The organism is Pseudomonas sp. PS01270, assembly GCF_029959775.1.
Lineage (GTDB): Bacteria > Pseudomonadota > Gammaproteobacteria > Pseudomonadales > Pseudomonadaceae > Aquipseudomonas > Aquipseudomonas atacamensis.
In genome coordinates this window covers 1-55,738 of the sequence record NZ_JASCPT010000019.1, presented here as the reverse complement: position 1 = coordinate 55,738, position 55,738 = coordinate 1, and the positions used below count along the sequence as shown (strand labels likewise).

At 60.0% G+C, this 55,738-nt stretch carries 57 protein-coding genes (1 of these 57 cut by a window edge); 38 read left to right on the top strand and 19 right to left on the bottom strand.

What is annotated here, in order from left to right:
• A protein-coding gene (locus QMX86_RS08885) for a mechanosensitive ion channel family protein (protein WP_051600421.1) crosses the window boundary here: on the top strand, positions 1-1,108 show its 3' portion. 20 nt of this gene lie to the left of the window's left edge; 1,108 of the gene's 1,128 nt are visible here — the last part of the coding sequence; its start codon lies beyond the left edge, outside the window; it ends in the stop codon at positions 1,106-1,108.
• Positions 1,109-1,144: 36 nt separating this feature from the next.
• On the opposite strand, the gene QMX86_RS08880 is transcribed toward QMX86_RS08885, so the two are convergent.
• A complete protein-coding gene (locus QMX86_RS08880) occupies positions 1,145-3,064 on the bottom strand; it encodes a tyrosine-protein phosphatase (RefSeq protein ID WP_282382212.1) in 1,920 nt (639 codons plus the stop codon).
• 338 nt (positions 3,065-3,402) lie between these two features.
• Between QMX86_RS08880 and QMX86_RS08875 the strand changes: the two genes are divergently transcribed.
• The 4 genes from QMX86_RS08875 (at position 3,403) to QMX86_RS08860 (ending at position 6,611) form a co-directional block, all read left to right on the top strand.
• A complete protein-coding gene (locus QMX86_RS08875) occupies positions 3,403-4,941 on the top strand; it encodes a class I SAM-dependent methyltransferase (RefSeq protein ID WP_073475013.1) in 1,539 nt (512 codons plus the stop codon).
• A gap of 280 nt (positions 4,942-5,221) precedes the next feature.
• On the top strand, positions 5,222-6,103 hold the full coding sequence (locus QMX86_RS08870; RefSeq protein ID WP_122750710.1) for a manganese catalase family protein: 882 nt from the start codon (positions 5,222-5,224) through the stop codon (positions 6,101-6,103).
• Positions 6,096-6,458: a hypothetical protein gene (locus tag QMX86_RS08865; protein ID WP_073475017.1), complete on the top strand. Its 363-nt coding sequence runs from the start codon at positions 6,096-6,098 to the stop codon at positions 6,456-6,458. The genes QMX86_RS08870 and QMX86_RS08865 overlap by 8 nt, the downstream gene beginning before the upstream one ends.
• Positions 6,459-6,470: 12 nt before the next feature.
• Entirely contained in the window at positions 6,471-6,611 is a 141-nt protein-coding gene (locus tag QMX86_RS08860) for a hypothetical protein (protein WP_163012312.1), read from the top strand.
• A gap of 22 nt (positions 6,612-6,633) precedes the next feature.
• Here the strand turns inward: QMX86_RS08860 and QMX86_RS08855 are convergent, their stop codons facing one another.
• Positions 6,634-7,065, bottom strand: a complete 432-nt coding sequence (locus QMX86_RS08855; protein WP_282382222.1) for a DNA methylase — start codon at positions 7,063-7,065, stop codon at positions 6,634-6,636.
• Between the two features lie 160 nt (positions 7,066-7,225).
• On the opposite strand from QMX86_RS08855, the gene QMX86_RS08850 reads away from it, so the two are divergent.
• Entirely contained in the window at positions 7,226-8,797 is a 1,572-nt protein-coding gene (locus QMX86_RS08850) for a sensor domain-containing diguanylate cyclase (protein ID WP_282382225.1), read from the top strand.
• A 10-nt stretch (positions 8,798-8,807) separates the two neighbouring features.
• Here QMX86_RS08850 and QMX86_RS08845 read toward each other — a convergent pair whose 3' ends face one another.
• Positions 8,808-9,902, bottom strand: coding sequence for a GNAT family N-acetyltransferase/peptidase C39 family protein (locus QMX86_RS08845; protein ID WP_282382228.1), 1,095 nt, complete (start codon positions 9,900-9,902; stop codon positions 8,808-8,810).
• A 94-nt stretch (positions 9,903-9,996) separates the two neighbouring features.
• Between QMX86_RS08845 and QMX86_RS08840 the strand changes: the two genes are divergently transcribed.
• Both QMX86_RS08840 and QMX86_RS08835 read left to right on the top strand, forming a co-directional pair.
• The gene (locus QMX86_RS08840; RefSeq protein ID WP_136493583.1) at positions 9,997-11,577 is read left to right on the top strand and encodes a RimK family protein; all 1,581 of its coding nucleotides are present in this window, start codon (positions 9,997-9,999) and stop codon (positions 11,575-11,577) included.
• A 3-nt stretch (positions 11,578-11,580) separates the two neighbouring features.
• Complete coding sequence (locus QMX86_RS08835) at positions 11,581-12,492, top strand: magnesium transporter CorA family protein (RefSeq protein WP_282382235.1); 912 nt, start codon at positions 11,581-11,583, stop codon at positions 12,490-12,492.
• A 42-nt stretch (positions 12,493-12,534) separates the two neighbouring features.
• On the opposite strand, the gene QMX86_RS08830 is transcribed toward QMX86_RS08835, so the two are convergent.
• Positions 12,535-12,771 (bottom strand): hypothetical protein, encoded by a 237-nt coding sequence (locus QMX86_RS08830; RefSeq protein ID WP_016774354.1) that lies wholly within the window; start codon positions 12,769-12,771, stop codon positions 12,535-12,537.
• A 163-nt stretch (positions 12,772-12,934) separates the two neighbouring features.
• Between QMX86_RS08830 and QMX86_RS08825 the strand changes: the two genes are divergently transcribed.
• Together QMX86_RS08825 and QMX86_RS08820 are read left to right on the top strand one after the other, a co-directional pair.
• Complete coding sequence (locus QMX86_RS08825) at positions 12,935-13,378, top strand: TspO/MBR family protein (protein ID WP_016774353.1); 444 nt, start codon at positions 12,935-12,937, stop codon at positions 13,376-13,378.
• Entirely contained in the window at positions 13,375-14,358 is a 984-nt protein-coding gene (locus tag QMX86_RS08820; RefSeq protein ID WP_282382237.1) for an alpha/beta hydrolase, read from the top strand. The genes QMX86_RS08825 and QMX86_RS08820 overlap by 4 nt, the downstream gene beginning before the upstream one ends.
• Here the strand turns inward: QMX86_RS08820 and QMX86_RS08815 are convergent.
• The gene (locus tag QMX86_RS08815) at positions 14,316-14,891 is read right to left on the bottom strand and encodes a TetR/AcrR family transcriptional regulator (protein WP_122746488.1); all 576 of its coding nucleotides are present in this window, start codon (positions 14,889-14,891) and stop codon (positions 14,316-14,318) included. The genes QMX86_RS08820 and QMX86_RS08815 overlap by 43 nt on opposite strands.
• 141 nt (positions 14,892-15,032) lie before the next feature.
• Between QMX86_RS08815 and QMX86_RS08810 the strand changes: the two genes are divergently transcribed.
• Positions 15,033-15,728: a glutathione S-transferase gene (locus QMX86_RS08810; RefSeq protein ID WP_282382249.1), complete on the top strand. Its 696-nt coding sequence runs from the start codon at positions 15,033-15,035 to the stop codon at positions 15,726-15,728.
• 48 nt (positions 15,729-15,776) lie between these two features.
• Here the strand turns inward: QMX86_RS08810 and QMX86_RS08805 are convergent, their stop codons facing one another.
• Entirely contained in the window at positions 15,777-16,787 is a 1,011-nt protein-coding gene (locus QMX86_RS08805; protein WP_282382252.1) for an NAD(P)-dependent alcohol dehydrogenase, read from the bottom strand.
• Between the two features lie 156 nt (positions 16,788-16,943).
• Between QMX86_RS08805 and QMX86_RS08800 the strand changes: the two genes are divergently transcribed.
• Complete coding sequence (locus QMX86_RS08800; RefSeq protein ID WP_282382255.1) at positions 16,944-17,858, top strand: LysR family transcriptional regulator; 915 nt, start codon at positions 16,944-16,946, stop codon at positions 17,856-17,858.
• A 37-nt stretch (positions 17,859-17,895) separates the two neighbouring features.
• Here QMX86_RS08800 and QMX86_RS08795 read toward each other — a convergent pair whose 3' ends face one another.
• On the bottom strand, positions 17,896-18,282 hold the full coding sequence (locus QMX86_RS08795) for a carboxymuconolactone decarboxylase family protein (protein WP_038861560.1): 387 nt from the start codon (positions 18,280-18,282) through the stop codon (positions 17,896-17,898).
• A 76-nt stretch (positions 18,283-18,358) separates the two neighbouring features.
• Positions 18,359-18,745 (bottom strand): MerR family transcriptional regulator, encoded by a 387-nt coding sequence (locus QMX86_RS08790; protein WP_016774345.1) that lies wholly within the window; start codon positions 18,743-18,745, stop codon positions 18,359-18,361.
• Positions 18,746-18,955: 210 nt separating this feature from the next.
• Between QMX86_RS08790 and QMX86_RS08785 the strand changes: the two genes are divergently transcribed.
• From QMX86_RS08785 to QMX86_RS08765, 5 genes are all read left to right on the top strand, one after another.
• The gene (locus tag QMX86_RS08785) at positions 18,956-19,288 is read left to right on the top strand and encodes a hypothetical protein (protein ID WP_110645751.1); all 333 of its coding nucleotides are present in this window, start codon (positions 18,956-18,958) and stop codon (positions 19,286-19,288) included.
• 188 nt (positions 19,289-19,476) lie between these two features.
• Positions 19,477-20,301: an oxidoreductase gene (locus tag QMX86_RS08780; protein WP_282382260.1), complete on the top strand. Its 825-nt coding sequence runs from the start codon at positions 19,477-19,479 to the stop codon at positions 20,299-20,301.
• 231 nt (positions 20,302-20,532) lie between these two features.
• A complete protein-coding gene (locus QMX86_RS08775; protein WP_282382262.1) occupies positions 20,533-21,474 on the top strand; it encodes an AraC family transcriptional regulator in 942 nt (313 codons plus the stop codon).
• Positions 21,475-21,522: 48 nt separating this feature from the next.
• Positions 21,523-22,152, top strand: coding sequence for a DUF3885 domain-containing protein (locus QMX86_RS08770; protein WP_282382265.1), 630 nt, complete (start codon positions 21,523-21,525; stop codon positions 22,150-22,152).
• Positions 22,153-22,283: 131 nt separating this feature from the next.
• Positions 22,284-22,697: a PaaI family thioesterase gene (locus tag QMX86_RS08765; RefSeq protein WP_073475057.1), complete on the top strand. Its 414-nt coding sequence runs from the start codon at positions 22,284-22,286 to the stop codon at positions 22,695-22,697.
• Positions 22,698-22,708: 11 nt separating this feature from the next.
• Here the strand turns inward: QMX86_RS08765 and QMX86_RS08760 are convergent, their stop codons facing one another.
• A complete protein-coding gene (locus tag QMX86_RS08760) occupies positions 22,709-23,167 on the bottom strand; it encodes a helix-turn-helix domain-containing protein (RefSeq protein ID WP_073475060.1) in 459 nt (152 codons plus the stop codon).
• Between the two features lie 93 nt (positions 23,168-23,260).
• On the opposite strand from QMX86_RS08760, the gene QMX86_RS08755 reads away from it, so the two are divergent.
• Positions 23,261-24,211, top strand: a complete 951-nt coding sequence (locus QMX86_RS08755) for an aromatic alcohol reductase (RefSeq protein ID WP_282382279.1) — start codon at positions 23,261-23,263, stop codon at positions 24,209-24,211.
• 73 nt (positions 24,212-24,284) lie between these two features.
• A complete protein-coding gene (locus tag QMX86_RS08750) occupies positions 24,285-24,800 on the top strand; it encodes a hypothetical protein (RefSeq protein ID WP_039759025.1) in 516 nt (171 codons plus the stop codon).
• A 112-nt stretch (positions 24,801-24,912) separates the two neighbouring features.
• Here QMX86_RS08750 and QMX86_RS08745 read toward each other — a convergent pair whose 3' ends face one another.
• Together QMX86_RS08745 and QMX86_RS08740 are read right to left on the bottom strand one after the other, a co-directional pair.
• Positions 24,913-25,302: a hypothetical protein gene (locus QMX86_RS08745; RefSeq protein WP_073475065.1), complete on the bottom strand. Its 390-nt coding sequence runs from the start codon at positions 25,300-25,302 to the stop codon at positions 24,913-24,915.
• Positions 25,303-25,404: 102 nt separating this feature from the next.
• Positions 25,405-26,298: a LysR family transcriptional regulator gene (locus QMX86_RS08740; protein WP_282382285.1), complete on the bottom strand. Its 894-nt coding sequence runs from the start codon at positions 26,296-26,298 to the stop codon at positions 25,405-25,407.
• 95 nt (positions 26,299-26,393) lie between these two features.
• Here QMX86_RS08740 and QMX86_RS08735 point away from each other — a divergent pair, with 95 nt between their 5' ends.
• Positions 26,394-27,560 carry an MFS transporter gene (locus QMX86_RS08735; RefSeq protein WP_041480537.1) on the top strand — a complete coding sequence of 389 codons (1,167 nt, stop codon included), beginning with the start codon at positions 26,394-26,396 and terminating at the stop codon, positions 27,558-27,560.
• Between the two features lie 12 nt (positions 27,561-27,572).
• Here QMX86_RS08735 and QMX86_RS08730 read toward each other — a convergent pair whose 3' ends face one another.
• Positions 27,573-28,748, bottom strand: a complete 1,176-nt coding sequence (locus QMX86_RS08730) for a DNA-binding transcriptional regulator (protein WP_042610203.1) — start codon at positions 28,746-28,748, stop codon at positions 27,573-27,575.
• A gap of 175 nt (positions 28,749-28,923) precedes the next feature.
• Here QMX86_RS08730 and xylA point away from each other — a divergent pair, with 175 nt between their 5' ends.
• The 6 genes from xylA to QMX86_RS08700 all read left to right on the top strand — a co-directional run bounded on the left by xylA (position 28,924) and on the right by QMX86_RS08700 (position 36,823).
• On the top strand, positions 28,924-30,240 hold the full coding sequence (xylA, locus tag QMX86_RS08725) for a xylose isomerase (RefSeq protein WP_110599155.1): 1,317 nt from the start codon (positions 28,924-28,926) through the stop codon (positions 30,238-30,240).
• A gap of 147 nt (positions 30,241-30,387) precedes the next feature.
• Positions 30,388-31,389 carry a D-xylose ABC transporter substrate-binding protein gene (gene xylF, locus QMX86_RS08720; protein WP_110645764.1) on the top strand — a complete coding sequence of 334 codons (1,002 nt, stop codon included), beginning with the start codon at positions 30,388-30,390 and terminating at the stop codon, positions 31,387-31,389.
• 166 nt (positions 31,390-31,555) lie between these two features.
• Complete coding sequence (gene xylG / locus QMX86_RS08715) at positions 31,556-33,112, top strand: D-xylose ABC transporter ATP-binding protein (RefSeq protein ID WP_110599153.1); 1,557 nt, start codon at positions 31,556-31,558, stop codon at positions 33,110-33,112.
• A complete protein-coding gene (locus QMX86_RS08710) occupies positions 33,113-34,249 on the top strand; it encodes a sugar ABC transporter permease (protein ID WP_016774325.1) in 1,137 nt (378 codons plus the stop codon).
• 524 nt (positions 34,250-34,773) lie between these two features.
• Entirely contained in the window at positions 34,774-35,448 is a 675-nt protein-coding gene (locus tag QMX86_RS08705; protein ID WP_282384960.1) for an isochorismatase family cysteine hydrolase, read from the top strand.
• Between the two features lie 13 nt (positions 35,449-35,461).
• Entirely contained in the window at positions 35,462-36,823 is a 1,362-nt protein-coding gene (locus QMX86_RS08700) for a cytosine permease (protein WP_282384962.1), read from the top strand.
• Between the two features lie 129 nt (positions 36,824-36,952).
• Here QMX86_RS08700 and QMX86_RS08695 read toward each other — a convergent pair whose 3' ends face one another.
• Together QMX86_RS08695 and QMX86_RS08690 are read right to left on the bottom strand one after the other, a co-directional pair.
• Positions 36,953-38,035, bottom strand: a complete 1,083-nt coding sequence (locus tag QMX86_RS08695) for an alkene reductase (protein WP_282384964.1) — start codon at positions 38,033-38,035, stop codon at positions 36,953-36,955.
• A gap of 28 nt (positions 38,036-38,063) precedes the next feature.
• Positions 38,064-38,804: an SDR family oxidoreductase gene (locus QMX86_RS08690; protein ID WP_110645769.1), complete on the bottom strand. Its 741-nt coding sequence runs from the start codon at positions 38,802-38,804 to the stop codon at positions 38,064-38,066.
• Positions 38,805-38,905: 101 nt separating this feature from the next.
• On the opposite strand from QMX86_RS08690, the gene QMX86_RS08685 reads away from it, so the two are divergent.
• The 7 genes from QMX86_RS08685 (at position 38,906) to QMX86_RS08655 (ending at position 46,569) form a co-directional block, all read left to right on the top strand.
• Positions 38,906-39,859 carry a LysR family transcriptional regulator gene (locus QMX86_RS08685; protein WP_282384965.1) on the top strand — a complete coding sequence of 318 codons (954 nt, stop codon included), beginning with the start codon at positions 38,906-38,908 and terminating at the stop codon, positions 39,857-39,859.
• 250 nt (positions 39,860-40,109) lie between these two features.
• A complete protein-coding gene (gene dctP / locus QMX86_RS08680) occupies positions 40,110-41,054 on the top strand; it encodes a C4-dicarboxylate TRAP substrate-binding protein DctP (protein WP_223630351.1) in 945 nt (314 codons plus the stop codon).
• A 62-nt stretch (positions 41,055-41,116) separates the two neighbouring features.
• On the top strand, positions 41,117-41,749 hold the full coding sequence (locus QMX86_RS08675; RefSeq protein WP_024012587.1) for a TRAP transporter small permease: 633 nt from the start codon (positions 41,117-41,119) through the stop codon (positions 41,747-41,749).
• Complete coding sequence (gene dctM, locus QMX86_RS08670) at positions 41,746-43,029, top strand: C4-dicarboxylate TRAP transporter large permease protein DctM (RefSeq protein ID WP_073475087.1); 1,284 nt, start codon at positions 41,746-41,748, stop codon at positions 43,027-43,029. Before QMX86_RS08675 ends, dctM begins: the two co-directional genes overlap by 4 nt.
• Before the next feature lie 83 nt (positions 43,030-43,112).
• On the top strand, positions 43,113-44,063 hold the full coding sequence (locus QMX86_RS08665) for a TAXI family TRAP transporter solute-binding subunit (protein WP_122746504.1): 951 nt from the start codon (positions 43,113-43,115) through the stop codon (positions 44,061-44,063).
• Between the two features lie 71 nt (positions 44,064-44,134).
• A complete protein-coding gene (locus tag QMX86_RS08660) occupies positions 44,135-46,162 on the top strand; it encodes a TRAP transporter permease (protein WP_282384966.1) in 2,028 nt (675 codons plus the stop codon).
• On the top strand, positions 46,159-46,569 hold the full coding sequence (locus QMX86_RS08655) for a DUF1850 domain-containing protein (protein WP_282384967.1): 411 nt from the start codon (positions 46,159-46,161) through the stop codon (positions 46,567-46,569). Before QMX86_RS08660 ends, QMX86_RS08655 begins: the two co-directional genes overlap by 4 nt.
• 47 nt (positions 46,570-46,616) lie before the next feature.
• Here the strand turns inward: QMX86_RS08655 and dctA are convergent, their stop codons facing one another.
• Both dctA and QMX86_RS08645 read right to left on the bottom strand, forming a co-directional pair.
• Positions 46,617-47,924 carry a C4-dicarboxylate transporter DctA gene (dctA, locus tag QMX86_RS08650; RefSeq protein WP_071171927.1) on the bottom strand — a complete coding sequence of 436 codons (1,308 nt, stop codon included), beginning with the start codon at positions 47,922-47,924 and terminating at the stop codon, positions 46,617-46,619.
• A 102-nt stretch (positions 47,925-48,026) separates the two neighbouring features.
• Positions 48,027-49,196 (bottom strand): mandelate racemase/muconate lactonizing enzyme family protein, encoded by a 1,170-nt coding sequence (locus QMX86_RS08645; protein ID WP_056784884.1) that lies wholly within the window; start codon positions 49,194-49,196, stop codon positions 48,027-48,029.
• Positions 49,197-49,294: 98 nt separating this feature from the next.
• Here QMX86_RS08645 and QMX86_RS08640 point away from each other — a divergent pair, with 98 nt between their 5' ends.
• Positions 49,295-50,170, top strand: a complete 876-nt coding sequence (locus QMX86_RS08640; RefSeq protein ID WP_258711496.1) for a LysR family transcriptional regulator — start codon at positions 49,295-49,297, stop codon at positions 50,168-50,170.
• 181 nt (positions 50,171-50,351) lie between these two features.
• On the opposite strand, the gene QMX86_RS08635 is transcribed toward QMX86_RS08640, so the two are convergent.
• Entirely contained in the window at positions 50,352-51,320 is a 969-nt protein-coding gene (locus QMX86_RS08635) for an oxidoreductase (RefSeq protein ID WP_282384972.1), read from the bottom strand.
• 87 nt (positions 51,321-51,407) lie between these two features.
• Between QMX86_RS08635 and QMX86_RS08630 the strand changes: the two genes are divergently transcribed.
• A complete protein-coding gene (locus QMX86_RS08630) occupies positions 51,408-52,328 on the top strand; it encodes an AraC family transcriptional regulator (RefSeq protein WP_282384974.1) in 921 nt (306 codons plus the stop codon).
• Positions 52,329-52,379: 51 nt separating this feature from the next.
• The gene (locus QMX86_RS08625) at positions 52,380-52,832 is read left to right on the top strand and encodes a DCC1-like thiol-disulfide oxidoreductase family protein (protein WP_282384976.1); all 453 of its coding nucleotides are present in this window, start codon (positions 52,380-52,382) and stop codon (positions 52,830-52,832) included.
• Here QMX86_RS08625 and QMX86_RS08620 read toward each other — a convergent pair.
• Entirely contained in the window at positions 52,815-53,312 is a 498-nt protein-coding gene (locus QMX86_RS08620) for a DUF2269 domain-containing protein (RefSeq protein WP_071171920.1), read from the bottom strand. The two genes, QMX86_RS08625 and QMX86_RS08620, sit on opposite strands and share 18 nt — an antisense overlap.
• Before the next feature lies 1 nt (position 53,313).
• Positions 53,314-54,441 carry a saccharopine dehydrogenase NADP-binding domain-containing protein gene (locus tag QMX86_RS08615; protein WP_282384978.1) on the bottom strand — a complete coding sequence of 376 codons (1,128 nt, stop codon included), beginning with the start codon at positions 54,439-54,441 and terminating at the stop codon, positions 53,314-53,316.
• Positions 54,442-54,612: 171 nt separating this feature from the next.
• On the opposite strand from QMX86_RS08615, the gene QMX86_RS08610 reads away from it, so the two are divergent.
• Together QMX86_RS08610 and QMX86_RS08605 are read left to right on the top strand one after the other, a co-directional pair.
• Positions 54,613-54,828: a PLD nuclease N-terminal domain-containing protein gene (locus tag QMX86_RS08610; protein WP_039764119.1), complete on the top strand. Its 216-nt coding sequence runs from the start codon at positions 54,613-54,615 to the stop codon at positions 54,826-54,828.
• Positions 54,829-55,084: 256 nt separating this feature from the next.
• Positions 55,085-55,561 (top strand): hemerythrin domain-containing protein, encoded by a 477-nt coding sequence (locus QMX86_RS08605; RefSeq protein ID WP_071171918.1) that lies wholly within the window; start codon positions 55,085-55,087, stop codon positions 55,559-55,561.
• The last annotated feature ends 177 nt before the right edge of the window (positions 55,562-55,738 follow it).

Genomic DNA, 55,738 nt, shown 5'->3' with positions numbered 1-55,738 from the left:
CTTTTTCACGGCTCACACGATTTTAGGAATTTCACTGGCGAACTGGGTCCTGGCGTTCCTCGCCGCGACACTCAGTTATCTGCTGACCACCACGGCGATCCGTTTCGTGTTCCGCAAGGTGCAGGCGCGGGCCAGTGCCGGCAATGGACATCTGACCTACATGGCCAGCGAAGTGCTGGCGGCGACCAGCACCACGTTGCTGCTGTTGGCGTCGATTCTGGTCGGCATCGGGTTGCTGGATTTGCCGGAGCGCTGGCTCGGGCGGGTCAGCAGTTTATGGTTCGTGGTGGCGGCGTTGCAGGTCGGCCTGTGGACCAACCGCGCGCTGGCGCTGGGGCTGCATCGGTATTTCTCGCGGCATAACGCGACCGGCACTTTTCAGGCGAGCGCCCTGGCGACCCTGAGCCTGTGGGGCGTCAAGGTGTTGCTGTGGGCGGTTATTCTGCTGGCGATGCTGTCGAACCTGGGCGTGAACATCACTGCATTCGTCGCCAGCCTGGGTGTCGGCGGTATCGCGGTGGCGCTGGCGGTGCAGAACATTCTCGGCGACGTGTTCGCCTCGCTGTCGATTGCCGTCGACAAGCCGTTTGAGGTGGGTGATTTCATCGTCGTCGGCACGCTGGCCGGTACGGTCGAGCACGTCGGCCTGAAGACCACGCGCATCCGCAGTCTCGGCGGTGAGCAGATCGTCATGGCCAACGCCGACATGATCGGCAGCACCATTCAGAACTACAAACGCTTGCAGGAACGTCGAGTGGTGTTCGAGTTTCGTCTGACTTACGAGTGCACCAGCGAACAGATCCGCCAGATCACTCAACGCGTTGAAAGCATCATCAAGAACGAAAAACAGGCGCGCTTCGACCGCTGCCATTTCCGCAGTTTTGGTGAGAGCGCGCTGGAATTCGAAACGGTGTACATCGTTCTGGACGCCAGCTACAACGTCTACATGGACGTGCAGCAACGCATCAATCTGGCAATCATGGAAGCGGTGGCCGAGCTGGACGCGACGTTCGCCTTCCCGGCGCGCACCGTGCATGTCGCCTCGCTGCCCGAACCCAGCGCGCAGCCGGCACGCACACCGCAACCTTCGCGTGCGCAGCATGCTTGAGCGCAAGAGCCCGGCAATTTGCCGGGCTCGCTGTGTTCAAAACGCGTAACTGGCCTTGAGTCCGCCATTGAAACCATGGCTGTCACCGCCACCGTTGGCGCCGACCTCAGCGCCCACACTCAGGGCGCCGAGGTTGGCCATCAAGCTAACGCCGCCGCTGAACTGGTCGCGATTGTCGAACGCCGCGCGCTGCTCGATATCCAGCCCCAGCAGGTAGCCTTGGCTGTCGACTTGCTGATCGCCGAGCGCACGTTCATAGCCCACGCGAACGCCCGGGACCAACTGCCACGCTCCCATCGTCACTGGGGCGAATGACACGTCGAGATTGGCCACCGCGCTGCGGCGGGTTTGCTTGATGCCGTCGACGTCGAGCGCCAGTTCACTGCCCTTCTCTTTGAAACCTTGCAAGTCGAGATGACTGACGCGAAAGCCCAGGCTCGGTTCGACAATCACGCTGCTGAGCGGCAGGCGATAACCCAACGCCACGGTCGCGCCAGTGAGATTGCCGTGAGTGTCGCCCTTGGCAGTGCCGAGACCACCGCCGAGCTCGCGCTTGCTGTCGTAGTCGACGTAACCGGCGCTGGCGTTTGCGTCGACAAACATGCCGCGCTCAAGGCTGGTGAGGCCGTAACGCGCACCGAGGTTGAGGAAGGTGAAGTCCGTATCGGCCTCGCCACCCGCGCCGCCCACGCTGCCCTTGCTGTAGCCAAAGCCGCCGCGTGCGCTGAGTTGTTCGTTGAAGCGCTGGGTGATGCCGAGCATCAGGCCTTGGCTGTGCTCGTTGCTGCTATCGGCGTGGGCTGAGCCGTCGGTGCCGACGTAGCTGGCGAGCGCGGTGCTCCAGAGGCGGTATTGGCCGACCTTCAAATCGCTGCCGCTGGCGAACGGTGCGGCGGCTTGTTCGATTATCGCGTTCTGCCGCAGCAGGTAGCTGGCCGCATCAGCGTGGACCTGTCCGCCGACTTGAGATTCGACACCGCCCAGACTGCCGGCGTCGATCGCCGATTGCAGGTAGTAGTTGTAGGCGCTGTAGGTGCCGGACAGCTCGGAGTTCTGCAACTGCCGCAGCAATTCGGCACCAGCGGCGGCGTTGCCGACCAGCCCGGCCTGCCCCGGCAAGCTGTTGTACTCGACCAGTTTGCCGCGCAATACGTAAATGGTTTCCTGGGACAGACCGAGGCCCTGCTTGAGGTAGTTGTCCATGCTGCCGTACTCGGCGGCGACCTGGTCGAGACCGGCCTGCAAGTAACTGGCCTGAACGCCGAGCAGCGGCTCGTAGACAGCGGCCATGCTCGGCGGCAGCGCTTTCAAGGTCGCGGCGACACGGGCGGCGGTGTAGTCGTTGGTCGCCAGATAATTGGCCATGATCGTCGCCTCATCGACGCCAGCGATGCTCTGCAACACGGCGGCGGTCCAGCCGGTGCGGTCCTTGCCGGCGGTGCAGTGGAACAGCTGCGCGGCGTCGACACTGGCCAGCTCATTGAACAACTGGCCGAACTGCCCACGCATGCCGGCATCGCTGACGAAAGCGCGGTTGGTTTCCTCCATCATCGCCACCGCTTCGGCGGCGCTGTGGAACGAGATATTGGTGATGTCCGCACCCGAGGTGGTGCTGCCGATGATGTCGATATTGCGGTAGGACGCGCCGCTGATCATCGTGTCGGGCGTCGCGGCAATTTCGCTGGGCGTGCGCAAGTCGTAAATGGCTTTGATGCCGAGGCCATTGAGTGTCGCCAGATCCGCCGCCGACGGCGTCAATGCGTTGGAGCGGTAGAACACGCCGCTGCGCATAACGCCGTCGTGGGCGGTGGAGTACGCGGTGGTGATGCCGGCGATGTCGCGAAAGTTGTCGATGCCGGACAAGTGCGGCGTGTCGAGGGTGACAGGCTCGGCCGCATGGGCAGCGGCGATGGACAGGCTCAGAACGGACAGCGAACACAGAAGACGTTGGAACACAGTGCAGCCTCATGAAATCAGCGTTGGGCTGGTCACTATGGGCAGGCGAGTGGGAAGGAATATGACAGTTTCGGCTGGCGACAAAATGCCTGCGCGAATGGGCCGTGGGGTGCGTGATCGGTCCATCCATCCTGCTTGAATGTGTTGAAGATCCCTGTGGCAGCGAGCCTGCTCATGAAAGCGGCGTGTCAGCCGATTATATTCAAACTGAAAAAAAGCTTTCGCGATCAGGCTCGCTCCCACAGGGTTTGGGGAAGTATCCGTTTTTTCAATTTGTCGCGCGCAATGCCAACCCCTTATAAGACTGCCATCACTTTCAAGAACAAGAGGCTGTACCCATGAGCAACGCCTGGAACGAAGGTTATTTCACCGACGAAGGCTACACCTACAGCTATAGCCGGGAGATCAATCCGGTGTTCCTGCGTTACTGCCTGTTGTTGCGCGGGTTCGCCACGCTGGAAAGCAGCGACGGCGTGCACTGCGAACTGGGCTTCGGTCAGGGCGTGTCGATCAACATCCACGCCACCGCCAACCCGGGTTCGTTTGTCGGTACGGACTTTCACCCGGGTATGGCGGCCCATGCCATCGACCTCGCGACTGCCGCCAACAATGGCGCGCGTCTGTATGACGACAGCTTCGAACAACTGCTCGCACGCAACGATCTGCCGCAGTTCGACAGCATCAGCCTGCACGGTATCTGGACCTGGGTCAGCCGTGACAACCAGAAACTGATCGTCGAATTCGCCCGCCGCCACCTGAAACCTGGCGGTATGCTCTACGTCAGCTACAACTGCTTCCCCGGCTGGTCGCCGTCGGCGCCGCTGCGCAATCTGTTCAGCCTGCATGACCGTTTCGCCAATGCCTCGGCGCGCTCCGATGAGCGTATTGACGCCGCACTGGAGTTTTCCGAAGCGCTGCTCGCGGCCAATCCGAAGTATGCCGCTGCGGCACCGAGCCTCGGCGCGCGGCTGCAGAGCATCAAGGGCCAGGATCGTCACTACGTCGCCCACGAATATTTCAACCGTGACTGGAACTGCATGTACTTCGCCGACATGGTCGACGCGCTGGCCCCGGCCAAACTCGACTACGCCACCACGGCAGTGCCGCTGGACTCAATCGACCCGCTCAACCTGAGCGCCGAAGGCATGGACTTTCTGGAAACCATCGAACACCCGATCATGCGCGAGCAAGCGCGGGACTACTTCGTCAACCAGCACTTCCGCCGCGACCTCTACGTGCGTGGCGCGACGCGCCTGTCCGCTGCCGAACGTCGCGCGAGAATGCTGCACAGCCGTTTCGTGCTGCTGCAACCCTGGGAAACCGTGGCGGGCTCGGTCAGTGGTCCTGCCGGCGAAGCGACGCTGCAACCGGAGATTTACGGACCGGTGCTCGATGCACTGGCGGCACAGAACTATGCGGCCAAATCGATGCGCCAATTGTTGTCCGAGGCTGCGCTGGCTTACGACGACCTCGAACAAGCCCTGGCCGTGCTGATCGGTATGGGCGCTGTCGCTCCGTGCCAGAGCGAGGCCGCCGAGTCGCAGGTCAGCGGTCGCTGCGCCGCGCTCAATCTGCAACTGTGCAAACGCTCGCTGTACGGCGCCAACATCCAGACCCTGGCCAGCCCCGTCACTGGCGGTGGCGTGACGGTCAGCCGCTTCCAGCAGCTGTTCCTGATCTCGATCAAGCAAGGCAAACAGCAGCCGGCCGAGTGGGCGCAACTGGCGTGGGGGGTGATCAGCGAACAAGGTGAAGTGCTGGTCGACAATGGCCAACCGCTGCTCACCGCTGAAGCCAATATCGCCGCGCTGACCGCACAGGCGCAGGTGTTCGCCGAGCAAACGCTGCCTGTCCTGAGGGCGCTTAAAATCGCTTGATTGCAAACGAACCAAGGTGGGAGCGAGCCTGCTCGCGAAAGCGCTGGATCAGCCGCCAAATCGGTGACTGACGTACCGCATTCGCGGGCAGGCTCGCTCCCACATTGGTCGAGGTACGTGGCTAAGCCAACCGTCCTGTTTGCGGAACTTTCCGCGCTCTGCCGCCCGTCCTGCCACTCGGCAAAAAACGAAATTTCTGCTGCGCGCCCTCCTCACAAACTATGCATGCGCCAACGCCCAAAAGGGCAAGGCGCGATAGCCTGGTCTGAGGAAAATTTGAATGTTCATACATAACAAGCGACTTCAGTACACCGTTCGCGTGGCCGAGCCCAACCCGGGTCTGGCCAATCTGCTGCTGGAACAATTCGGGGGCGCCAATGGCGAACTGGCCGCGGCAGCGCGCTATTTCACCCAAGCCTTGGCTGAAGAAGATCCGGGGCGCAAAGACCTTCTGCTGGACATCGCTACCGAAGAGTTGAGCCACCTTGAGGTGGTCGGCTCGATCATCGTCATGCTCAACAAAGGCGCCAAAGGGCAACTCGCCGAAGGCGTTCAGGAGGAAGGCGAGCTGTACCGCGCGCTTAATGGCGCCGGCAATGACTCGCACATCACCAGCCTGCTCTATGGCGCCGGCGCGCCTCTGGTCAATTCCGCTGGCGTACCGTGGACGGCGGCCTACGTTGACTCGATCACCGAGCCGACCGCCGACTTCCGTTCGAACATCGCAGCCGAAGCGCGGGCGAAAATTCTCTACGAACGCTTGATCAACATCACCGATGATCCGGGCGTCAAAGAGGCGCTGGGCTTTTTGATGACGCGGGAAATCGCCCATCAACAGTCCTTCGAAAAAGCCCTGCATTCGATCCAGCCGAACTTCCCGCAGGGCAAACTGCCGGGCATGCCAGAGTTCACCAACAAGTACTTCAACATGTCTGGCGAGCCCAACGTTCGTGGTCCGTGGAACGAGGGCGGCGCGTGGGAGTACGTGGAAAACCCAGAACCTGCGGTGGACGGCGGCGATGGTCTGGCGACCGTCACCCTGCCGGCTGAAGACCAACAGGTGCTGGAGGCGATGAAGATCCGCACGGCGTCTGACCCACTCAGCGAACCGGTGACCGGTGCTGATCTGGGCTCCGGTTACGTGCAAGGCAAAGATGTCTGAACCCCGTCCGGCGGCCCCGGATCGGGGTCGCCACTTGCTCAAGGTGATCAACATGAAAAACAGCAAAGTCTCGGCACTGACCTCTGAACATTTTCAACGTTTGATGGAGCACGCATACGCCGGTTTTGAGCTGGACTGCAAACAGGCCTGTCGGGGATTGAAAGTCAGCATGGCGGTGAATGTATTTGGCCTGGGCACCCTGCTGCCGAATAATTTCGCTGAGGAGACTGCCGTTCCGCCAGCGGACGCACATCCAGCCGTCGACGACGCCTTGCCCACGATGCCGGTGGTCGCCAAGCGCGTATTGGCGCAGCGCAACCGTTCCATCGACGGGGCGGAAAGTTTTCATCGGTAACAGGAGCGCGACATGAGAACGTATAAAAACCTGAGTTTCCCCTCAAGCCTGGGTGTCGCCCCGGGACTCCAGTTTCTGCTGGGCTGTGCGATATTCGCCGGCGGAACGCTGATCCTGATGAGCGAACTGGCGGGAACCTTCTTTGCGATGTGAACCTTGGTTTGCTATCGGGCGTTCAAAACAGCACCGCAGCCGCTTCCCTCATGAAGATCTCAACGGTCTTCGGCCCTATCCCCTCGAACTCGGACAGGCGCTTCTCCAGCGCCTTACGATCCGCGCTCGCCGCCACGATGTTACTCACCTTACCGGCGTACTCGCTGTTGAGCTTGTTGGCCAGCGCGAGCAGTCGCGACGCCGTGCTTTCATCGTAACGAACGTAACGCGCCTGCCCCAGCATCGACACCAATTGACGGTGCGTACACTGCGCGAGCTTTTGCGGGGTGTCTTGGTGATGCTGCTCTACTATGACCTGATACGCCTTGGCGGCGATGGCGCCCTGAATCCTCTTGCCCATCAGAAAACTCGCCAGCAGCCATTTGAACAGGCCGGTTTCGCTGGCATTGTGCAGGTCGATGTTCAAGTCACCGGCGGTGATGATTTCGCTCACAAGTCTCACCTCAAGGCGCGCTTCAATTACAGATGTTGACCCGACACGGCTTGGAACGATCCAATCGCGACCGCCTCGCCAAGGCAGTAAATTGAATTCCAGGTGGAAAAGGATGGTCATCTTTCAAGAGATGAGAGATGACAAGCATAAGGACCCTCAAATGCTCGGTCGTAAGATGCCCAAAACCAAGGGGCATGACGCCGCACAAACCGCTCCCATCAAAGCTGCCAGCGAGATCGCCGCTTTTCGCCTGACAGTCATCTTCATGCTGACGGTCATTCTGGCGTTTCTCGGCGTGGAGGGATGGCGAACCTGGCGTGACTATCATGCAGCCTTCTCGTCGGCGCGTGATTCGGTCACCAACCTCGCGCGGGCAACCGCACAACACGCTGAAGACGCCATCCGCCAGGTCGATGTGTTGACCGCCGCCCTGGGCGAGCGCGTCGAAGGTGATGGTTTGCAGAACATTGACGTACCGCGCATCCACAACTTGCTGGTGCAGCAGGCCAAATTGATGCCGCAGTTGCATGGGCTGTTTATCTACGGCCCGGACGGCAAATGGATCGTCACCGACAAGGAAATGATCCCGGACCCGGCGAACAACGCCGACCGCGACTACTTCCAATATCACCGCGCCAACACTGATCGAAACGTGCGCATCGGTGATGTCGTCAAGAGCAAATCCACCGACGACCTGATCATCCCGATTTCCCGCCGCTTGAATAACCCGGACGGCTCCTTCGCCGGCGTGCTGCTTGGCACCATCAAGGTCAGTTATTTCGTCGACTATTACGGCGATTTCAAGATCGACGACAAGGGTGCACTGGTGCTGGCGTTGCGCAACGGCACCATCCTCGTGCGTCGTCCCTTCATCGCTTCGGTCATCGGTCAGAGCCTCGCCGACAGTGAGGTGTTCAAGAACTACCTGCCCTTTTCCAGTCAAGGGATCGCCGAGGTCCGAGCGGTCATCGACGGCACCCAGCGTCTGTATGGTTACAGAGCTTTGAGCACCTATCCGCTGGTGGTCGAAACCGGCCTTTCCCGCGAATCAATCATCGCGCCGTGGCGCTGGGACCTGATCAAAACCGGTTTCGTGTTGATGTCGGTGATTACCGCGTTCACGGTCTTCGGATTGATCGTCTTGAGGCAACTGCGCCAGCGGATGGTGATGGAAAAGGACTTGCGCCGTGCACATCAGGCCATGAAGGACATGGCTTTGACCGACAGCCTGACCGGACTGGCCAACCGTCGGCGACTGGACACTGCCTTGGTTGACGAAATTCGCCTGGCCAGACGCCAGGGTTCATCGATCTCACTGATCATGATCGATGTCGATCACTTCAAACTCTACAACGACAGCTATGGGCACGCGGCAGGTGACGATTGCCTGAGCGCTGTCGGCCAGGCGATTGCGCAAGCAATAAAACGGCCGGGTGATCTGGCCGTGCGCTATGGCGGCGAGGAGTTTTCCGTGCTGCTGCCCAACACCGATATTCGTGGGGCGGCGCTTGTGGCTGAGGAAATTCTTGAGGCCATTCGATCCTTGCGGATGGAGCACAAAGCCCATCCGCTGGGTCACGTCACCGCCAGTGCAGGTATTGCGGTTGGCAAACCGGCCGAACAAGAAGTGAGCCCCGCCACTCTTATCGAGTCGGCTGACAAACTGCTTTATGCCGCGAAGCAGAAAGGCAGGGATCGCTACTGTATCGGCGAGGAAGTGCTCGGCGCCTAGCCACCGTTCCTCAACGGGAGCGCAGCATCACGGCAGCGCGAACCCGCTGGACGCCAAACACCGTCATGCGCAGAAATTCCTGGTGACTGACCGGCAAGTGCTGGCAGTCCAGGCCGCGCTTGAGTTTGCTGTGGTCGACATCAGGATCGTGCAGGTAGACGAAGTCCTCGTCACACCCGGTGATGATGACCCAATGCGGCGCTTTCAAGCGGGTGAATCGGTAGCTGCTGATCAGCACCAGCGGTTTGTATCCGGCCGCCAACGCCTCGCCGATCTGCAGATACTCACCCAGCACCTGCTCGACTTGCGTGGCCGCCAGGTCTTGGGCAAAGCCGTCCTCGACCAGTTTCATGATCGACTTCTTCTCCGTGCTGCGTACGCCGTGAAGAAAAAGCGAGCCCGCGTGACTGACCTCAAGGCGCACATCGAAACCGCGCCGCCAGGCCGCCAATGCCAGACCCTGAGGACTACAGCCACCGTGCCCCGCCGTCATGAAAATGGTGGTCGCCTCGCGCCACAGCTGGATTTCCTCCGCTCGGGTCATGGCACGGCTCGCGTCGATGGCGGACATGGCCATCAGCAAGCACGCGGCGCCGCAGGTGAACTCGGTGGTCTGCTGGTAATACGGCACTTGGCGCGCGGGCGCTGGTGTTTCGCGCAGGATGCGTTTCTCGTAGCGCAACGCCTCGCAGTGGTCCTCGTAGTAGTCCTCGACACTGGCAAAGCGCTGATAGCCGTTGGCTTCGTAGAGGCGAATGGCAGCGCTGTTGTCAGCGCGCACCTCCAACCGCAGCCATGCGCAGTTGCGCGCCAATGCACAGGCCTGGGCCTCTTCCAGCAGACGCTGGCCAAGCTCATGTCCGCGCCACGCGGGGCTGACGGCAATCGAATACAGGCGTCCAAGTGAGGTGCCACGGTGAAAAAGCACCAGTGCATAACCGCAGAGGATTGCGCCCGAGGTGACGACAATCAACGCGGCATTGGCTCGACTGAGCATCCAGCTGAAGTTGCGCTGATTCAACCGGTCGAGGGTAAAACACATCCGCTCCAATTCGACCAGATCGTCGATATCGTCAGTGGATGCAAAGCGAAAATCAAAAGACATGACCGCACCGTAAAGTTTGAGTAACGAACCGGGACAGACCGAAAGGCCCGTGATTTATTGAAGCGGCGTCTTCTTCAACAGGGATTCATTACTCATGTCAGCGGTGCAAGCCAACGTGAACGAAGTATTAGACAAAACCGAGCATTCGACAATCTCCCTCAGCGAGGAACCTCCCAGTATCAAGCCCTCGGGAAGTCGATTGCTCATACTGGTCGAACGCAAGGATGACTGGGCCGATTACCTGCCCAGCGAGAGCCTGATGCTCGCTCAGGATTACCTTGAACACAGCGATGATTTTCCTCATCGCACCCAGGTCATCAACCTCTGCCGCAATTACAAATACCTCGGTCAGGGCTATTACTGCTCATTGCTCGCCGAGGCGCGCGGGCACAAGGTTTTTCCCTCGGTGCGCACCGTCAGCGAGCTGGCGCGCAAAGCGCTTTACGGGGTCGGGCTGAATGATCTGCAACGCACCCTGGAGCGGGCGCTGGCTAATCATCCATACGGCGAAACCGAGGCGTTCACGCTGTCGCTGTACTTCGGCAAGGCCTCGATCGAGCCGCTGCAAGAGATCGGCCGTCAACTGTTCGAGGCGTTCCCCTGCCCTATCCTGCTGGTGGAATTCCGCCGTGGTGAGAGCTGGCAGATCGCAGGCATCAAAGCCGGAGCGCTGCACAAGCTTCGCGACGAACAGCAGCATGTCTTCGCTGACGCACTGGACGCGTTCAATCGCAGAACGTGGCGTCAGCCCGCCTCCAAACGTGTGGCCCGCTACGACCTGGCCATCCTGCATGATCCTGACGAAGCCCTGCCGCCGTCTAACCCCGAGGCATTGCAGCGCTTCATCGCGGCAGGCGAACAGCTCGGTATCGATGTCGAACTGATCGAGAAAAAGGACTACGCGCGTCTTGCTGAATTCGACGCGCTGTTCATCCGCGAAACCACGCGAGTGGATGATCACACCTATCGATTCGCCAAGAAGGCTGAAAGCGAAGGCCTTGTGGTGATTGACGATCCGTCGTCGATCCTGCGCTGCACCAACAAGGTCTATCTGGCCGACCTGCTCAAGCGTCGCGGGCTGGGCATGCCGGCAACGGAAATACTCTACAAGGATCGTCCGCAGGAACTCGAAAACGCAGGGCGTCGCCTTGGTTTTCCCTTGGTATTGAAAATCCCCGATGGCTGTTTTTCACGGGGTGTGATCAAGGTCGCCGATGCACAAGCGCTGGCCACTGCCGCACAGGAGTTATTCGAACACTCAGTGCTGCTGCTGGCGCAGGAGTATTGCTACACCGAGTACGACTGGCGCGTCGGCGTGCTCAATGGCGAGGCGCTTTATGCCTGTAGATACTTCATGTCCAAGGGGCATTGGCAGATTTACAACCACAAGGCGCTGCCCGGCGAGATCAACGGGATGTGCGAGGCGGTGCCCATCGAGCAAGCCCCGCCCGCAGTCGTGCAGCTCGCCGTACAGACGGCGCGGCTGATCGGCGACGGCCTCTACGGCGTCGACCTCAAGCAGGCGGGCGATCGGGTCCTGGTCATCGAAGTGAACGACAACCCCAACCTCGATGCGGGTATCGAAGACGCGGTGCTGGGCGACGAACTTTATCGGCGCGTGCTGCAAGCGTTCACGCAAAGGCTCGAGCTCAAACACCGTGGCCAAGCGTGGTGAGCAATGATTGAAGGCTATTGCATTGATTGCGGCGCCCTGCACAGGACATCGGAGGACCAGGCGACTGTCTGGCTGTGTGTCGCCCCCGACGCAGCCGAGCAACTGGATTTGCACAGACGCCTGGGCATTGGCGCACAAGCGATAGAGTCGTCGCTGGACCCAGATGAAGTGGCCCGCATCGAGGTCAAGCCTGATCACCTGTTTATGATCTGGAAGCGCCCGGAAAGCTTCGACGGGCGCGCATTCAACGTTTCGTCCTTCGGAGTGGTGCTGAGCGAAAAACGCCTGGTGGTTATTTGCGCGAGCAACTCGCTGCTCTCGGGGCTGGAGCACGATGCGCAAATGACCGGGCCGCTGGATGTGCTGATGGCGTTACTCGCAGAAAGCGTTCACCACTATCTCGGGCATTTGCGCGTGGTCAAACAGATCGCTCGGGAGATCCAACAGCAATTCACCCGGGCGATGGACAATCAGCAATTGGCGCAGATGTACAACCTGAGCGAAAGCCTCGTGTACTACGTCAACGCGATTCAAGGTAACGGAGCGGTGCTGACGCTGCTGCGCAACCACGGTCAGCGTCAGGGCTTCAGCGACGGTCAACTGGCTGCGCTGAACGATCTGATCGTGGAAAACGAACAAAGCTTTCAGCAGGCCAGAATTCACGCCAAGGTGTTCGCCAACCTCATCGAATCCCACGGCAATCTTGCCAACAACAGCATGAACCGGGCCCTGCGCAAGCTGACGCTGATCAATGTCGTATTCCTTCCCTTGAACCTGATCGCCGGCATCGGTGGCATGTCAGAGTTCAGCGTGATGACGTCCGGCGTCCCATGGTGGGTGTCCTTTCCCGTGCTGATCGCCTGCATGGGCCTCGTGGGCGCGGGGATGGTGCTGGTATTGCGGCGCATGGCCTGAATTCAGAGCACATTCTGCTAACGCCTGCGCCGCATGCGGGCGTCAATTGGTCCGGCTGACCACCCGGATATGTGTAATCCCTACCCGCTCGGCCTGCTCGAGAATCTGCTCTGGCGTCGAATCCGCCGTGGGCATGACCAGGCTGTTTTCCGCATCGCCCAGATGCAGTTCCAGCAGATGCATCGCCGCGTCGTGCTCGGCCAGTTGCGCTTCCTTGAGCTCGAGCAGATAAGTACGAGGCTCGCCATTGAAACGGTATTCGATGTGATAGGTGTACATGTTGTCGTCCGCGTCGGTGGGAAAAGGCAGTGCTTATCCTGACGCGACGGTCAGCTTTTAGTTCAACCCGACTGCCATTTTGCGTTTGCAAACAAACTTTTTGCGCAGCGAAGCGTCCTCTTCTTAACTCTCCATAACAGCTGATCACAGCTAAGGACCGGCAATGACCTTTTTCATCTTCCTTCTGGCCTGCGCGGCGGCGGCAACCACTGGCGTGATGTTCAAACCCGGCCCGTGGTACGAATCGCTGACCAAACCCTCTTTCACCCCGCCTAACTGGGCCTTTCCCGTAGCGTGGACGATCATCTACCTGCTGCTGGCCTGGGCCGGTTATCGCTTGAGTCTGATCCCCGGCAGCCAAACGGTGCTGGCCTTGTGGGCTGCGCAAATCGCCCTCAACACGCTGTGGACGCCGGTGTTCTTCGGCGCGCATCAGGTGCTGGCGGCGCTGGTGATTCTGGCGGTGTTGTGGGTGGTGGTCGCGGTGATGGTCGTGCTCGCGCTGCAACTGGACGTGGTCACCGGGCTGATTCTGTTCCCGTATCTGGCGTGGCTATGCGTCGCGGCGGCGCTGAACGCCTCGATCCTGATGAAGAATCGCCTGTGAGCGATTTCCCATGGCCGCACGGCGAGCGCGAGCTGGCACAGGTTCGCGCGTTCAACAAAAAGCTCGCCTGGCTGCCGCGTTTCAAGATCCGCAATCGCCTCACCCCACGGCTGATTCAGGCGTTGCTGCGGGCGGGTCAGCTCGGCGGCGACGGCAAGCTGCGCCAGCATGGGCTGACCGCCGAACGGAAGATCATCGACACAGTGCCCGTGCGCATCATCCGCCCCAAGGGCAAAGCCAGAGGCGTGGTGCTGGATTTCCATGGTGGCGGCTGGGTGATCGGCAATGCGCAGATGAACGACAACTTCAACATCGCCATCGTCAACACCTGCGACGTGGCGGTGGTGTCGGTTGATTATCGGCTGGCCGTGTCGACGCCAATCGAGGGCTTGCTGGAGGACTGTCTGCGCGCCACTCGCGGCATCTTGAACGATGGCGAATTTGCCGGACTGCCCGTGGTTGTCGTCGGTGAATCGGCCGGCGGGCATCTGGCGGCCGCCACCCTCCTCGCGCTCAAATCTTCGCCGCAACAGCTGCAACGGATCTGCGGCGCGCTGCTGTATTACGGCGTCTACGACCTGACCGGCACGCCCAGCGTGCGCGCCGCGCCAGCCGATACTCTGGTGCTCGACGGCCCCGGCATGGTCGAAGCGTTGCGCCTGCTCACACCTGATATCAGCGACGAACAACGACGCCAGCCACCGCTGTCGCCGCTATACGGCGATTTCAGCGGACTGCCACCAGCGCTGCTGTTTGCCGGCGACCTCGATCCGCTGCTGGATGACACGCGGCTCATCGCTGAACGCTGGCAACACGCGGCGCCGGTGGAGATGTACGTGCTGCCGGAGTGTCCGCATGGCTTCATCCACTTCCCCACCGCCACTGCTGACCATGTGCTGGCTTACAGCCGCAAGTGGATTTCAGCGCAAGTGGCAAGCTACTCAGCGAAATCCGCCGAAATCAGCCCGGCGCTTTCGTAGCTGCCGATCAACTCATCAAACAACGCAATATCCCCTCGGCTGCGTGCAATCAACTGCGCACCAGCCACCGCAGCGTAAATCGCCCGCGCCCGCGCCTCGCAGCTGTCTTCGTCGGCAGCTCCTGCAGCGATCAACACCTGGGTCAGCCACTCGATGTTGACCTCTGCGAATTTCTTCACCTGGTCCTTCACCGGGTCTGGCAGATCCTGGTATTCGGCAGCCATGAAGCTGACGAGGCACAGCCGATTACCGTTTTCCAGCGAAGTGCGGAAGATCGACGCGTACAACTTCAGGGATTGATGCGGCTCGGGATTGGCCTCACGAATACCGTCCAGCGCCTTGGCCGCGTCTTGCCAGTAACGCTCGGCAACTGCCGCGCCGAGGTCGGCCTTGCTGGGAAAGTGGTAGTAGATGCTGGCGTTCTTGATACCCACCACTTCACCGATGCTACGGAAGTTGATGCCGTTGTAGCCGTGGGTCTGCGCCGCTGTTTTGGCGGCTTCCAGAATCGCTTCGCGTGCGTTCACGCTCATGTCTGTGTCCTCGATGACTATCGGTCAATGGGGCGAAGTGTACCCGCGAAAGATTTACCTGCCAATTGGCAGGTAGGGGATTGACAGGAATAAATTCTGGCCGCAGTCTTTGCCTACCAACTGACAGGCAGGGCAACTGAAATGACCGCTAACTCGACTCAAAACGACGCTCACTCCATTTCCGCATTGAAAATCTACGACTGGTACAACGGCCCCTACCCGGCCCGCGTGCGCATCGCCCTGGCGGAAAAATCGCTATTGGCCCGCACCGAATTCATCTCGGTAAATCTGTGGAAAGGCGAACACAAGAACCCCGAGTTCTTGCGCTTGAACTACTCCGGAACGCTACCAGTGCTGGAGCTGAAAGACGGCACGCTGCTCGCCGAATGCACGGCCATCACGCAATACCTGGACGTTCTCGATGGCAACCCTGTCCTCACCGGCCGCACACCGATTGAGCAAGGACGAATACACATGCTGACCAAACGTGCCGAGATCGAATTTCTCGATGCCGTCAGCGTGTATTTCCACCATGCAACCCCGGGACTCGGCCCGGAAGTGGAGCTGTACCAGAACGCTGAATGGGGCATGCGCATGCGGGACAAGGCTGTGCGCGGCATGCGCTATTTCGACAACTTGCTGCGTCAGCAGCCGTTCGTGGCCGGCACCAGTTTTTCCATGGCGGACATCGCCGTGTTGGGCGGGATGATCTTCTCGGCGCTGGTTGAGCTGGAAGTCCCGGAAGACTGCACGGCACTGCGCGAATGGCACGCGCGCATGCAGCAACGTCCGAGTGTGCAGCAATGGCGCGCGATGGTTGAGCGAGGCGAGCCGTAAAAAACCAGACCAGCAAAAAAGGCGCCTTGATCGGCGCCTTTTTCGTTGTCAGCCTACCTTGATCACAACCTTGCCAAACGCCCCTTTCGCCAAATGCTCATAGGCCTCGCGCGCCTGTTCGAACGGATACACATGGTCGATCACCGGCCGAATGTCGTGCTCGGCGAGGAACACATTCATCCGGTCGAACGATGAACGCGGTGCCACCGCGATGCCGCGAATGGTGGTCTGGCGGAAGATCAGCGGCATCAGGTTCAGCTCGACAGTCTGCCCTGTCAGAAAGCCGATCTGCGCAATCCGCCCCGAGGCCTTGGTCGCTGCTACCGACTGATTGATGCCATTGCCTCCCGCCACATCAAGCAGCAGATCCACACCCTTGCCCTCGGTGAGTTTCAGCACCTCGTCCGCCCAGTTCGGCGTGCTGCGGTAGTTGATACCGGCGACCGCGCCCAGACGTTTTACCGCGTGCAGGTTTTCATCGCTGCTTGAGGTTGCGATGACTTTGGCGCCCAGCGCGGTGGCGATCTGCACGGCGAAGATCGATACGCCGCCGGTGCCCTGTACCAACACGGTCTGCCCCGGTTGAATAGCGCCGAAATCCACCAGCGCGTACCACGCGGTGAGTGCGGCGATTGGCAGCGTCGCCGCCTCTTCATCGCTCATGTTGGCCGGCGCGCCGACGGCGCTGTCCTGATGAATGATCATGTACTCGGCGAGGCCACCGGGCAGCGGCGAACCGAAGCAATAATCCGGCTCGTTCGGCCCCGGCTCTCCGTCAAGCCAGCGCGAGTACAGATGCGAATTGACTCGGTCGCCGACCTTGAAGCGTGTCACGCCGTCGCCGATCGCAACCACCGTGCCGACGGCATCGCTGACCGGAATCAACGGTTTTGGCACCATGTGCGGCTCATAGATGCCGTCAACGATGGCCTTGTCGCGAAAATTCAGCGAGACCGCGCCGACCTTGACCAACAGCTCGCCAGCCTTGGGCTGCGGCGTTGGCGTCTCGCCGAGTTGCAGATTGTCGAGCCCGAAATCTTTCAGTAACCACGCTTTCATGGTGAGTCTCCAAATGCGTTATTGGCCGCAAACCCTCAGCAGGTTTGCCTTGGAACCATGATTGGCTTTTACAGCAGCGCAATAAATGCTTGGAAAAAGACATGATTGTTCTATCCTCAGGCAATAAATCCATACGCTGAAACCTGCCGAGAAGTCATGGAATTACTGCAATCGATGCGCCTGTTCGCCCGACTGGCGGAGCTAGGCAGCTTCACCAAAGCCGCTGAGTCGCTGGACATCGGCCGGCCGCAGGTCACTCGCTATATTCAGGAACTGGAAACATCGCTGGGCGTGCGCCTGTTCCAGCGCACTACGAGGAAAGTCGCACTCACCGCCGAGGGTGAACTTTTCTATCAGCGGGTACAGGAAATCCTCGCCGAGATCACCGCCGCCACCACGATGTTCGATCGCACCGGAGCCACGCTGTCCGGCCGCCTGCGCATCGACATACCCACTGCGTTCGCGCAGCTGGAATTCATCAAAAGCTTGCGCGAATTCACGGCCACCTACCCCGGCATCGACATGGTGCTGGGCGTCACCGATCGCGCGGTTGATCTGGTCGGCGAAGGCATCGACTGCGCGCTGCGCATCGGCGAGCTACCCGACTCAACCCTGATCGCCCGCCCTATCGCCCTGGCGACCATGGTCACTTGCGCCGCGCCCGAATACCTGCGCGAGCACGGCACGCCGGAAACGCTTGGAGATCTGGCGAACCATCAAGGCGTGAACTTTCTCTCGGGCCAGAACAACCGCACTCTGCCCTGGCAGTTTTCAGATGAGGGCAAACAGAAAACCTACGTCAGCCGCAAAGGCATTACCGTCACGGAGTCGAACGCCTACGTGCAGTGTGGCGTGTCGGGCTTCGGCATTATCCAGGCGCCGGGCATCGCGGTCGCCGAGCATCTGGCTAACGGAGCATTGGTAGAGATTCTGCAACCGCTGCGCCCGCTGCCTCGGCCGGTATCGCTGCTGTACCCGAGCCGCACGCATTTGCCGGCGCAGGTGCAGGTGTTTATCGAATGGTTGCAGGTGCGGTTTGTGCACTTGTACGCGGGGTGGGTGGAAGGTTGAATCTGGCTTTATCGCGCAGTTTCTGCAGCGTGCGCACCTAGGACTTAACACTGATCCCGCGAGCAGCAAAGACTTCACGCGCAGCCGTTATACCGTTCAAGGCGCTGGGAAATCCTGCGTATACGGTCATTTGCAAGATCACATCGACCACCGCCTCCGGTGTGCACCCGACGTTCAGGGCGCCGCCGATATGCACTTTCAGTTGTGGCTGTGCGTTGCCCAGTGCGGTCAGTGCCGCAACGGTTGCCAGCTCACGAGTGCAGTGGTCGAGGCCGGGGCGGGCAAAGACATCGCCGTAGGCAAAGCTCAGAATCCAGTCCGCAAGTTCTGGAGCAGTATCCTTCAATGAATCAACCACTGCCTGACCAGGTCCGCCAGTAATCTGCGTCAGAGCGGCTTCTCCGCGCGCTCGACGATCAGTCATCTCCACGGGCGCTGCGACACTGGTCACGCTTGCACCAATAAGTGTGGCGGACAGCAAACGATTGAGACCGGGAAGTTTACGGATCATGGTGATGCTCCTTTTGCTCGAGTTGGTGATAGATCTGAATCTTGTTATCCAGAACCTCCAGGGACTGGCTCAACTGGCTGATCTGCGCTTGCACGTCCCGGCGATGCTGCTCGAGAAGTTCGCGGCGTTCTGCCAGGGTCGAGTCGCCTGAACGGCGCAGTTCGGCATACCGCAGCATTTGCTGGATCGGCATTCCGGTCGCCTTCAGCCGGAGCAGAAACTCGGCCCACAGCACATCCTTCTCGGCGTACACCCGGTGGCCATTGCCACCGCGCCCAACCGGGTCGAACAGCCCGATGCGCTCGTAATAGCGGATCGTGTGAGCGCTCAAATCAAGGCGCTTGGCCAACTTTGAAATTGTCAGTTCTGGATTCATGTCATCACCGTAAAGGTTTGAGTGCGCTCTAAGTCAATGGCTATTTTCCATCGAGCAGAATCAGGCAAATCGCCGACAGTATCCGCTTAACGCCGACACCGCCCTGCCCCCTAATCTGAACCCATGCAGAACACACCACTGCAACGGGTTAACCAGAGACTGATCTGAACGACCCGGACCTCAATCGAAATTTTGACCGGAGTCACCGCCATGAAAACTGTAAGCCAACTGATCGCTATCGCCACCTTCGCCCTCAGCGCCAGCGCATTCGCCGTACCGAGCAATCAGGAAGATCGTTTCTTCACCCAGGTCAGCGAACCACAGCAGACTGTTGCTGCCGATGGCTCGGAACGTACGCCGCAGGGCCAGGCTCTGGCGGAAAACGGCCGCAACCGCCTCGAGGAACAAGGCCTGGTTGAAGACGGCTATGACAAGACCCCACAAGGCCAGGCCATCGCTGCCGACGGCTCAGACCGCACCCCACTGGGTGAGGCGCTCGCCGCTGATGGATCGGACCGTACACCCGGCCGTCGCGCAGCATAAGCGCGTGTTGCCGAGACAGGAAAAGTCCTGCGGGTTTGAGACCTGCAGGACTTTTCCGTTTTTGAGGCAAGACCTGATCGAAAACCCTGTTGATAGGAACAGGCAATACTTCGATCCGATTCGGCATCGTCCGCCAGCGTTATCCGCCCTAGCATGGCCTCTCCAATTGCCTGCTGGAGTACAGATCCATGAAGACTCTTTTCATCACCGGTGTCAGCAGCGGCTTCGGCCAGACGCTGGCCAAGGAAGCGCTCGCTCAAGGTCACAGGATTATCGGCACAGTGCGCAGTGAATCCGCTCTGGCAGCCTTCGAAGCGCTGTCGCCCGAGCGCGCGCATGGAGTGGTTTTGGACGTTACCGAGTTCGATGCCATCGATGGGGTGGTTGCGGCTGTGGAGGATCGTCACGGCCCGGTGGACGTGCTGGTCAATAACGCAGGTTATGGCCATGAGGGGATTTTCGAAGAGTCATCGCTGCAGGAAATGCGCCGCCAGTTCGACGTCAACGTATTCGGCGCGGTGGCGGTGACCAGGGCTTTCGTCCCGTATTTCCGCCAGCGCCGCGCGGGGCATATTCTCAATATCACCTCCATGGGTGGCTACATCACCATGCCGGGGATCGCTTATTACTGCGGCAGCAAGTTCGCTCTGGAGGGCATCTCCGACACCTTGAGCAAGGAGCTTGCGCCCTTCAATATTTTTGTCACCGCTGTGGCGCCGGGGTCATTTCGCACCGACTGGGCAGGCCGCTCGATGCAACGCACGCCGCGTAGCATCAGTGACTACGACGCAAGCTTCGATCCGGTGCGCAAGGCCCGGGAGGAGAAAAGTGGCCATCAGCTGGGCGATCCGCAAAAAGCTGCACGGGTCATGCTGACGATCATCGACAGTCCAAACCCGCCCGCTCATCTGCTGTTGGGTAGTGATGCGCTGGCGTTGGTGCGTGACAAGTTGCAGCAGACGGCGGAGAGTATTGAGCAATGGCAAGCGCTCAGTCGTTCGACGGATGGCTGAAAGATCAAAAGCACCCTCACCCCAGCCGTCTCCCGGAGGGCGAGGGAGCCGATCGCGGGTGGATTCAACCCCCGCGTTCGGCACGATATTACAGGTCGGCGTAGTACCAGAAAGCACCACGGTCAGTCCCCTCTCCCTCTGGGAGAGGGCTAGGGTGAGGGCTCTGTCTGACACCCCGCCAATCAGCCAGACACGTTCAAACCCGCCTTTTCACAAGGAAACCCACAGCCCATGCCGAAACCGAAAGACCCCATCACAGCGCGCATGGTCCAGCTAATGAGCCAGCTCGCCCCGCTGGAAGGTTACAACCTGAGCCCGCTGGACGATGTGCGTTTCCTGCGTTCCAACCGACCGCTGACCCGCACGCCGGTGTTGTACGAACCGGGCATCGTGATCCTTTGTCAGGGGCGTAAACGCGGTTATCTCGGCGATGAAGTCTACGTCTACGACGCTCAGCATTATCTGGTGGTGTCGGTGCCGGTACCCTTCACCATGGAAACCGATGCCAGCGAAACCGAGCCAATGCTCGCGGTGTACGTGCGTCTGGATTTCGCCCTGGCCGGCGAGCTGATTCAGCAAGTGGATGAGCGGTGGGATTTCCCTACAGCGCAGCCGATGGGCATGTACGCCTCGCCGCTCGACGAACCGCTACGCCGGTCAACCCTGCGTTTTCTTGAAGTGATGAGCGACGATGCCGACGCGCAAATCCTCGGCCCGGCGATGCTGCGCGAACTCTACTACCGTATCCTCACCGGCGAACAAGGTGGCACCCTGCGCGCCGCCATCGCCCAACAAGGCCAGTTCGGCAAAGTGACCCGCGCCATCCACAAGATCCACAGTTGCTATCAGCTACATCTCGACGTAGAAACCCTGGCAGAGGAAGCGCAAATGAGCGTGCCGAATTTTCATCTGCACTTTCGCAAGGTTACCGATTCCTCGCCGATGCAGTATCTGAAGTCGACGCGGCTACACCAGGCGCGATTGCTGATGCTGCGTAACGACCTGACTGCGGCAAAAACTGCATTTCTGGTCGGCTACGAAAGCGCCTCGCAATTCAGCCGCGACTTCAAACGCCTCTTCGGCCGCACACCCCTGGCGGAAGTGGCGTGGATGAAACAGGCCTATGCGCTGCCGGCACCGACGACTGCTTCGCCGTTTGTGTCTTCGCACTGACTTCATCCGCGTCTTGAACAAACAGAAATCCACATTGAAGGGAAGAAAGTGAATCTGAGAGCTGAGATCGAAAAAGCATTTGGACCCCAGGCATTCGCCCGTCCGCTTTTCTATTCCTGGCCGGGAGGATTGCGTTTCGAACTCTCCGAAACGGGCGGAATGATCGAGCAATTCCTGACCGCTATGCGCAAATCCATAACCATCTGCGGCGACATTTTCCAAGGGGACGCATCGTTTGTCGCATGCCTGCGCATTCATTCCGGTCGCAATCGATTCGCCCACCGCAGCACTCTTCGCGCCCTTAAATCTGCTGGCATCGATACTCCATCAGCGCTGTGCATCTGGAGCGAAGAAATAGACAACGAGGAATGGTTCACCGAGGAAGAACCGGAATACTGGGTCAACGTCGCCTTCGAAGCGTCTGTGGCGAGCATTCAAGCATTACTCTGGTGCGCATTGGCCAAGGACTTCGGTGCTATCCAACCGCGTGCGAACTGTGCTGTCTACCTGTTCAATCTGCCCAAGCGAGTCATGGTCTTTCCCTATGACGACAGAGGTATGGACGTGGTTGGAGCCAACACCGAACTACTTTTGCAGCTTTATCAACGACATCATGCCTGGTTGCTCGACCATGACCGGGCAGCGATGGAAGCCACATTCGGCAGGCTTAAACGTTAGGTGAACGCTATCGTTGGTCAGTTCCGTGTACAGCACTTATCGCAGCAAATTCCCCATCCGCATAGTGCTTGCCCCCTTCTGTGTTTCCTCGCCTAATCAAACAGGTCAGCCACCTGCATCAGGATGGGATCATGAACACCACGGCCATTCCCGAAGGTTTCACTCCATTCACCCGCAGCAGTCCGTTGCTGGATCTGCTCGGCCCGATCTACGCTAGGGGTCAGGGGCTGCACTTGGAATTGGGTTTACTGACCGACTCACGGCATGCCAATGGTCGCGGCACTTTGCATGGTGGTGTTTTAGCGACGCTAGCGGACGTGGGCATGGGCTACGCCATGGCCTTCTCCAGCGATCCGCCGCAGCCGTTGATCACGGCGAGCATGACCCTGGATTATCTCGGTGCAGTGCAAATCAACGAGTGGCTCGAAGTGCGTCTTGAACACTCCAAAAAGGGCCGCCAACTGGCGTTTGCTGGCGTCAGTCTGCACGTCGGTGAGCGAACGGTTGCGCGCGCCAGTGCCGTGTTCGCGGTGCCGCTGAGCTGAAGCGCGAAACCTCAGTCTGACGCTTCAGAATCATCCCGCGCTGGAACAGGAATTTGCCATGAGGGTTTCTTGCCGATCTGGCTATCGAACGTGCGTCGCGCTTGGCGGAAACCCTCGACGTTTTCCACCACCCAAGTCCAGATCGGCGACATCCGCACCAGCAAGCCCATGCCCAATGGCGTCAGCTCGTACTCGACGTGTGGCGGCACCTGGTCGAGCTCGCGCCGGGTCAGCAGGCCGTCGCGTTCCAGCGCACGCAGGGTTTTGGTCAACATGCGCTGAGTCACGCCGGTCATCTGCCGTTTGATCTCGGCGTGACGCATCGTGCCGTACACACCCAAGGCATGCAGGATGCCCAAAGACCAGCGACTACCGGCGTGCGAAAGCACTTCGCGGCGCACGCCATCATCGTCTCGTCTGAGCGTCTGGCAGATTGCTTCTGCCTCACTGAGCGCTTGCTGATCGGTCATTTCTTCACCTGGTATCACGCGTGTGCCTTCTTCTGAGTGCTGCCCGATCGTGCCAGCATTTGCCGATCTTACATGCAGATCTCAGGAGACATCATGACCGAATCGAACCACCCTTCCCCGCAATCCATTCTTGTCCTGGGCGCAGGCGAGCTCGGCCTGCCGGTTTTGCGCAACCTTGCGCGAGTGGCAAAGCGCTCGCCCGGCAGCACGATCAGCGTCCTGCTCAGGGCCTCGACGATCTACAGTCAGGTGTCGGCAAAGAAAGCCGAAATCGATGAACTGCGCAGTCTCGGCGTGCAGATGGTGGCGGCAGATCTGGTCAACGATTCGATCGACAAACTGGGCGAAGTCTTCGCACCTTTCGATATCGTCATCGGCTGCGCCGGCATGGTCGCTGGTCGCGAGACGCCGATGAAGCTGGCGACCGCTGCGCTCAAGTCGGGCATCAAACGCTACTTTCCCTGGCAGTTTGGCGTGGACTTCGAAGTGATCGGCCGGGGCAGTCCGCAGGATCTGTTCGATGCTCAGCTCGACGTGCGCGAACTGCTGCGCGCGCAGGACAAAACCGAATGGGTGATCATCTCGACCGGCATGTTTACCAGTTTCCTCTTCGAGCCGGTGTTTGAAGTCGTTGATTTCGACAACGACACCGTTAACGCCCTGGGCAGCCTGGACACCGGCGTGACGCTGACGACCCCGGACGACATCGGCAAACTGACTGCAGAAATCGTTTTCTTCGAACCGCGTTTTCGCAACGAGATCGTGTATCTGTCGGGCGACACGCTGACCTATGAACAGGTCGCGGGCCTTCTCGAACGCGTGCTCGGACGGCCCTTCAAGCGTAACGTCTGGACAGTGCCACACCTGATGGAGGAACTGGAAAAAGACCCCACTCACCACATCAAAAAATACCGCGCGGTGTTTGCCCAAGGTCGAGGTGTGGCGTGGCCGAAAGCGGGCACGTTCAATGAGCAGCGGGCGATTCAGGCCACGACGGCTGAGCAGTGGGCGAGGGAAAATCTTGGGCTGTCTGAAACCTCGTAAAGCTTAGTAGCATGTGGCCACTTTTCGGTATCATCTGCTTTTGAAAAAGTCCGATGGTATCCAGGAGCAGTACATGTACGGGAATGGCAGATTTGGCTTGACGCTTTTGGCTGGAGCATTGGCACTGAGCGGTTGTACTTCACTGTTTCAGGGTAAACAGTATCAATTTCCCCGGCAGGATGAACCCTCGGCGACGGTCAGGCTTAAATATGAAAGCGGCACTAACCTCGATGCGATGACCTTCAACGAATCGGGATGTTACGCGGGCTTCACGCCTTTGCCCTATACCGAGGGTTTTATCCAATCGCCGGTAGCTGTCGACAAAGAGCTGGTTTTGACTTACCGGCAAACAGTTGGTGGAAAGTTTTGCCAGATACCCTTCTCTTTCACCCCTCAGGCTGGGGCCAGCTATACGTTGAAGTCGGGCTACTGGACTGAACCCAAGGCTGGCCTTCTCCCGATCTTCACCTTCAATCAACAATACTGCGGCCTGGGCGTAGTCAAAAAAATCGGATCTCAGGAAAGCATCGAACCCATCAAGCAACTGCGTATCAAAACCGCTTTTGCATGCCTCAGATTCGTCGAGTGAAAACAACAACCTGCCTCGCTCGGCGCCCAGTAAAGAACATTTTGGTCCATCATTCTGCGGTGGCCCTTTGTAGCTGGGAGCCGACACTCGACAATACTTCGCTGGCGACCGTTTACTGGCTGGAAACACCCTGGCGCTTGGCATATTCCTGCGCGAGGCTCTGGGCGGTTTGTTGAGCATATTCAATACAGGGTTCAATTCTGCTTCGCACCCCAATCTCCTCGATAGCGGCTATATACGCACTCTCGGTCAGGCACTTCTCAACCAGGGCGCTCGCAAGCGGCAAAGACACTGCTGGCAACGCCGGAATAAATTCCCGGACAAAATCGGCAGCACTGGCAAGCCGGTTGGCATCGGTTGCAAAGGCCCACTCGCGCAGACTCACGTCATGCAGGTTGCCGCCTTGATCCCAGCCGTCGGCAAAACGGTCTGTTTTTCCGCAAGCGCCCAGTACGCCGCAAACCAATAAGACAAGCAACCCATTCAGCGTTTTCACGAACATCGGTACTCACTGTATTCAGACTGAAAATGAAGAGCTGCAAATGATAGCAATATGATTGCATTTGCGTGCACAGAATCAGATCCGATGAAAAGACGCCACCTCTTACATCCGATGCTGCTCCAGCAAAAAATCCACAAACAAGCGCACCCGCACCGGCATCGCCGCGCCGCCGACGAACACCGCATGAATCGGCTCCTCATCGCCCGGGTTGAACGCTTGCAGCAGCGGGATCAGCGCGCCGCGCTGCAAGTCTTCCCTGACGGTGAACTCGCCAATCCGTGCAACGCCTGCGCCGAGTCTGGCGAACTGGGCCAGTGCTTCGCCGCTGCTGCATTCGATGTTGCCGCTGACTTTCAGCGAGAACTCCTTGTCGTCGCGGATAAACGGCCAGTTGGCTTCGGCGCGGCGGAAGTTGAAGCGCAGGCAATTGTGCTTGAGCAGGTCTTCCGGTTCGAGAGGTGTGCCGTGGCGTTTCAGGTAATCGGACGATGCGACCACGACCTGGCCGGTGTGGCCGAGCCGGCGTGCGGTCAACGGGCTGTCGGGCAGATGGCCGAAGCGTATGGCGACGTCCGCCTGGCCGGCGAGGATGTCGACGACTTCGTCGCCGAGGCTGAGGTCGACGACGATGTTCGGGTAACGGGCGGTGAAGGCTGCGACCAGCGGCACAATGGTCAGCCGTCCATGGCCAAGGGCGGCACTGACACGCAAGCGGCCCTTGGGTACGCCTTGATCGGTGATGGCCCCTTCCACTTCGTCCATGTCGGCCAGAATCCGCCGGGCACCGCGCAGGAAGGCCGCGCCCTCGGCGGTAAACGTCAGCGCGCGGGTGGTGCGCAGCAACAGACGAGTGCCGAGTCGCTGTTCAGCGCGGGCGATGATCCGACTGACCGCCGAAGGCGTCAGCCCCAGCGCACGCGCAGCCGCTGAGAGGCTGCCCTCCTGCGCCACGGTGACGAACACGCTCATTTCCCCTGATCTGCCGTTGAAGTCCATTCGTGCCTCTTACGCAAAGGTGATTGCCAAAATCGCCATCTACCGCCTGAAAACGATGGATCGTAGCATTGGCGGCATAGATGAGGAGACTTTCCATGCGTATCAATCCACCACTTGTTGCACTCGCTGTCGGCGCCTTTGGCATCGGCGTGACCGAGTTCGCGCCGATGGGCATGTTGCCCGGCATCGCCGCCGATCTCGGCGTTTCCATTCCCGCTGCGGGGTTGCTGGTCAGTGCCTACGCCTTGGGCGTGCTGCTCGGCGCGCCGCTGATGACCCTGACCACTGGCAAGATCCCGCGGCGCTATCTGCTGATCGGGCTGATGGCGATTTTCACCCTGGGTAACCTGATGTCGGCGCTGGCCACCGATTACTCCAGCCTGATGGTCGCCCGAGTGATCACCTCGCTCAATCACGGCGCATTCTTCGGAGTGGGCTCTGTGGTCGCCGCTAGCGTGGTCGCGCCGGAAAAACGTGCCGGCGCCGTGGCGGCAATGTTCATGGGCCTGACGTTGGCGACTATCGGCGGTGTGCCGCTGGCAGCCTGGTTTGGTGAGCTGTTTGGCTGGCGCACGGCGTTCTGGGGCATTACCGGCCTCGGTGTGCTGACCATGATCGCCTTGTGGTTCGCCCTGCCCAATCTGAAAGCAGAGCAAGGCGCGGGTGCGCTGGCAGAAATACGGGTATTGGGCAGAGGTCCGGTGTTGGCCGCGCTGGCCCTGACCGTGGTCGGCTCGAGTGCGATGTTCACCGTATTCACTTACATCGCGCCGATTCTCAGCAGCGAGACCCATGCCTCTGCCGCGTTCATCACCGCCATGCTGGTGTTGTTCGGAATCGGTTTGACGCTGGGCAACATGTGGGGTGGCAAGGCTGCCGACCGTTCGATCGACCGCACCCTGATCGTGTCGCTGAGCGCATTGATTGTGGTGTTGCTGGCGTTCACGGTGCTGATGCGCTGGCCGCTGCCGGCCGCCGTCGCCATTCTGATCTGGGGTATCGCCAGCTTCGCTTTGGTGCCGCCGCTGCAGATGCGCGTGATGGAAGCGGCCAAGGACGCGCCGAATCTGGCTTCGGCGGTGAACATCGGTGCGTTCAATTTCGGCAACGCGATCGGCGCGGCGCTGGGTGGCGCGGTGATCAATGCCGGGCTGGGTTATCCAGCGATTTCCTTGGCCGGCGCGGCCATGGCTGGTCTGGGCCTGCTGATGGTGCTGACGTTCGCCTGGCGCTCCAGAGCCAGTGCCGCTGCGCTGGCGTAAGTCTTCGCAGCGCTACGCCCCGCCCTGCTGATATTCGCGGGGCGTGCAGCCGAACTCGCGACGGAACACCGTGTGCAGATATTGCGCAGACTTGAAGCCGCAGGCCTGGGCAATGTCGGCAATCGCCGCATCGGTGTTCTTCAAACCGCTGGTAGCCGCCGCCAGTTTGAAACGCAGAATCTCGTCATGCACGCTGCAACCGCGCTCGGCGCGGAAATGCGCTTCCAGCGATGAACGCGACACGCCGACATACGCCGCCACTTGCGCGGTCTTGATGCCCTGGCAGGCATATTGGCGGATGAACAGCAGCGCTTGCATGACGTACGGATTGCCCAGCGGTTGGTGCAGGCTCGACACCTGCACGTTGACCGCGTCCGGCGGAATCAGGATTTGCGTACCGGTGGACGGCATGCCGTGGAGCATCTGGTGCAGCAATTGCGCAGCGGTGCGGCCCATGGTTTCGGTGCCCTGAATCACCGAACTCAGCGGTACGCGAGTCAGGCTGCGGGTCAGCGGGTCATTGTCGATGCCGATCAGCGCGACCTGCTCCGGCACGGCAATGCCGGCGGTCAGGCAGGCTTGCAGCAACTGCCGGGCACGGGCGTCGCTGACGGCGATGATGCCGATCGGTTTGGGCAGGCTGTGCAGCCAGGCGATCAGTTGTTCGACGGCGCTGTCCCACAGCGGCGCGCTGGTGCCCATGCCGCGATAGATCTCGGCGTGCAGGCCGTCGCGCTGCATCAGTTTGCGAAAGGCTTTTTCCCGCTCCTGCGCCCAGCGATTGGCCTGCGCTTGCGGCAGGCTGAAACAGGCAAAGCGCTGCAACCCCGCCTCGACCAGATGCGAGTAAGCCAGGGTGATCAATGCGTTGTTGTCAGTGGCAACGTAGGGAATCGCTTTTGGATAAGCGCGTGCATCCTCGTAGGAACCGCCCACCGCCACCACCGGCAAATGAATGTCGGCCAGCGCCTCGCCAATCAGCGGATCATCGAAGTCGGCAATGATCCCGTCACCCTGCCAGCGCTCGATGCCTTTCAAGCGGCAGAGAAAGTCCTCTTCCAGAAACAGGTCCCAGGAAGCGCGGGTGCTGCTCAGGTAGTTGCCGATGCCGCTGATGATTCCACGGTCGTAGATCTTGCTGCCGTTGAACAACAGGGCGATGCGGTGCACGGGCGGTAGGCTTTTCATTGTTTTTAGGCTGTTCCGGGCCGCCATGTCACGGCGACGATGGACACAGACTAGGCCTGCGCGCGCTGAAGCTCAATACGCAAAATCGCACTCGCAGTTGAGGCTTTTCATAATCAGCGGGCACGGGGCCGTTGCTAGTATCGAGACACCGCCAAGAACAACAAGGACAAGGTCCATGCAGTATTTCCCCAATATCGAGCCGGTTCGCTACGAAGGCCCGAACAGTGATTCGCCCCTCGCTTTCCGCCACTACGACGCCGACAAGCTGATCCTCGGCAAACCCATGCGTGAACACCTGCGCATGGCCGCCTGCTACTGGCACACCTTCGTCTGGCCGGGCTCCGATGTGTTCGGTGCCGGCACCTTCAAACGCCCGTGGCAACGCAGTGGCGAACCGATGGAACTGGCTATCGGCAAGGCTCAAGCCGCATTCGAGTTCTTCAGCAAACTGGGCATCGATTACTACTGCTTTCACGACACGGACGTCGCCCCCGAAGGCAACTCGCTGAAGGAGTACCGCGAACACTTCGCGCAAATGGTCGACCGCCTCGAACAGCATCAGGAACAAAGCGGCATCAAGTTGCTCTGGGGCACTGCCAACTGCTTCAGCAATCCACGTTTTGCCGCCGGTGCCGCGAGCAATCCCGATCCGGAAGTGTTCGCCTGCGCCGCTGCGCAAGTGTTCAGCGCAATGAACGCCACCCATCGCCTCAAAGGCTCCAACTACGTGCTGTGGGGCGGTCGTGAGGGCTACGAAACCCTGCTCAATACCGACCTGAAACGTGAGCGCGAACAACTCGGGCGCTTTATGCGCATGGTGGTCGAGCACAAGCACAAGATCGGTTTCACCGGTGACCTGCTGATCGAGCCCAAGCCGCAGGAGCCGACCAAGCACCAGTACGATTACGACAGCGCCACGGTGTTCGGCTTCCTTCAGCAGTACGGGCTGGAGAAGGAAATCAAGGTCAACATCGAGGCCAACCACGCGACCCTGGCCGGCCACAGCTTTCATCACGAAATCGCCACGGCCGCCTCGCTGGGAATTTTCGGCAGCATCGACGCCAACCGTGGCGATCCGCAGAACGGCTGGGACACCGACCAGTTCCCCAACAGCGTCGAAGAAATGACCCTGGCGACCTATGAAATCCTCAAGGCCGGCGGTTTCAAGAATGGCGGTTTCAATTTCGACTCCAAGGTGCGCCGGCAGAGCCTCGACGAGATCGACCTGTTCCACGGCCACGTCGGCGCCATGGACGTTCTTGCCTTGTCGTTGGAACGCGCCGCCGCGATGGTTGAGAACGATCAACTGCAAGTGCTCAAGGATCAACGCTACGCCGGCTGGCGTCAGCCGTTCGGGCAAGCGGTGATGGCAGGAGACTTCAATCTTGAGTCGCTGGCCGAGCACGCGTTCACCAACGAACTGAACCCGCAAGCCGTCAGCGGCCGCCAGGAAATGCTCGAAAACATCGTCAACCGTTACCTGTATCGCTGATCGCCAAGGGAGGCTGCCGACGCAACGACGCTGTGACAATTGCACGACAATTCTGTGCCTGCTGCGTCGGCAGATTCTCTACAGTTCTACCAGCCCGATTCATCGTCAGGCCGTGTCTTTCCAACAAAAATAAAAGGACGCACCACCATGAAGAACTTGAAACGTACGCTGTTGGCCAGTGCCCTGGCGTTGTTGGCCCTGCCGGTAATGGCCGACGCTACCCACCCGAAAATCGGTTTCTCCATTGACGATCTGCGTCTGGAACGCTGGTCGCGCGATCGCGATTACTTCGTCGCGGCGGCGGAAAAAATGGACGCCAAAGTCTTCGTGCAATCGGCCGACGCCAACGAGCAGAAGCAGATTTCGCAGATCGAAAACCTCATCTCTCGCGGCGTCGACGTAATCGTCATCGTGCCGTTCAACGCAACAGTGCTGACCAACGCCGTGGCCGAGGCGAAGAAAGCCGGAATCAAAGTGGTGTCTTACGACCGGCTGATTCTCAACGCCGATGTCGACGCCTATATCTCCTTCGATAACGAAAAGGTCGGCGAGATGCAGGCCGGCGGCGTGCTGAAAGCGGCGCCCAAGGGCAATTACTTCTTGCTGGGTGGCGCGCCCACCGACAACAACGCCAAGATCCTCCGTGAAGGCCAGATGAAAGTGCTGCAACCGGCCATCGACAAGGGCGATATCAAGATCGTCGGCCAGCAGTGGGTCAAGGAATGGAACCCGACCGAAGCGCTGAGCATCGTTGAAAACGCCCTGACCCGTAACAACAACAAAATCGACGGCATCGTCGCCTCCAACGACGCTACCGCTGGCGGCGCCATCCAGGCATTGGCCGCGCAGCAACTGGCCGGCAAGGTGCCGATTTCCGGTCAGGACGCCGACCTCGCAGCCGTCAAACGCGTGATCGCCGGCACGCAAACCATGACCGTGTACAAACCGCTGAAACTCATCGCCTCCGAAGCGGCCAAGCTCTCGGTGCAACTGGCACGCAACGAGAAACCCGCCTACACCTCGCAGTACGACAACGGCAGCAAGAAAGTCGACACCATCCTGCTCACGCCAACGCCGTTGACCAAGGACAACATCGACTTGCTCGAGCAGGACGGCTTCTACACCAAGGCGCAGATTGCCGGGAAATAACCAGAGCCCAAATCTTTGGTTATGCAAAGAACCCTGTGGGAGCGAGCTTGCTCGCGAAGGCGGTGTATCAGTCAGCGATGCATTGCTTGAACTGACGCTTTCGCGAGCAAGCTCGCTCCCACAAGGGCTCTTTGGTGTTCAGGTCCCTGGTATACGAGCCTTTTCCATGTCCGACTATCTGCTGCAAATGAACGGCATCGTCAAAACCTTCGGCGGTGTCAAAGCGCTCAACGGCATCGACATCAAGGTCCGGCCCGGTGAATGCGTGGGCCTGTGCGGCGAGAATGGTGCCGGCAAGTCGACGCTGATGAAGATCCTTTCGGCGGTCTATCCCCATGGCACGTGGGACGGTGAAATCCTCTGGGACGGGCAACCGCTCCGGGCGCAATCGATCAGCGAAACCGAGGCCGCCGGCATCGTCATCATCCATCAGGAACTGACCCTGGTTCCGGATCTGTCGGTGGCGGAAAACATCTTCATGGGCCATGAGCTGACGCTGCCGGGCGGGCGCATGAACTACCCGGCGATGATCCACCGTGCCGAAGCGTTGATGCGTGAATTGAAAGTGCCGGACATGAACGTGTCGCTGCCGGTTTCGCAGTACGGCGGCGGCTACCAGCAACTGGTAGAAATCGCCAAGGCCCTGAACAAACAGGCGCGTCTGCTGATTCTCGACGAGCCCTCCTCGGCCCTGAGCCGCTCGGAAATCGAAGTGCTGCTGGACATCATCCGCGACCTCAAAGCCAAGGGCGTCGCCTGCGTCTACATCTCGCACAAACTCGATGAAGTCGCCGCCGTGTGCGACACCATTTCGGTGATCCGCGACGGCAAACACATCGCCACCACCGCCATGGCCGACATGGACATTCCACAGATCATCACGCAGATGGTCGGGCGCGAAATGAGCAACCTCTACCCCAGCGAGCCGCATGAGATTGGCGAGGTGATTTTCGAGGCGCGCCACATTACTTGCTACGACGTCGACAACCCCAAGCGCAAACGGGTCGACGACATCTCCTTCAGCCTCAAGCGCGGCGAGATTCTCGGCATTGCCGGGCTGGTCGGAGCCGGCCGCACCGAACTGGTCACCGCTCTGTTCGGCGCTTACCCCGGCCGCCACGAGGGCGAAGTCTGGCTGGACGGCCGACCGATCGACACGCGCACGCCGCTGAAAGCGATCCGCGCCGGCCTGTGCCTGGTGCCCGAAGATCGCAAGCGCCAGGGCATCATTCCGGATCTCGGTGTCGGTCAGAACATCACCCTCGCCGTGCTCGAGAGCTATTCGAAAATGACCCGCATCGATGCCGAAGCCGAGCTGGGCTGCATCGACCGGGAAATCTCCCGTCTGCATCTGAAGACCGCAAGTCCCTCCCTGCCGATCACCAGCCTGTCGGGCGGCAATCAGCAGAAAGCCGTGCTGGCGAAAATGCTGCTGGCCAAACCGCGCGTACTGATTCTCGACGAGCCGACCCGAGGCGTGGACGTCGGCGCCAAGTACGAGATCTACAAGTTGATGGGCGCGCTGGCCGCCGAAGGCGTGTCGATCATCATGGTTTCGTCGGAACTGGCCGAAGTACTCGGCGTCTCCGACCGCGTGCTGGTGATCGGCGAAGGCCAGTTGCGCGGCGATTTCGTCAACCACGAGCTGACCCAGGAACAGGTACTCGCCGCCGCCCTCAGCCAGCCGGGCAGCCATAACAATAATGATCGGAAAACCGCGTAAATGAATCAGGTCAAACAACTGTTCACCCGCTACAAAATGCTCGCGCTGGTATTCGCCGTGGTGCTGATCTGGCTGTTCTTCAGCTGGCAGACCGAAGGCGGTTTCCTCACCCCGCGCAACCTTTCCAACCTGCTGCGGCAGATGTCGATCACCGGCATCCTCGCCTGCGGCATGGTGCTGGTGATCATCAGCGGCGAGATCGATTTGTCGGTGGGCTCATTGCTCGGTTTGCTTGGCGGCCTCGCGGCGATACTCGACGTGGTCTATCACATTCCGCTGCTGGCGAATCTGAGTCTGGTCGCCCTGTGCGGCCTGATGATCGGCCTCGCCAACGGCTACATGGCGGCGTACTTGCGCATCCCGTCCTTTATCGTCGGCCTGGGCGGCATGTTGGCGTTTCGCGGGATTTTGCTGGGGATCACCGGCGGCACCACCATCGCCCCGGTATCGCCGGAGCTGGTCTACGTCGGCCAGGGATATCTGCCCCACGCGATCGGCACTGGCCTGGGTGTGCTGCTGTTTGTGCTGACGGTGTTCCTGACCTGGAAACAACGACGCAATCGCGCCCTGCATGGCCTGGCGGCGCATTCGCTGGTGCGTGATGTTGTGCGCGTGCTGGTGATCGGCGCGGTGCTGGCCGGTTTCGTCCAGACCCTCAACAGCTATGACGGCATTCCCGTGCCGGTGCTGCTGTTGCTGATTCTGCTCGGCGTGTTCAGCTACGTCACCAGCCAGACCGTGTTCGGCCGCCGGGTCTATTCGGTCGGCAGCAACATGGAAGCAACGCGTCTGTCGGGCATCAATGTGCAGGCGGTCAAGCTGTGGATCTTCGGCATCATGGGCGTGATGTGCGCACTCGCCGGCGTGGTCAACACCGCACGCCTCGCGGCCGGCTCACCGTCCGCCGGCAGCATGGGCGAGCTTGACGCCATCGCCGCCTGCTTCATCGGTGGCACCTCCATGCGCGGCGGCTCCGGCACCGTCTACGGCGCCCTCCTCGGCGCGCTGGTGATCACCAGCCTCGATAACGGCATGTCCATGCTCGACGTGGATAGCTACTGGCAGATGATCGTCAAGGGCAGCATTCTGGTGTTGGCGGTCTGGGTGGATGTGAGTACGCGCACGGCGCGGCGTTGATCGCGGCAAACCTGGAGGGATCTGCTTCAAAAGGGAGCAAGAACGCAAGCCGCTGCTACGCTACGTAACACAATATTATGGAATACCAGATACCAAAAAACGCTGTTTCAAACGCTTGGTCCGCTCTGGCTCAATGGCTTCGAGGGCCTTGCACAGCTTGGCCCGTATCTTGCTCCTCCAGTGCATATCGCGCTCAAGGTCTATGGCCATGCCTGTATCCTCCGCACAATTCGGCGACGCTCACACCCGCTCTTCAAGCGCGGCGTGTGCGTTGCCGTGTGCAGCCATGGCGCGTTATCTCCGTCGATTCCGCTCTTCGTCCTCCATCGTGCTGCCGCGGCTGCCATCCTGCGTGAGCGCGAAGCAAAACGGTTTCTGGCAGATAGTCAGGTAACACCTCCCCACGAGAGTCTCTCTCGATCTCTCGCAGTTTCCGCCTTGGCGGATCGCTGCGCACCGTCATTACCGAGTTTCCTGGTGAGTCCCTCCGGCTCGCCCGGCGCTCTGCATCCGGAACAAACCTGATGAACCAAGACACCGCCTTGCTTGTGATCGATATGCAAAAGGAAGATGGCTTCCCGCTCGAACGCTTCGATCAACTGGTCGATAACGCCGCATCCCTGATCGATCGCGCTCGCCAGTTGCACATCCCGATTTTCTACACCCGCCATGTCAACGACGCTCCGGGCCGCGATCTGGCGCTGGGCGAACCGGTAGACGACCAAGGCAGGCCAACGACTTACCGCGCCGGCACATCTGCGATCGAGATCATTGACGCCCTGGCGCCTCGAGACGCTGACGTCGTCATCGATAAACGCCGCTACAGCGCCTTCCACGGCACCCGTTTGGCTCAGATGCTCAACCGCCGAGGCATCAAGCAACTGGTGGTCATCGGCGTGCTGACGGATGTGTGTGTCATGAGCAGTCTGTTCGACGCCTATCAGCACGACTTCCAGATCAGCCTTGTCGCTGACGCCTGTAGCGCGACTACAGAGGGAGCGCATTACTCGGCACTGTTCATCCTTTCCAACTGGCTATACGGGCTGGAGCTCTTCACCACCGAGCAGTTGTCGAGACGCTGGAACAACGAGCCGGCAACATCGCTTCGAACCGCCGAACCCGATCACCTCGCCTTCCAGCCAGATGAATTCCCACAAGTCGTAGCGCGCTTTCAACGCCGCCTCGTCGACGCCTACTGAACGGAGAACAGACATGAAAGTTGAAAAACGCAGCATCGACTTTATCCCTGAGAGCGAGCGTCACGGTCGGCCACGTTCCCTGTTCTTCGTCTGGTTTGGTGCCAACGCCAACATCACCACGGTAGCGGCTGGAGTGTTGCCCATCAGCCTGGGACTCAATCTTTTCTGGAGTGCGCTATCGATTCTTATCGGTTCGCTGATTGGTGCAATCTTCATGGCTTCGCACTCCGCGCAGGGGCCGAGACTGGGTATTCCGCAGATGATCCAGAGCCGGGCACAATTCGGGGTTTTCGGCGCCATCGTCCCGCTGCTGTTCGTCATGCTTATTTACTTGGGCTTTTTCGTCAGCAACACGCTGTTGGCTGCTCAGGCGGTGAGCGACCTGAGCCCGTTGAGCACCGCTGGCAACATCGCTCTGCTGGGCGCGGCATGCTTCCTGGTCGCGCTGTTCGGCTACCAATTGATTCATCGCGTGCAGAAGCTGCTTTCGCTGATTTCGATTGCGGTGTTCGGCATCGCCACCCTGCTCGCCCTCGCGCTGCCGATAGAGACCGGCCAATGGACCGCGCAGGGTTTCAATCTGGTCAGCTTCCTCGCCTCCGTCAGCATCGCGGTCACTTGGCAATTGTCCTACGCACCTTACGTGGCGGACTACTCTCGCTATTTGCCGAGCGCCACATCCACCCGCCAAGTGTTCTGGTACAGCTATGCCGGTACCGTGATCGGTGGAAGCTGGATGATGTTGTTAGGCGCCGTACTGGCCAAGGGCATGGTGGGGTTCTCCGATAACGTCGGGCTGCATCTGATAGGCCTGCTCGGAGGAGGCACCCTGCTGATGGTGGCATTCGTGCTTTACGGCCAGATCGCCATCAACGTGTTCAACCTGTATGGCGCTTTCATGTCGACGGTCACGATGATCGAGCCTTTCTCTGCGCTCAAAATCACCCCGTCTGTACGTGCGGGATTCCTGCTGATCATCTGCACGACCGCTACCGGTTTATGCACTCTGGCGCAGGACGACTTTCTACAGTTCTTCCTGAATTTCATCTTTTTCATGAGCTACTTTCTGATCCCCTGGACGGCGATCAATCTTGTCGATTACTACGCGCTGCGCAAAGGCGTTTACCGGATTGCCGACATCTTCGATCCGGCAGGCATCTACGGTCGGGTGAACTGGACAGCAATCGCAGTATTCCTTTGCACCATTGCTCTGGAAATTCCGTTCATGAACACCTCGATGTACGTCGGGCCTGTTGCCACCAGCCTGCAAGGCGTCGACCTGGCGTGGGCCGTTGGCTTGCTGTGCCCTGCGTGCGCTTACTACGCCCTCATGCGCCGGCGCGGTTCGCTGTTGATCAAGGCAACGGGAGTCTGACTGAGCAGAGCAGATCTGCTTTCCATACCCGGAGATAGGGGCTGAGGTCTGTCAGCGCAGACGTCAGCCCCCCTTCGGACCAGCGCGCCAAGGCATGCACTGCCTTGGCGACTGGCACTGACGCTCAATTCAAATGCCATCCAGCCCCGGATAATCCACATACCCTTCCCTGCCCTGGCTGAACCACGTGCTCATTTCGCTTTCCACCAATGGCAACTGCCGAGCGAATCGCAGCGGCAAATCTGGATTGGCAATAAACGGCCGTCCAAACGCAATCGCATCGGCGAATCCGGCATCCAGTTGCGCTTGAGCCCTGGCGAAACCGTAATCCGAATTGAGGATCAGCACGCCTTTGAACAGTTCGCGGATCGCCCCGGCCAGCGGTGGTCGTTCGGACTTGCCGAAGGTGCCGTCCAGCGGCGGTTCGCGGACTTCCAGATGAGCAATGCCGATCAATGACAGCACTTCGGCGGCGCGGATGAACAGTGTTTCGGGATCACTGTCGCGGATGCTCTGTTCATAGCTGCTTGGGGTCAAGCGCACGCCGGTGCGGTCGGCGCCGATGACTTCGGCGACCGCCTCGGTCACTTCCTTAAGCAAGCGGATGCGGTTGTCGACCGAACCGCCATAGGCATCGCTGCGGAAATTGTCACTGTCGCGCAGAAACTGGTCGATCAGATAACCGTTGGCGGCGTGGATCTGCACGCCATCGAAACCCGCCTCGATTGCATTGCGGGTCGCCTGTCGAAAGTCTTCCAGCAATGCGGGGATTTCTTCCAGCGGTAACGCGCGCGCCGGGGTATACGGCTGCTTGCCTGCATACGTATGCGCCTGCCCCGGCGCGGTGGTGACCGATGCGGAAACCGGCTGGCCGCCGCCAAGGAAACTCGGGTGCACGACCCGGCCCATGTGCCACAGCTGCGCGATGATCCGGCCACCAGCGCCATGCACTGCGTCGGTGACCTTACGCCAGCCGGCGACCTGTTCGGCCGACCAGATGCCCGTCGCGTACGGCCAGCCCAGACCTTGCTGGCTGATGCCGATCGCTTCGGAAATGATCAGGCCGGCGCTGGCGCGCTGGCGGTAATACTCGACCATCATCTCGGTCGGGACGTGCTCACGGGTACCGCGCGCCCGGGTCATCGGCGCCATCAGGATACGGTTGGGCAAATCGAGCGCGCCGAGGCGCAGGGAATCGAATAACGATGTCATGTTCAGGCTCTCAAAAAAGTGGGGTGGGTCAAACCAGGCGTGCGCCGCCGTCGATGTTTAGTACGGCGCCGTTCATGAAGGTGTTGCTCATCAGGAACACCGCTGCCGCACCCGCCTCTGCGGCTGTGCCGAGGCGATGCAGGGGCAGCACCTGCTCAAGAGAAGCGACGAACGCATCACGCCCCTCGCCCAGTGCCTTGCCGAGAATCGGGGTGTTGATCGGGCCGGGCGACAGCGTGTTGACCCGCACGGGTGCCAATTCCAGAGCCAGACCGCGAGCCAGTGCTTCCATCGCTGCCGAGGCGGCGGCGAGCACGGCGGTGCCGTAGGCATTCGGGCGATCAGCCAGAGAGCCGGAGATAAACGTGATCGAGCCGTCTCTTGCCAGCCTGTCGCCAAGAACCCGAATCGCATTGATCGATGCCCAGATGCGTTCATCGAACGCGCGGTGCAGATAATCGAGATCAGCCGCGAGCACGGTGCCAGCCACAAACGAGCCGGCGAGCAGAACGAGGTGATCGACCTTAGGGATATCGGCCAAGGCAGTTTCGAGAGCCTGACTATCAGTCACGTCGGCCGCGCGCCAGCCATCGAGCCCATGTTCGCTGGCGGCCTGCTCGGCACGTGCGGCGTTCGAACCGATGACGATGACCTTGGCGCCGGCGGCTTTCGCTTGCACCGCAGCGGCAAGGCCAATGCCGGAAGTGCCGCCGAAAATGACCACGGTTTTGTCGTTGAGTGTGGATGGCAGGTTTTGGCTGATGTTCATGCTGAGTCTCCGTCTGGAACACCTGAATGGCGTTCGATGGGCAAAGACTACGGTTTGGAAGCCACATTGATAATTAGGCCGAAAGTCGCTTTACTAGTGCCATGAAGGCACAAATTGGATTGGATCGTTTAACCGGGCTTATCGCCTTTGCACGCGCGGCTTCGCTGGGCAGCTACACGGCTGCCGCTCGAGCATTGTCGGTGTCGCCGTCGGCCATCAGTAAAAGCGTGCAACGACTCGAAGAGCATTTCGGGCTTATGCTGTTTACCCGCACCACCCGCTCGCTGGTACTCACCCCGGAAGGCCGTGATCTTTACGAACGGGCGCTGCGGATTCTGCGCGAAGTCGAAGACATCGATCAGGCCGCCGTCGCCTCCCGCGCCGAGCCTTCGGGGGTATTGAAAGTCACAGCGCCGTTGCCCATCGGATTGAATATCCTCGCGCCAGCCCTGCCGAGGTTTCGCGAGCAATATCCAAATGTGACGGTCGATCTGCGGCTCGGCGATCAATATGCCGACCTCATCGAGCAAGGCATTGATGTCGCGGTTCGGGTTGGCAATCTTGCCGACTCACGTCTCATCTCTCGGCCGCTTGGGCCACATCGAATCGGTGCGTTTGCCTCGCCGGACTATTTGCAGCGCAAGGGTACTCCGCTTACGGCCGAGGATCTCGCCGAGCACGAGTGCGTGAATTTCCGCTATCAAAGCACCGGGCAGACTTTGCGCTGGCCGTATCTGGCCGGAGACAGACAGTTGGAACTGGCACCCGACGCGGCCTTCACCGTTGATGCCAGCGATGCGGTCGCGGCGGTGCTGGCTGCCGGCGGCGGCGGCATCGGTATTTCGCCGCACTACGTCGCGGCGGCGTATGTTCGTCGGGGCGAACTGGTCCCGGTGCTGCCACAGTTCACCGTCGAACGCTTCGCCATTACCGCGTTGTGGCCGGAGAGCCGTCGCGGTAGCCCGAATGTCAAAGCGTTCACGGCGTTCCTGCTTGAACTGTTCCCCGCCACGCCGCCATGGGATCAGGTCATCGAGAATGCGGTGAAACATTGAAGGGAGCTCGCTCGGCTGGATGCATCATGCCAGAGCTCAATGCGCGGATCAGAGTTCGACCTTTCGTTGGTGTTTTACCCTTTCTCGCCAATTCCCCGGCAAATCAGATATTTCTGCCTAGACTTGAACATGTCTCGGCACTTGAACGCGTTCAGCGCGTCGAGCGGTCATCACAATAAAAACAAGAGGAATCACCCAGATGCTCAGATCTCTGTTCAGCGCACTTGCCTGCGCTTTGGCGGTAAGCAGCATGAACCCGGCCATGGCGGCAGACCCGGTGATCATCAAGTTCTCGCATGTGGTCGCTGACCAGACGCCCAAGGGGCAAGGTGCGTTGCTGTTCAAGAAACTGGTCGAGGAACGCTTGCCGGGCAAGGTCAAGGTCGAGGTGTATCCCAACTCCTCGCTCTTTGGTGACGGCAAGGAAATGGAAGCCCTGTTGCTCGGCGATGTGCAGATGATTGCGCCGTCGCTGGCCAAGTTCGAGCAATACACCAAGTCAGTGCAGTTGTTCGACCTGCCCTTCCTCTTCAATGACATCAACGCTGTCGACCGCTTTCAACTGAGCCCGCAGGGTCAGGGCCTGCTCAAATCCATGGAAAGCAAAAACATCACCGGCCTGGCTTATTGGCACAACGGCATGAAACAACTGTCGGCCAACAAACCACTGCGTGTACCGGCGGATGCGCGCGGCCTGAAGTTCCGGGTGCAGGCCTCTGCGGTGCTGGAGGAGCAGTTCAAGGCGGTGCGGGCCAATCCGCGCAAGATGAGTTTTGCCGAGGTATACCAAGGCCTGCAGACCGGAGTGGTCAACGGGGCGGAGAATCCTTACTCGAACATCTACAGCCAAAAGATGCATGAAGTGCAGAAGTACATCACCGAATCCAACCACGGTGTACTGGACTACATGCTGATCACCAATACCAAATTCTGGAACGGCCTGCCGCCCGACGTGCGCAGCGAACTGGACAAGATCGTCGTGGAAGTCACCACCCACGTGAACAAGGAAGCCCAGCAACTGAACGAGGGTGACAAGCAGCGCATCCTTGCCGCCAAAACCACGGAAATCATCACCCTCACGCCAGAAGAACGTGGGCAATGGCGCGATGCGATGAAACCGGTGTGGAAGAAATTCGAAGGCGAAATCGGCGCTGAGCTGATCTCTGCTGCCGAAGCCGCAAACCAGGCGCAATAATCCCAAGGCAGGCGCCGCTGCGTCGGCGCCTGCCCGTCTTCACTCGACGTGAGATGCCATCCATGAAAGCGCTTCGGCGAATCTGGGAACACTTCGAGGAAGGCTTCATCGTCTTCCTTCTTGCGGCCATGACCCTCGTCACGTTTGTCTACGTGATCCTCAACAATTTCTACAGTCTGTTTTACTGGCTCGCCGATCATTGGCCGGCGGCCAGTGTTCCGCTGTTCGCCGTTGGCGATCAGATCATGGGCATGGCGCAGGCCATGACCTGGAGCACTGCCCTGACCAAAGCGCTGTTCGGCTGGCTGATTTTTTTCGGCCTGGCTTATGGCGTGCGCACCGCCGGGCATATCGGTGTCGACGCACTGGTCAAACTGGCGCGCAGATCGGTACAGCGTTACATCGGCATCCTCGCCTGCCTGTGCTGTCTGGCCTACGCGGGGCTGCTCGCCGTCGCCAGCTTCGAATGGATCGAAACCTTGATGAACGCCGGTATCGGTGCCGAGGATCTCGGCCATTTCGGCGTCATGCAGTGGCATATCGGGTTGATCGTGCCGCTGGGCTTCGCGCTGGTGTTCATCCGCTTCGCTGAAATTCTCCTGCGCATCCTGCTCAACCGTCAGACCGGCCTCGGGCTGGCCGATGAAGCGGCCGACGCGCTGAAACTTGCCGAACACGAGGATGACAAGCCATGACCATCGCCTTCCTGTTCGTGGCCTTGTTCGCCTTGATGTTCATCGGCGTGCCGATCGCCATCTCACTGGGCCTGGCCGGCTCCCTGACGATCATTTTCTTCAGTCCCGACTCGGTGCGCTCTCTGGCGATCAAACTGTTCGAGACCTCGGAACACTACACGCTGCTGGCCATTCCGTTTTTCCTGCTGGCCGGGGCCTTCATGACCACCGGCGGCGTCGCCCGCCGGCTGATCGACTTCGCCAACGCCTGTGTCGGGCATATTCGCGGCGGCCTGGCCATCGCGGCGGTGCTGGCCTGCATGCTGTTCGCCGCCCTCTCCGGTTCAAGTCCCGCCACGGTCGCTGCGGTGGGCTCGATTGCGATTGCCGGGATGGTCCGTTCCGGCTATCCGCAAGCGTTCGGCGCAGGGATCATCTGCAACGCCGGTACGCTGGGCATCCTGATCCCGCCGTCGATTGTGATGGTGGTTTACGCCGCCGCTACAGAAACCTCCGTGGGCAAGCTGTTCATGGCCGGCGTGGTACCTGGCCTGCTGCTGGGCACCGCATTGATGGTGGCGATCTACATCGTTGCGGTGAAGAAAAATCTCCCCGCCTTGCCGCGTGCGACGCTTCGCGAGTTTCTGAGTACGGCACGCAAGGCAATATGGGGCCTGTTGCTGATGGTGATCATCCTCGGCGGCATCTATTCGGGCATGTTCACCCCGACCGAAGCTGCCGCAGTGGCAGCCGTCTATTCGGCCTTCATCGCCTTGTTCGTCTACAAGGATCTGACCTTTCGCGAGACACCCAAGGTTCTCCTCGACTCGGCCAAGCTGAGCATCATGCTGATGTTCATCATTGCCAACGCCATGCTGTTCGCCCACGTGCTGACCACCGAACAGTTACCTCAACAAATTACTGCCTGGGTGATCGAAGCCGGGCTGACGCCGGTGACGTTTCTGCTGATGGTCAACATTGTGCTGTTGATTGCCGGCGCGTTCATGGAACCGTCAGCGATCATCCTGATCCTGGCGCCCATCCTCTTTCCCATCGCGATGAAACTGGGCATCGATCCGATTCACCTCGGCATCATCATGGTGGTCAACCTTGAGATCGGCCTGATCACGCCACCGGTGGGCCTGAACCTGTTCGTGACCTCGGCGGTGACCGGCATGTCCTTGCCGGCCACAGTCAAAGCCGCGATGCCCTGGTTGTCGATTCTGCTGTTGTTCCTGATCCTGATTACTTACGTGCCGTGGATCTCACTGGTGCTGCCGAACTGGCTGGGGATGAACTGACGTCGTGACGATCACGTTCAGCCGGGACCGGCCAGAGTGCAATCACTCTGCTTAAAACCATAACAAGACGGAGAAGTGCCCCCATGCGAGTCAAAACACGCTTTGCCCTGCTGGCCGCCGCCACGCTGACCCTTAGCAGTGCCGCGCAGGCCGCGCCCGTGTTCATCAATATTCTCACCGGCGGAACCAGTGGGGTTTACTACCCGATCGGGGTCGGTCTGTCGCAAATCTACAGCGACGGTATTGCCGGCTCGAAGACATCGGTGCAGGCCACCAAAGCGTCGGTAGAAAACCTCAACCTGCTACAGGCCGGTCGCGGCGAATTGGCCCTGGCTTTGGGCGACTCAGTGGCCGACGCCAAAAACGGCGTGGAAGACGCAGGCTTCAAAACACCGCTGACCAAGTTGCGCGCCTTGGGCGGTGCCTATCCCAATTACATTCAAATCGTCGCCAGCAAAGAGTCGGGGATCAAAACCCTCGCCGATCTCAAGGGCAAGACCATCTCGGTCGGCGCCCCAAAATCCGGCACCGAATTGAATGCGCGGGCGATATTCAAAGCGGCCGGCCTGACCTACGAGGACATGGGCAAGGTGCAATATCTGCCGTTTGCCGAATCGGTGGAATTGATCAAGAACCGGCAACTGGACGCCACCCTGCAATCGTCAGGACTGGGCATGGCCGCCATTCGTGACCTGTCGTCGGTGATGCCGCTGAACTACGTGGCTATCCCGAGTGAAGTGGTGGCAAAAATCGGCAATCCGGCCTACCAGAGCGCAATGATCCCGGCCAACACCTACGACGGACAGGCCGAAGCCGTGCCCACCGTGGCAATCACCAATATTCTGGTGACCCGCGCCGACCTGCCGGATGACGTCGTCTATGACATGACCCGCCTGCTGTTCGACAACCTGGGGCGCTTGGGTAACTCCCATTCGGCGGCCAAGGACATCAAGCTGGAAGCGGCCGCGAAAAACCTGCCGATCGCGCTGCACCCCGGCGCCGAACGCTACTACAAGGAAAAAGGCGCTTTATAAGCGCTTGTGCGCAGTGGCGTGACGGCCACTGCAGCGTCGATTCCTTTGTGTGGTCATGAGGAAGGCAGCCAATGAGTGACGAGCATCACGGTATTTCCGCGAACCCACGGGACTGGCCGAAAACCCTGTTTTACGTAGCGTTGCTGTTCTCGATTTTCCAGATCATCACCGCAGCCTTTTCCCCCCTCTCCAGCCAGGTGCTGCGTGCGGTCCACGTCGGCTTCCTGCTGTGGGTGGTGTTTCTCAGTTATCCGGCACACGGCACAGACCGTCCGTGGCAACCGCTGGCCTGGCTGATGAGCCTGGCCGCTATCGCTACCGCGCTGTATCAATGGGTGTTCGAGGCCGATCTGATCCAGCGTTCCGGTGATCTTACGTCCGCCGATCTGGTTATCGGCATCGTGCTGATTGTTCTGGTCTTCGAAGCTGCGCGACGGGTCATGGGCATTGCGCTGCCGGTGATTTGCGGGCTGTTCCTGGCGTACGGGCTGTTCGGGGAATACCTGCCCGGCGAATTGGCCCATCGCGGCTACGGTTTCGACCAGATCATCAATCAGCTGTCGTTCGGCACCGAAGGGCTGTACGGCACGCCGACCTATGTGTCGGCGACCTACATTTTCCTGTTTATCCTGTTCGGCGCATTCCTCGAGCAGGCCGGCATGATCAAATTGTTTACCGACTTCGCCATGGGCTTGTTCGGTCACAAGCTGGGAGGCCCGGCGAAAGTGGCCGTGGCCTCGTCGGCGTTGATGGGGACGATCACCGGCTCCGGGATCGCCAACGTCGTGACCACCGGGCAATTCACCATTCCGCTGATGAAGCGCTTTGGCTATCGCGCCGCGTTCGCCGGCGGCGTGGAAGCCACCTCCAGCATGGGCAGCCAGATCATGCCTCCAGTGATGGGCGCGGTCGCCTTCATCATGGCTGAAACCATCAATGTGCCCTTCGTCGAAATCGCCAAGGCAGCGCTGATACCGGCCCTGCTGTATTTCGGTTCAGTATTCTGGATGGTCCATCTGGAAGCCAAGCGCTCCAACCTCAAGGGCTTGCCCAAAGACCAATGCCCCAGCGCTTGGGGCGCGGTGAAAGCCCGCTGGTATTTGCTGATTCCTCTGCTGGTCCTGGTGTACCTGCTGTTTTCCGGGCGCACACCGCTGTTCTCGGGCATGGTCGGCCTGGCATTGACTGCCATCGTGATTCTTGGCTCGGCGATCATTTTTCGGGTGCACAGCTTTGGCCTGCGTTGTGCGTTCTGGATTGCCCTGGGCGTGCTCTGCACAGGTTTTTTCCAGCTTGGCATCGCGGTGATTTTCGCGGTCATTGCCGTCCTGGTGCTGGTCTGCGCTTTCATCAAGGGTGGTCGCGAAACGCTGCTGATCTGCCTGCACGCGCTGGTCGAGGGCGCCCGCCACGCGGTACCGGTGGGCATCGCCTGCGCACTGGTCGGCGTCATTATCGGCATCGTTTCGCTCACCGGCGTCGCTTCGACGTTCGCTGGCTACATTCTCGCCATCGGCCGCGACAACCTGCTGCTGTCACTGATCCTGACGATGATCACCTGCCTGGTGCTGGGGATGGGCATTCCGACCATTCCCAACTACATCATCACCAGTTCGATCGCCGCGCCTGCCCTGCTGGAGCTCGGCGTGCCACTGATCGTGTCGCACATGTTCGTGTTCTACTTCGGCATCCTCGCCGACCTGACCCCGCCGGTCGCCCTCGCCTGTTTTGCCGCCGCACCTATCGCCAAGGAAAGCGGCTTCAAGATCAGCCTGTGGGCGGTGCGCATTGCGCTGGCCGGTTTCGTCATCCCGTTCATGGCGGTCTACAACCCGGCGCTGATGCTGCAAGGCGACAACTTGTGGGCGACTGCCTACATGCTGATCAAGACTCTTCTGGCGGTTGGTCTCTGGGGCATGGCGTCTACCGGTTTTCTGCAACAGAAAATGCTGCTTTGGGAACGTTTGCTGAGTCTCGCTGCGGGCGCCCTGCTGATCGTGGCACTGCCGGTGACCGATGAAATCGGCTTCGCACTCGGGATTCTGGTAATCGTGCAACACGTCTGGCGCTCGCGGCGCGCCGCAGCGGCCAATGCATGATCGGCTTGTGCCTGGGTCTGGCCGGCAGCATTTGGGCACAATTGCCGGTAGCGAACTTCACCCTGGCATGGAACCACAGCATCGAAAAGATCCGCTGGGAGGAAGACTACCGCGTCACGGCCCAAGGCCTGGTTCTTGAGCAGGCCAGGGTTCGCGGCAACGGCGCTGGCATGGAGATACCCGACGACGCCCGGCTGGAGAACGGTAGTTGGCATTTCCGACGCCACTTGCCGCCGCTGCAACCACTGCAATTAGGCCGAACCCCGGAGGCCGGCGATTACCAGTTATGCATGGACGGCAAGTGCGAACTGGTCAGCCGATGGGTTGGGCCGGCCAGGATCAGCCAACCGTTCTTGCAGTTGTGGGGTTGCGAAATGACCACGCTATCGCCATCGCATGATGGTTAGCCAGGAAGCCGTGGCGAGCTGTCGCCAACATCGCCACGTTGCGCGGATTACTTGTGCGCCAGCAGCGCCTTGCGTGCAGCCTTGTCGTGCTTCATGGCAGCGATTTCCCGCTCGCACGCTTCGACATCGAAGGAGTTGTCCCATTTGGCAATGGCAATGGTGCCGATGCCGTTGCCGATCAGGTTGGTCACCGCTCGCGCCTCGTTGAGGAAGCGGTCGATGCCCAACAGCAACACCAGGCCCACCAGAGGTATGGAGTGAATGGTGGTGAGCGTGGCCGCCAAGGTCACGAATCCTGCCCCCGCCACACCGGCCGAGCCCTTGGAGGTCAGCAGGAACACGCCGAGCAGAATCATCTGATCCATGAAGGTCAGCGGCGTGTTGGTCGCCTGGGCGATGAAGATTGCTGCCATGGTCAGGTAGATGCAGGTGCCGTCCGCGTTGAAGGTGTAGCCCGTCGGCAGGACCATGCCGACCACGGATTTCTTGCAGCCGAGCTTTTCCAGTTTGACCATCATTCGCGGCAGCACCGCTTCGGTCGAACAGGTGCCCAGGGTGATCAGGATTTCATCTTTGAAATACCGCAGAAACTGCATCAGCGGCATGCCCGACCATCGCGCCACCGCGCCCAATACAACGACGATGAAAATCAGCGTGGTGATGTACAGCGCGACCAGCAACTGCCCCAGCGAAAGCAGAGTGCCGATGCCGTATTTGCCGATGGTGAATGCCATGCCAGCCCCCGCGCCCAGCGGCGCCAGACGCATGACCATCGCGACGATTTTGAACAGACCTTGCAGGAACAGGTCGATGGTGTTGATCAGCGGTTTGCTGGTTTCGCCCATTTGCACCAAGGCGACGCCCATCAGCACCGACAACAGAATCACCTGCAGCATGACGCCATTGGAGAAGGCGCCGAGGAAGGTATGCGGAATGATATTGAGGAAGAATTCGACGAGGCCGCCCTGCTCGCTCGCCGCCTGGCTGTACTTGTTGACAGCGCTGCCATCGAGGGTGCCGGCGTTGATGTTCATGCCGGCGCCGGGCTTGACCACGTTGACTACGATCAGGCCGACCACCAGAGCGATGGTGGAAAGAATCTCGAAGTAGATCAGCGCTTTCACACCGATGCGGCCGACCTCCTTGATGCTGCCCATCTTGGCGATACCGACCACTACCGTGCCGAAAATGATCGGCGCCAGGAGCATCTTGATCAGTTTGATGAAACCGTCGGCAAACGGCTGCAGCTTGGCGCCGATGTCCGGCACGAAGTATCCGATGGCAGCGCCGATGACGATGCCGATCAGCACTTGCACATAGAGCTGGCTGTACCAGCGTGATTTTGAAGTTTCCACGGAAGCACCTCATTTTATTGTTGTGGTGGGCATGTGGCTTTGGCGTCGAGGATGACGCCTGAAGGTGCGGCCTCGGAAATCGAGGCCGCAGATAAAACCGAATCAGCCCTCGCCCAGTTCGCGCATGACGGCATACAGCGCAGATTTGGCTTCGAAGCCGACGCCCGGAATTTCCGGCAGCCCGACGTAGCCGTTTTCTACGCGGATGCCATCGGCAAAACCGCCGAAGGGCTGGAACACGTCCGGGTACGATTCGTTGCCGCCCAGGTGCAGACCGGCGGCGATGTTCAGCGACATCTGGTGACCACCATGCGGTACCACGCGACGCGAAGACCAACCCAGCTCTTCCATCACTTTCAGGGTGCGCATGTACTCGACGAGACCGTAGGACAGCGCGCAGTCGAATTGCAGGTAGTCACGGTCCGGGCGCATGCCGCCGTGGCGCAACAGGTTGCGGGCGTCCTGGTGAGAGAACAGGTTTTCGCCGGTGGCCATCGGCAGTTCGTAGTGATTGGCCAACTCGGCCTGGAGCGCATAATCCAGCGGGTCGCCGACTTCTTCGTACCAGAACAGGTTGTACTTCTTGATCGCTTCGGCGTAGGCGATACCGGTCTGCAGATCGAAGCGGCCGTTGGCGTCGACCGCCAGGCGCTGGCCGTCGCCCACCACTTCGAGCACCGCTTCGATGCGGCGGATATCTTCGTCCAGCGGCACCGCGCCAATCTTCATCTTGACTACGTCGTAGCCACGATCCAGGTAGCTCTGCATTTCCGCCTTGAGCTTGCTCTGGTCCTTGCCCGGGTAGTAATAACCACCGGCCGCATACACCCAGACTTTGTCATCGGCCACACCGTTGCGATAACGATCGGCAAGCAGGCGATACAGCGGCTTGCCTTCGATCTTCGCCACCGCGTCCCACACCGCCATATCGATGGTGCCGACCGCTACTGAACGCTCGCCATGCCCGCCCGGTTTTTCGTTGGTCATCAGGGTTTTCCAGATGGCGAACGGATCGAGGTTATTGTTCTCGTGATCAATCAGGGTTTCCGGGTCGGCTTCAGTGATCCGCGCCAGAAAACGGTCGCGCATCAGCGCGCCCTGGCCGTAGCGACCGTTGGAGTTGAAGCCGTAACCGATGACCGGTTTGCCGTCGCGGATCACGTCGGTAATGACCGCGACGACCGAGCAGGTCATCTTCGAAAAATCGATGTAGGCATTGGCGATCGGGGAAGCAATGGAGACGGTTTTTTCACGGATATCGACGATACGCATGACGGGTTCCTCTTGTTGTGGTGACCCAACGTTATGCTTTGCGATGGCACCCGCCCAATGCTATTAATGCCGCGCCCTATGCACAGGAGGCATTGCCCTTGGAACTGGTTTGGCTTGAGGATTTTTCAGCACTGGCCGAGTACGGCAGCTTTGTCCGGGCCGCCGAAGCGCGCCATGTGACGCAGCCGGCGTTCAGTCGCCGAGTGCGCTCGCTGGAGAACTGGATGGGTGTCGAATTGTTCGTGCGCACCCCGCAGGGCGCGACGTTGACCGAGGCCGGCCGGCAGATTTTGCCGAGCGCCCAGGAAGCGGCCAGACGCCTTTACCGCATGCGCTCCGAGGCTCAGGAAGTGGCCGGCATGGCCGCGAAAACCTTGCAGTTTGCTGCCACTCACTCACTGTCATTCACCTTCTTCCCACGCTGGTTGCGCAGCGCCGAAAGTGGCGCGCCGATCGATGCGGTTCGCCTGCATTCCGACAGCATGGCCGTGTGCGAACAGATGCTGATTCATGGCCAGGTGCAGTTCCTGCTGTGCCATCGCCACCCCGACGTTCCGCCATTACTGGCGTCTGATCAGTTCATTGGCAAGAAGGTCGGCGAGGACGTACTTGTGCCGCTGGCGAGTGCTTCAGCCCAGTTCGGCACGTCGCCTGAAACCCTGCCCTATCTGGCCTACACCCACGAATCCGGCCTGGGCCGAATCGTCGCCCACAGACTGCACGGCAAGGCCGATTATCTGCATTTGAAACCGCTGTTCAGCAGCCATCTGGCGGCAGTGCTGATGTCGATGGCGCTGGAAAGCAAAGGCGTCGCCTGGCTGCCAAAAAGCCTGACCGAACAGGAAATGGCTGACGGGCGTCTGGTCAGGGCACTGGATGAAAGTTGGGATATTCCGCTGGAAATACACCTGACTCGCCCGACCGCGCCGATCAGCCCTTCGGCGGAGGAATTCTGGGCGAAGCTGGGAGAGTAACTCTATCGAGCAGCCCCTCACCCCAGCCCTCTCCCGAGGGAGAGGGAGCCGATTCGGGTGCTGTTCAAAACCTGAGTTCGACCCGGTATTTCAGGTCGGCGAATTTCTCCTAAACACCTCGGTCAGTCCCCTCTCCCCCGGGAGAGGGTTAGGGTGAGGGGCTTTTGGCCTTTGACTCGATTTATGCGACCGTGAGCCCCGTCCATAGCTCCGAAACCGCCCAAAGTCGCTCAGCCAGCTCAGCATCCGCCGCCCATTTCGCAACACCCTTGCGGCCCGCTTCAGGTTGATTGATCGACGCAACATTGCAGTCTTCGCAATACACACCGCCCAAATCCGCAAGCAATGCACTGGTCGCACACCACAACCCCGTCGCCGCGCCTTGCTCGACAGTTTTCAGTCCATTGTGCGCATCCAGCCGTGGCCGACCCTGCTCATCCAGCGCGTCGAATGCGGCAAGTTCCGCCGTGCTCAAGTGCCGTGCCAGATCCGTCAGAATCTGCCCCGGATGCAATGAAAATGCGCGAACACCTTGGCTACGTCCACGCTGATCCAGTGCAATCGCGAACAAGGCATTGGCCGTTTTCGACTGGCCATAGGCGACCCATTTGTCATACGGCCGTTGCAGGAAATCGATGTCGGCAAAGTCCACCCCGGCAATCTGATGCCCGCGCGATGACACCGACAGCACCCGCGCCTGTCCAGCCTTGACCAGCGCGGGCCAGAGGCCGCAGGTCAGGCGGTAATGACCGAGATGGTTGGTCGCGAACTGGCTTTCATGGCCATCGGCATCGCGCAGCAACGGCGCGGCCATGATTCCGGCGCAGTTGATCAGCAAGGACACTGGCTGACCCGCGCTGACCACGCTGTGGCTGAACGCCGCCACCGACTCGGCCTGCATGAGGTCCACGGGCATCACGCGGACACCGTCAACACCGGCCAATGCCACCTCTGCCCGCTCCGTATCTCTGGCCGGCACAATGACCTGCGCCCCTGCCGCCGCGAGGCTTTTTACCGTCAGCAGACCCAAGCCGGAATAGCCGCCGGTGACCACAGCGAGCTGCCCGCGCAGATCGATGCCGGCCATGACTTCAGCCGCTGTGCTGGCGGCGTTGAACGGTGATTGCACAGGTTGTTGAAGCGTGGCCATGGGCGTAATCCTGAGTGAGCTATCGAAGGCCTTCATTCTTGGCTAAGCTCGCCGGACGAACCAGTCTGATAAATCCAGGTTTCTGTCGTGATCATCCAAAACCCTGCTGGCGATCCACTTTCTGCCGTATTGGCGCTCTCGGAACTGCGCGCAGCCTGCTCGGTTCGCTTGCAAGCGGGCGGTGTCTGGGCGCTGCGATTTCAACCCATCGAACTGAAATTCAACGTGGTGCGACGAGGCGAATGCTGGTTGCGCATGCAGGGCTTGCCGGCGCGACTGTTGCAGGCCGGCGACTGTTTTGTGGTGTCGCGCACGCCGTTCATTCTGGCCAGCGGCGCCGACGTCGAGGCGGTGAATGCAGCGGATGTTTTTGCCCATGACGGCGTCTCGGCGACCTTTGGCGTCGGCGAGGAAGTCGAGCTGCTGGGCGGCAGCGTGTCGCTATCGGGACCCGGCGCAACCGAGCTGCTCGATGTGCTGCCCGCCTCGCTGATCATTCGTGCCGAAACCGCAGGCGCCTCGTCGTTCGGTTGGCTGCTTGATGAACTGGGCCGCGAGTGGCCGTCACATCGGGCCGGCTCGCAGGCGATGTGCAACGACCTGCTGCGGCTGATCTTCATCCATGCGCTGCGCCATCACATCAACAGCGCGGATGCCGAACAACTGGCCTGGCTGGGCGGGCTGCGGGAACCGGCGATTGCCGGCGTCTTGCGCGCCGTTCACGGTGCCCCGGAAAAACCTTGGCGCCTGACGCAAATGGCCGAGATTGCCTGCATGTCGCGCTCCGGTTTCGCCGCGCTGTTCAAGACACGCATGGGTCTGGCACCGGTCGAATACGCCACGCGCTGGCGGATGCGCGTAGCCGCGTTTCGCTTGCGCAATGGTCGGGACAATGTGGCTACTGTCGCCGCGTCACTGGGCTACCTGTCCGACGCGGCGTTTGGCGCTGCATTCCGCCGTGTGCACGGCATATCGCCGGGGCAATACCGGCGCGATCCACTCTTATAGTCCGATGATCAAGGTTATGATCGCGACAACCGCCGCCAAGGACATCCGCCGATGCCTGCCATGAAAACCCGCCCCACCCCCGCGCCATTGCTCAAGCCCGGCGAAACCGTGGTGCTGTTCGACGGCGTGTGCAAACTGTGCAACGGCTGGGCGCGTTTTCTGATTCGCCATGACCGTCAGCGCCATGTGCGGCTGGCGACCGTGCAATCGCCCGAGGGCCAGGCCTTGCTGGCGTGGGCCGGTTTGCCGCTGGACGAGTTCGACACCATGGCGGTGATCCGCGACCGCAATTATTGGGAGCGATCAGATGCATTCCTGGAAGTGGTCGGGCAACTGCCAACGCGCTGGCAGCCGCTGAAACTGCTGCGGATCTTGCCCCGTCGTCTGCGCGACGGGGCTTACGATCGCATCGCGCTGAACCGCTATCGGCTGTTCGGCAAGTACGACACTTGTCTGCTGCCGACTGCGGATCATGAAAGCCGTTTTCTAAAAGCCCACGGCTGACCCGATCAGTTGCAGCGGCGTCATCTTCGTCACCATCATCAGCACGATGACAAACATCCCGGCGAACCCGGCGACGCCCATCCAGAACCACCAGCGGTACGTGCTCGCGTAGCGATCATCCAGAGGCAGGCCGCCCTCGCCCGCGCTCAGCGCCATGCTCTGCAAACGCTTCTGCAATACCAGCACCGGCAGCCACAACGCGCCGACACAGAAGAAAATGATCAGCGAAGTCAGCAGCCATTCGGTGCTCATCGAAAGCCCCGAGAGCCTCATCAGCAGATAGCCGGTAATGACCTGCACAAACCCGGCCGGCGTGGTGATCCACGTATCAAAGCGCACCACCATTCGTGCGACATGGGCGATCACTTGCGGGTTGCCGCTGCGGCTGGCGGCGATCAGGTAGAGGTAGGAGCCCATGCCGAAACCAAAGAGGAAAATCGCCGCAATGACGTGCAGGTACTTCAGGCAGAGATAGAGCATCTCAACGCTGCCCTTCGGCGAACTGAACCGACAGACTCAGATTGGCCGGATCGTTGATCGCCGCCAGATATTCCTCAACGGTGATTTCGCCAACACACGGCCGCGCGCCAGGTTGCGGTGCATAACCCCGCGCCATTTTGATTGCCAGGGCGACGGCGGCGCAGCTGGGGATTTCCGGGCCTTTGTCATTCAGTGCGGTGAGTTGCGCGGTCATGCTCAGCGGCTGGTCGTCAACTCCGATGCCTTGAACATCGATGTACATCGCGCTTTTGCCATCACCGAAGCGTTCGAACCACGTGCCCAGTCGATGCAGGCGCGCCGCCCAGCGCACATGATCGCGCACCAGACCGAAGCGCAAGGCTTGCGCGAGCAAGGCGTTGGCGACACCGCCGAGCTTCAGGCCGGCGCCAGCCTTGAAGCGCAGCGTCTGTGCGCCATAGCGGCGTGCGAAAATATCCATGTCAGGCACATCGACATTGGCCAGCACCCGCTTGCCCAGTTGCGGCATGCTGCGCAGGGTCAGGTCGAGCCAGCCCAATACTTCGTGAACCTGGCCGTTTTTCAATTGTTTGATCGGTTTGCCTGCGTAGGCGAGCACGCCTTCGACTGTGGACAGGCCCGGCATCTTCGCCGAGGAAGAAATGCCATGCTCGATCGAGTCGATTCGCGCAAAACGTGAGCGCTGCTGATCGATGATTGCCGAAGACAAGGTCGGCACCGAACTGCAACCGCTGAGCACGGCCACACCAGCCTCCCTGGCGCGGGCGTCGAGCACATCAATGCCGTTGACGAAGGTGCGGCAGTCAGCCAGATCGCAGTAATTGACCCCGGCATCGATGCAGTTTTCAGCAACCGCGTAGGACTGCCCCTGAAACGGCCCGCCGGTGTGCACCACCAACTGAATATTCAACTCTCGCAACGCCGCTTGAAAACCTGCGCCCATCGCATCACCGCACCAGCCTTCGCAAGCTCGGCCCGACTGCGCTTGCAGCTCGGCGACCTTGTGTTGCAGCTTGCGCGCATCGCGGCCCGACAGCAGCAGTTCAATCTCTGGCATCTGCGCCAGATGCCGACAAACGATACTGCCGAAATTGCCGTAACCACCGACGACCATCACCCTGAATGCCATTGCCCTGTCCCTGTTCCAGCCTAAACGTATGGCGCAGAGGATATAGGGCGCAGCGGCGACCAGACATTTATTTTGCAACCGTGTATCACCGCGTCCGCTTGTCCCAGGCAAAAAGAATGAACCCAACGCCCCTCTCGTCGCCTAACGCACAGACCATCAGGAGTTAAGCCTATGCAAATCGAAACCGTGTGGATCGTATTGGCGGTCATTCTCGTGCTGATCGAGCTTTGGGCCATCAACCGGGTGCGTAAAAGCGAGGGGAAATCGAGCAATAAAGGCGTGTGGATCGTGCTGATCGTGTTCGTGCCGCTGTTCGGCCTGATCGCCTGGGCGTTGGCGGGACCCAAGCATGTCGGTCGCATTTCGCCTTCCCAGGCTAACCGGTGACCCACGGGTGCAGGCCCGTCTGAAGTATCACCACAGCCCGGCTTTTGCCGGGCTTGTTATATGCAATGCCCGCCACGCGGACATCTTGCAGCCTGCACGAAGGCGTTATGCCTGCTTCGCCGTCAGGCCCTGATTTACGCGGGGTGGACTTGGTCGGCGAATTGGCACGAGTCCTGCGATAGCCTCTTCCTGAATACACAGCAGCGCGAAAAAAAGAACGCTGTGTTCAATCCGTGAAAAGCAGAGGCCTCAAAAAATGAATGCCATCGATCTTCTCAAAGCCGACCATGAAAAAGTCAAAGCCATCCTCAGCCAACTGAGTGAATCCACCGACCGCGCGCTGAAAAAACGCGTCGAGTTGCTGGGCAAACTGGAAATGGAAATCACCATCCACACCCGCCTCGAAGAAGAGATTCTCTACCCTGCGTTCAAGGAAGCCGGCAGCAAGGAAGAAGACATCATGTACTACGAAGCCAAGGAAGAGCACCGCACCGTGGACTCACTGGTACTGCCTGATCTGAAAGAAACCGATCCAGGCACCCCGGAATTTGCTGGTCGGGTCAAAGTGGTCAAGGAACTGCTGGAGCATCACATCGAAGAGGAAGAAGAGGAAATGTTCCCGAAAGCGCAGAAGCTTCTGGGCAAGGCCAAGCTCGAGGAACTGGGTGCGCAAATGGAAGCCATGAAGGCAAACCACAAAAAGGAAATGGCGGCCAACAAGATCGCTGCGTAAAGCGCTGAAGACACCAAAGCCCGGCAGCGATGCCGGGCTTTTTTGGGCGCCCAAACTGGCCCTCGCTCTCACATTGGATATTTGGGCGTTCGGGAGTTTCTGAGCAAGCCACGAAACCTGTGGGAGCGAGCCTGCTCGCGAAGGCGTCAGGTCAGCCAGACCCTCTATGACCGACAC

Excerpts from the sequence above, each read along its gene's own strand:
- QMX86_RS08875 (WP_073475013.1), top strand. The coding sequence starts at position 3,403 with ATGAGCAACGCCTGGAACGAAGGTTATTTCACCGACGAAGGCTACACC.
- QMX86_RS08870 (WP_122750710.1), top strand. The coding sequence starts at position 5,222 with ATGTTCATACATAACAAGCGACTTCAGTACACCGTTCGCGTGGCCGAG.
- QMX86_RS08865 (WP_073475017.1), top strand. The coding sequence starts at position 6,096 with ATGTCTGAACCCCGTCCGGCGGCCCCGGATCGGGGTCGCCACTTGCTC.
- QMX86_RS08860 (WP_163012312.1), top strand. The coding sequence starts at position 6,471 with ATGAGAACGTATAAAAACCTGAGTTTCCCCTCAAGCCTGGGTGTCGCC.
- QMX86_RS08850 (WP_282382225.1), top strand. The coding sequence starts at position 7,226 with ATGCTCGGTCGTAAGATGCCCAAAACCAAGGGGCATGACGCCGCACAA.
- QMX86_RS08845 (WP_282382228.1), bottom strand. The coding sequence starts at position 9,902 with ATGTCTTTTGATTTTCGCTTTGCATCCACTGACGATATCGACGATCTG.
- QMX86_RS08840 (WP_136493583.1), top strand. The coding sequence starts at position 9,997 with ATGTCAGCGGTGCAAGCCAACGTGAACGAAGTATTAGACAAAACCGAG.
- QMX86_RS08835 (WP_282382235.1), top strand. The coding sequence starts at position 11,581 with ATGATTGAAGGCTATTGCATTGATTGCGGCGCCCTGCACAGGACATCG.
- QMX86_RS08830 (WP_016774354.1), bottom strand. The coding sequence starts at position 12,771 with ATGTACACCTATCACATCGAATACCGTTTCAATGGCGAGCCTCGTACT.
- QMX86_RS08825 (WP_016774353.1), top strand. The coding sequence starts at position 12,935 with ATGACCTTTTTCATCTTCCTTCTGGCCTGCGCGGCGGCGGCAACCACT.
- QMX86_RS08815 (WP_122746488.1), bottom strand. The coding sequence starts at position 14,891 with ATGAGCGTGAACGCACGCGAAGCGATTCTGGAAGCCGCCAAAACAGCG.
- QMX86_RS08810 (WP_282382249.1), top strand. The coding sequence starts at position 15,033 with ATGACCGCTAACTCGACTCAAAACGACGCTCACTCCATTTCCGCATTG.
- QMX86_RS08805 (WP_282382252.1), bottom strand. The coding sequence starts at position 16,787 with ATGAAAGCGTGGTTACTGAAAGATTTCGGGCTCGACAATCTGCAACTC.
- QMX86_RS08800 (WP_282382255.1), top strand. The coding sequence starts at position 16,944 with ATGGAATTACTGCAATCGATGCGCCTGTTCGCCCGACTGGCGGAGCTA.
- QMX86_RS08795 (WP_038861560.1), bottom strand. The coding sequence starts at position 18,282 with ATGACTGATCGTCGAGCGCGCGGAGAAGCCGCTCTGACGCAGATTACT.
- QMX86_RS08790 (WP_016774345.1), bottom strand. The coding sequence starts at position 18,745 with ATGAATCCAGAACTGACAATTTCAAAGTTGGCCAAGCGCCTTGATTTG.
- QMX86_RS08785 (WP_110645751.1), top strand. The coding sequence starts at position 18,956 with ATGAAAACTGTAAGCCAACTGATCGCTATCGCCACCTTCGCCCTCAGC.
- QMX86_RS08780 (WP_282382260.1), top strand. The coding sequence starts at position 19,477 with ATGAAGACTCTTTTCATCACCGGTGTCAGCAGCGGCTTCGGCCAGACG.
- QMX86_RS08775 (WP_282382262.1), top strand. The coding sequence starts at position 20,533 with ATGCCGAAACCGAAAGACCCCATCACAGCGCGCATGGTCCAGCTAATG.
- QMX86_RS08765 (WP_073475057.1), top strand. The coding sequence starts at position 22,284 with ATGAACACCACGGCCATTCCCGAAGGTTTCACTCCATTCACCCGCAGC.
- QMX86_RS08760 (WP_073475060.1), bottom strand. The coding sequence starts at position 23,167 with ATGACCGATCAGCAAGCGCTCAGTGAGGCAGAAGCAATCTGCCAGACG.
- QMX86_RS08755 (WP_282382279.1), top strand. The coding sequence starts at position 23,261 with ATGACCGAATCGAACCACCCTTCCCCGCAATCCATTCTTGTCCTGGGC.
- QMX86_RS08750 (WP_039759025.1), top strand. The coding sequence starts at position 24,285 with ATGTACGGGAATGGCAGATTTGGCTTGACGCTTTTGGCTGGAGCATTG.
- QMX86_RS08745 (WP_073475065.1), bottom strand. The coding sequence starts at position 25,302 with ATGTTCGTGAAAACGCTGAATGGGTTGCTTGTCTTATTGGTTTGCGGC.
- QMX86_RS08740 (WP_282382285.1), bottom strand. The coding sequence starts at position 26,298 with ATGGACTTCAACGGCAGATCAGGGGAAATGAGCGTGTTCGTCACCGTG.
- QMX86_RS08735 (WP_041480537.1), top strand. The coding sequence starts at position 26,394 with ATGCGTATCAATCCACCACTTGTTGCACTCGCTGTCGGCGCCTTTGGC.
- QMX86_RS08730 (WP_042610203.1), bottom strand. The coding sequence starts at position 28,748 with ATGAAAAGCCTACCGCCCGTGCACCGCATCGCCCTGTTGTTCAACGGC.
- xylA (WP_110599155.1), top strand. The coding sequence starts at position 28,924 with ATGCAGTATTTCCCCAATATCGAGCCGGTTCGCTACGAAGGCCCGAAC.
- xylF (WP_110645764.1), top strand. The coding sequence starts at position 30,388 with ATGAAGAACTTGAAACGTACGCTGTTGGCCAGTGCCCTGGCGTTGTTG.
- xylG (WP_110599153.1), top strand. The coding sequence starts at position 31,556 with ATGTCCGACTATCTGCTGCAAATGAACGGCATCGTCAAAACCTTCGGC.
- QMX86_RS08710 (WP_016774325.1), top strand. The coding sequence starts at position 33,113 with ATGAATCAGGTCAAACAACTGTTCACCCGCTACAAAATGCTCGCGCTG.
- QMX86_RS08705 (WP_282384960.1), top strand. The coding sequence starts at position 34,774 with ATGAACCAAGACACCGCCTTGCTTGTGATCGATATGCAAAAGGAAGAT.
- QMX86_RS08700 (WP_282384962.1), top strand. The coding sequence starts at position 35,462 with ATGAAAGTTGAAAAACGCAGCATCGACTTTATCCCTGAGAGCGAGCGT.
- QMX86_RS08695 (WP_282384964.1), bottom strand. The coding sequence starts at position 38,035 with ATGACATCGTTATTCGATTCCCTGCGCCTCGGCGCGCTCGATTTGCCC.
- QMX86_RS08690 (WP_110645769.1), bottom strand. The coding sequence starts at position 38,804 with ATGAACATCAGCCAAAACCTGCCATCCACACTCAACGACAAAACCGTG.
- QMX86_RS08685 (WP_282384965.1), top strand. The coding sequence starts at position 38,906 with ATGAAGGCACAAATTGGATTGGATCGTTTAACCGGGCTTATCGCCTTT.
- dctP (WP_223630351.1), top strand. The coding sequence starts at position 40,110 with ATGAACCCGGCCATGGCGGCAGACCCGGTGATCATCAAGTTCTCGCAT.
- QMX86_RS08675 (WP_024012587.1), top strand. The coding sequence starts at position 41,117 with ATGAAAGCGCTTCGGCGAATCTGGGAACACTTCGAGGAAGGCTTCATC.
- dctM (WP_073475087.1), top strand. The coding sequence starts at position 41,746 with ATGACCATCGCCTTCCTGTTCGTGGCCTTGTTCGCCTTGATGTTCATC.
- QMX86_RS08665 (WP_122746504.1), top strand. The coding sequence starts at position 43,113 with ATGCGAGTCAAAACACGCTTTGCCCTGCTGGCCGCCGCCACGCTGACC.
- QMX86_RS08660 (WP_282384966.1), top strand. The coding sequence starts at position 44,135 with ATGAGTGACGAGCATCACGGTATTTCCGCGAACCCACGGGACTGGCCG.
- QMX86_RS08655 (WP_282384967.1), top strand. The coding sequence starts at position 46,159 with ATGATCGGCTTGTGCCTGGGTCTGGCCGGCAGCATTTGGGCACAATTG.
- QMX86_RS08645 (WP_056784884.1), bottom strand. The coding sequence starts at position 49,196 with ATGCGTATCGTCGATATCCGTGAAAAAACCGTCTCCATTGCTTCCCCG.
- QMX86_RS08635 (WP_282384972.1), bottom strand. The coding sequence starts at position 51,320 with ATGGCCACGCTTCAACAACCTGTGCAATCACCGTTCAACGCCGCCAGC.
- QMX86_RS08625 (WP_282384976.1), top strand. The coding sequence starts at position 52,380 with ATGCCTGCCATGAAAACCCGCCCCACCCCCGCGCCATTGCTCAAGCCC.
- QMX86_RS08620 (WP_071171920.1), bottom strand. The coding sequence starts at position 53,312 with ATGCTCTATCTCTGCCTGAAGTACCTGCACGTCATTGCGGCGATTTTC.
- QMX86_RS08615 (WP_282384978.1), bottom strand. The coding sequence starts at position 54,441 with ATGGCATTCAGGGTGATGGTCGTCGGTGGTTACGGCAATTTCGGCAGT.
- QMX86_RS08610 (WP_039764119.1), top strand. The coding sequence starts at position 54,613 with ATGCAAATCGAAACCGTGTGGATCGTATTGGCGGTCATTCTCGTGCTG.
- QMX86_RS08605 (WP_071171918.1), top strand. The coding sequence starts at position 55,085 with ATGAATGCCATCGATCTTCTCAAAGCCGACCATGAAAAAGTCAAAGCC.